This is a genomic window from Demequina sp. NBRC 110052, assembly GCF_002090075.1.
Lineage (GTDB): Bacteria > Actinomycetota > Actinomycetes > Actinomycetales > Demequinaceae > Demequina.
Genome location: NZ_BBRI01000003.1, coordinates 680,786 through 736,102, shown reverse-complemented (window position 1 = coordinate 736,102; position 55,317 = coordinate 680,786). Strand labels below are relative to the sequence as shown.

Here is a 55,317-nt window from a genome sequence, read left to right as displayed (position 1 = left end):
CGAGAAGTCAGGATCTCATCGTCGAGACCTGGGAGGCTCTGATCCAACTGCGTGAGCAGGGGCTCGCGAGAGAAATCGGCGTCTCCAACTTCACGCACGTTGATCTGAACCGGCTGGTAGACGCCACGGGCGTCGCGCCGGCCCTGAATCAGATCGAATTGCATCGCTACTTCCAGCAGGCTGACATGCGACGTGCGAACGCCGAGCTCGGTGTGAGGACACAAGCATGGAGCCCCCTGGCGCAGAACAAGTGTCTGGCCGACCCCGTGATCACAGACATCGCCGACAGGTACGGCAAGTCGCCCGCCCAGGTCGTGACTCGCTGGCACATCGAGCTGGGCAACATCGTCATTCCCAAGTCCGTCACTGCGTCTCGAATCCGCGCGAACTTCGAGGTGTTCGACTTCGCCCTGGATGACGGAGACCTTGCCGCCATCGGCGAGCTCGATGCAGGAACCAGGCTTGGGCCAGATCCGGCCACCTTCGGGTAGCCGCAGTGGGATGCCCATCCCACACCACGGATCTAGGACTTCTTACCTAGAGAGCTACGTGGAGTGAACGGGACTGGGCGGTGCTCGCAGCCCATCAAGACAGGCTTTCAGGGCTAAAACCCCTGGTTGCCGACCAGTGACTGGACCTACGAGATGACCGGACAAGTCTTCTGGCGCTCTCCAGGCAGCCATGAATGAAATTGCAACTCCGCTTGACTCTCGTACCCGACGCGGCTACATTTAGAAAACCTATCCAGAACTGCATAGATATGCTGTTCGCTTTCAAAGAGGAGAGAGAACGAGATGCGATCTACGTCACGAGCGACCGGGCTGGCTGCGGCCTTCGCGGTCGCCGCAATTGCCCTTGTCGGTTGCACGAGTGGTTCCGAGACCACTGGTGGAACGGACAACGCTTCCGCTACCGAGTTCGTGGCGAAGTCGCCGCTCAAGCTCGGCTACTCCGTGTACGACCTTTCGAACCCCGCGTTCCAGGAGTGGGAGGCCGGTGTCCGGGCCGGAGCCGAGGAGGGCGGCGCAGAACTGATCGTCGCCGACCAGAAGAGCTCGGAGGCCACCCAGGTCTCTGGTAGCGCCGACCTGATCAACCAGGGGATCTCCGGCCTCATCGTCACTCCCGTGCAGCCTGCGGCACTGCCGCAGACCATTGACCTTGCCCACCAGAACCAGATCCCCGTCGTCATCGGCGACATCGGAGTGGCTGGAAGCTACGACGCATACGTCGTGTCGGACAGCGTCGAGGCGGGCAGGCAGGCTGCCAACTACATCATCGAGCAGTTGACGTCTTCCTCCGAGCCTCCCTACGAGGTGGCGATCATCGAGCTTCACGCAGGCTCGGTTGTCGGCGAGGATCGTGACGCGGGATTCGAGGAGGTCATGGCCGCGAACGGCGACTTCACGATCGTCGCTTCCGTGGATGGCAACGACACCGTCGAAGGCGGCTACACCGCGGCCAAGGACATCCTTGCGGCGAACCCGGACGTGAAGGCCATCTTTGGCACCAACGGCGGAACGGCCCTCGGCGCATCGCGCGCGGTCCTCGAGTCCGGCCGGTCGATTGGCCAGGACGGCGTCGTCATCATCGGAATCGATGGCACCCAGCAGGAGCTCGACGCCATCGCTGATGGAACGCTGTCCGCCACCATTGGCCAGGACTTCTACGGGCTTGGCCGACTCGCGGCGCTGACGGCGCTGCAGCTGCTTGAAGGTGACTCGCCTGCATGGGACGACATCGATGCGAAGACCATCCTGTTCCCGACCCAGGTCGTCACTGCAGACAACCTTGAGGCCTACCTGGAGGCCAAGAACAACCGATGAGCCCATGGGCCCGGGTGGCTGAATTCGCAGTCGCCCGGGCCCGTGACTCTCGACAACAACGTCGCGGAGTGGAGAAATGGCAAACGACAACGTGGTCGATGTCAGAGGGATCGTGCAGACGTACCCTGGCGTCAAGGCGCTCAAGGGCGTCGATCTCAAGGTGGACCGTGGCCAGGTCTTGGGGCTGGTGGGGGAGAACGGAGCGGGCAAGAGCACGCTGATCCGCATCCTTGCCGGCATCGAGTCCCCGGTTGACGGTGAAGTGTGGGTCCGGGGAGAGCGAGTCAACTTCCACACTCCGACGGATGCGCAGCGTGCCGGAATCAGCGTCGTCAGCCAGGAGTTCCGCCTCGTGCCGGAGTTGTCCGTCGCGGACAACATCTTCCTGTGTCACGAAATCAGCGCAGGTGGCGTCGTTCGTGCGAGGGAGACCCGTGATCGCACCCAGGAGCTGCTCGACCTACTCGAGCTCGATGTGGATCCGGGCCGGCTCGTAGGAACCCTGTCTGTCGCGGACCAGCAGATGGTGGAGATCGCGCGTGCGCTGTCCCGTGAGTTCGACGTGCTGGTGATGGATGAGCCAACCGCGGCTCTGAGCGCGCCGGAGGCGCAGCGTCTCCTGGGCATCGTGCGGAAGCTCGCGTCCTCTGGCAAAGCCATCATCTACGTCTCGCACCACCTGGACGAAATTTTCGCGGTCTGCGACGTGATCACGGTCTTCCGGGACGGCAACTCGGTGTGGAACGGGTCAACCAGCAAGCTCGACGAATCCGCACTCGTGGAGCTCATGCTGGGTCGCGAGCCACAGGCATTCGTTCACACGCTGTGTGGCCAGGACTACCACGATGACGATCGTCCGCCACGGCTACGCGTCCGCGAGTTGAGCGCTCCGGGTCTGCGGCGAGCCGTGGACATCAAGGTTCACCCGGGCGAGGTGCTGGCGCTGGCCGGGCTCGCTGGCTCGGGTCGCATGGAACTGATGGGCGCTCTTGCCGGTGATGTTCGTGCCAAGTCCGGCGCAATCGAGGTCGACGGCGTCCCTGTTTCCGTCAGATCGCCCTTCGCCGCAAGGTCTGCAGGCATCTTCATGCTGAGCGAAGACCGCAAGCAGGAGGGAATCGTCCCCCACCTCGATGTGACTGAGAACACGATGATCTCGAAGCCATGGGCAGCGCGCAAGGGCCTGGCGAAATGGTTCACCCTGTCTGGGCTCGAGAACTCGACATTCATGACACTGCGCAAGCGCATGCGCATTCGGGTGCCACACGGCCAGGTCCTGATCGGGAGCCTCAGTGGTGGCAACCAGCAGAAGGTGCTTCTCGCGAGAGCAGTGGAATCGCAGGCACGCGTCATGCTCCTGAATGAACCGACGCGCGGCGTCGACGTCGGAGCGAAGGTCGAGATCTATGAGCTCATCGAGTCTCTTGCCGAGCAGGGCGCGGGGGTAGTCGTGTCGAGTTCCGACATTCCCGAGGTCGTGGCGGTGGCGAACCGTTGTGTGGTGTTCCACGCCGGCCGACCGGTCGGCGAACTCGCCGGGGACAACATCACGGAGGACAACATCACTGCTCTCGCACTCGGGCAGTTCAAGGAGGTGTCGCATGCCTGAGCAAAGCGTTCTCGAGGCAACGACTGTGCCAACCGCTCCCTCAGGAGCCACCAAGCCGCGCAGCAGGCGCGTGCTCGGAAGCGGCGTGATCGACTCGCTGGTCGTCGCCGGACCGCTCGTCGCAATCGTCATCGTGGCGTGGGCAATCGCGCCCAACTTCATGACCGGGGCGAACATCTCGAACATCCTGAGCAACGCAGCGTTGCTCGCAATCGTCGGCTTCGGCATGACGCTTGCCATCACGGTCAGGGGGATCGACCTCTCGGTGGGATCTGCCCAGGCATTCGCCGCCTGTGTCACGGGCATCTCCGTGAACTCACTCGGAGTCGTGCCCGGAATCCTGATCGGATTGCTCGCAGGAGTGGTCGTCGGCGCACTCAACGGCATGTTGGTGACGCTCTTCGCAATCCCCGCCTTCGTCGCAACGTTGGCCACGATGACAGCGATGCGCGGAGTCGCGCTCCTGACGACCGACGGAACGTCGGTGTACATCTCAGATCCGCACTTCACTCAGCTCGCGACACTCTCCTTCGGCGGCGTCGAACTCTCAGTTGTCGTTGCGATACTCCTTGGCATCGGCACTTGGTTCCTCGTGCGGCACACCACACTCGGCAAGCACATTCTCGCCGTCGGCGGGCGGCCGCAAGCCGCCGCCGAGTCCGGCATCCGCGTCTCTCGCGTGCTCTTGGTGGTCTACGTTCTCGCAGGCCTCATGGTCGGAATCGCTGCCGTCCTGCTCTCAAGCCGGCTTGCGGTCGTCAACGGCACGTACGGCGTGGGCCTCGAACTTCAAGTCATCGCAATCGCCGTCCTTGGCGGCACGAGTCTCGCCGGCGGCCGCGCGAATGTCGTAGGAACGGCAATCGCCGCGCTGCTACTGGCCACAGTCAATTCGACCTTGAACCTTCTCAACGTCCCGTCGTACTGGCAGTACGTCGCGGTGGGACTCATTCTCTTGGCCGCACTCAGCGTCGATGGCATTCGACGAATGTCGAAGTCACGCACGGGTCGTGCCTCACAGGCAGGAGGTGCGGCATGAACACCGCAACGGGAACCGCACCGGCAATGCCGGTGCAGATGGAGGAAGAGCCGGCGGCTTCGGTATCGCTGGCTCGGCGGATCGGCACGTTCCTGGCGCGCCAGTATCTCGCCGGAGTGCTGCTGGTGCTCGTCGCTCTGCTCAGCGTCTTTCAGCCCGCCATCATCGGTGCTGGCAACATCAACAGCGTTCTGCTCCAAGCCGCCATCACCGGCGTCTCGGCGTGCGGTATGGCGCTGCTGATCGGGACCGGACTGCTCGACCTGTCTGTGCCCGGTGTGATCGCAATCTCAGCGCTGACTGCCGCGGCCCTGCTGCCCAACACCACCATCGGCGTAGCAATCGCAGGCGCGCTCGCGGTTGGAGCGCTCGCCGGGTTGATCAACGGCGTGCTGGTCGCATATCTGAAGATCGCGTCCTTCATCGCAACGCTCGGAACCCAGTACCTCTTCCTTGGCATCGCCTTCATCGTGACGGAGGGCGGCATCGTCCCCATCGAGTCGTACTACTACCGTTCGATGGCTACGCAGTCTCTGGGCCCGATCCCGGTCTCGTTCCTCGTCTTGCTTGTCGTGGCCGGCCTCGCCTACGGACTTCTCTACTGGACTCACTTTGGGCGTGGGCTGCGTGCCATCGGTAGCAACGAGCGGGCGGCGCGGCTCGCCGGCGTTCCCGTCAGTGCCTTCAAGGCTGCGGCGTTCGTGATCGCAGGCGTCTCGTTCGCAGGAGCGGGCGTCTTCCTGTCGGGGCTGCTGTCGTCGGCGAGCGGAACCATGGCGTTGTCCTTCGAACTCAACGCGATCGCCGCGGTCGTCGTGGGTGGAACCGCGCTACGCGGTGGACGGGCAACCCTCGCCGGCACCGTGGTCGGTGCAGTCCTCTTCTCATACCTTTCGAACGCGCTCAATCTCCTTGGTGTCGCCTCGTACTGGCAGTACGTGCTGACCGGCACCGTCCTTGCCGTCGCTGTCGCCGCTGGATCGCTCCGCCGCGGACCCGAGGCGCGAGGAGCTGACTAGGAAGTCACACACAGCGGAGCACACCACAGCAAGTATCTAGAGAAGGAGCAGTGCCATGTCCACAGAGACAACCAAGGAGACGCTTCGCGCGGTCATCGAGCGGGAAGTCGAGTCCTCCGACGGGTTCCTCAGGCTTGATCCCGCGTACGTGGCGCGGGACTGGATTCCAGCTGGCCGCCGGATCGTGGTGCCCAACGACGAGTACGACGCCGGGGAGAGAGGAACGATCGGCGAGCGCTGGCTCGCATCGACGACCCGAGCGGACAACCGCGTGGGACCCAGTGATGAGGGCCTGAGCTACATCCGACTCTCCGATGGTTCGACTGTGCTCTTGAGGGACGTCGTCGACGCGGCGTTCGACGTGCTGGCGGGGGAGGACTATGCATCGACCCACACCGGCCTGCAGCGTCTGGCCAAGATCTTCGACTACGACGCGCGCGTGCCCTTCCACATTCACCCGCCCATCGAGGAGGCGGTGAAGGTGGGCTGCAACTCGAAGGACGAGGCGTACTACATTCCGCCACAGGACTACATGGGTCCGCACCCCGAGACCTTCCTCGGTCTGCATCGCTCCTTCGAAGGCGGCCACGGTTCCGACGAGCTCGTTGACCATCTCAAGGCTTGGAACTCGGACTCGATTCTCTCGCTCTCGCAGGCATTCCTGCAGCTGGAGGAGCACGGCTTCTTCGTGCCGTCCGGTGTGCTGCATGCGCCTGGCACCGCGATGACGGTCGAGCTCCAGGAGGACTCCGACACCCTGGCGATGCTTCAAGCAGTGAACTCCGGGCAAGAGATCTCGAAGGAGCTGCTGTTCAAGGACATCGGCGCAAGCGACCGCGAGCAGCTTGGCGAAGCCGCGATCCTCTCGTGGATCGACTGGTCCGCGAACGCTGATCCCGACATCTTCGGGTCCCTGCACTTCACGCCTGTCGAGATTGTCAACGCAGATGGCGTCCTTGAGTCGTGGATCTTCTGTGGCACGTCCAAGTTCTCGGGCAAGCGACTGCTGCTCGAGCCTGGTGCCCGCTATGTCGGCACCGAGCAGGGTGTCTTCAACCTGCTTGTCTGGGAGGGGACCGGCACGGTAGGCGGTGTTCCAGTGGTTGGCGGTGAGCCCGGTAGCGACGAGCTCCTCGTCACCCGTGACCGCGCCGCGCAGGGCATCGAGTACGTGAACACCGGCGACACGCCGCTGCGCATCCTCAAGTTCTTCGGACCGGACGTGAACCCGAACTCGCCTGGCGGCGCGCGAGGTTGACGATGAGCGCGTTCTGTCCGACGACGGTATCCGTATCGACGGCCACCCAACTGCGAGCGCAGTCATGTCCGTGATCCTGGCCGTCGACGAGGGCACCACCAACGTCAAGGCGGTGGCGCTTGATCCTGCCGGAACGGTATTGGCGAGCGCGAGCCAGCCACTCGCGATCACCAACACCGCCGTCGGCTGGACCGAGCAGGACGCGCGGGAGATCTGGCAGTCGACCCTTGAAGTCCTTGGGAGGGTCGCCGCCCAGGTCCGCGGATCGGAGATCGCAGGAGTAGCGATCTCCAATCAGCGGGAGTCTGTCGTGGCGTGGGATCGACGTACAGGTGCCCCGACAGGGCCGGTGCTCAGCTGGCAGGACACGCGGACGGCGCGCCGATGCGAGGCGCTTGTGCCAGAACACGGAAGGCGGGTTGCGGAGATCACCGGGCTTCCGCTCAACCCTATGTTCTCTGCGCCGAAGATGGCGTGGCTGCTCGAGCATTCGCCCAATCAGACAATCGTGGGAACCGTCGACTCGTGGCTCGTGTGGAACCTCACCGGGGGCGAGCGTCATGTGATCGAAGCCGGCAACGCGTCACGCACGCTTCTGCTCGATCTCGAGTCGGTCGAGTGGCGGCCGGAGCTGATGTCCATCTTCGGGATCAGTGGCGACGTTCTGCCGTCCGTCGTTGCCACGACGGGCGACTTCGGCCTCACCCGGTGTGCGGGGCTCCCCGAGGGGTTGCCGATCCTCGCGGTGATGGCGGATTCGCATGCTGCCCTGCGCGGACATGGCGGTGGAGATCCTGGCGTCGTGAAGGCGACTTACGGAACGGGAACGTCGGTCGTTCAGGGCACGGGCGCTGAGTTGCGACGTGCCGAGGGTCTTGCGAGCACGCTCGCCTGGTATGACGACGGCCCGGTCTATGCCGTAGAGGGCAACGTACGGTACTCAGGCTCCGCATTGGATTGGACCGCGCGGCTACTTGGGTGTGCGGACGCCAAGGCGCTTGGCGTTCTCGCGGGTGAGGTCATGAGCGCGGACGGAGCTGTTCTCGTGCCAGCCTTCGGTGGACTGGGCGCACCCTACTGGGATGCCTCCGCAGTCGGAATCATCGCTGGGCTCGGTGCCGGCAGCACCGGCGCGCATGTGGCACGAGCAGCCTTCGACGCGGTCGCCCACCAGGTCGCCGACGTTATCGAGCTGATGAGCGTAGGCAGCGAACTGCCTGATGAGATTCGCGCAGACGGCGGTGCGACTGCGTCGACGCTGCTGATGCAGACGCAGGCGGACACCGTGGGCTCGGACGTCGTGGTCGTAGGCGACGCGGATGTCGCACTGCGCGGCGTCGCCGCGCTCGCCTTTGGGCGTATCGGCGTTGCCATGTCGGATGTGGAGCCCTCGCGCCGATTCACCCCCGAGGCGTCGGAGTCTGAACGAGCGGAGGCCCGCCGTTCCTGGGCCGACGCGATCACGAGGTCTAGAGGCTGACTCGCCAAGTAGCGGTCGTGGGCGTAGAGTGAGTGAAAGAAGAATCGGGACTGAATAGAAATGACTACGACCGGAGGATGCGGTGCCGTCGGCGACCGCGCCGTGCCGACTGGCCGGCGATTCGACCGAGAGCCGCGGGTCGTGGGCACGGGTCGTGAGAGCAACGAGAAGAGGAGAGACGGACATGACGGTTGAAGAAGACCTGGTGCCCCAGGTTCATGTGGAGGACGTGCCGAACGATGCATTCGGCGTCATCGGGCGCGTCCCCGAAGGGGCCACGGACGAGGAGGCTGTCGCCCACCTGCGGCGCGCGGCGCGACAGGTACGTGCGCGCGACATTCAGATGGTGAGCGCTGCGGGCCTCGGGCACATCGGAGGGGAGTACTCGGTGATCGACATCCTCGTCACCTTGTACCTCAACTCTCTCAACATGGGACCCGAACTGCTCGGTGACCCGGATCGTGATCGGTTCATCCTGTCGAAGGGCCACGCCGCCGCTGCGCTGTACACGACGCTCGCGGCCGCTGGCTTCATCAACCCGGACGATCTGGGAACGTTCATGCAGCCGAAGTCGATGCTGAACGGGCATCCCGCGCGCACCAAGATCAGCGCGGTCGAGGCAAGCACCGGTCCGCTGGGACACGGCCTGCCGATCGCCGTTGGCACGGCTCTGGCAGGCAAGCTCGACGACTCATCACGAAGGACCTTCGTGGTGACCGGCGATGGAGAGCTCCAGGAGGGCTCCAACTGGGAGGCCCTGATGACCGCGGGCAACCATCGGCTCGCCAACCTCTGCGTCGTCATCGATCGCAACAGGCTTCAGCAGGGAGCCCGCGTCGAGGACACGAACGACCTCGAGCCTCTCGCCGACAAGCTGCGCGCGTTCGGCATGGAGGTGGTCGAGGTCGACGGGCACGACCACGGCGCGCTTCGCAAGGTGTTCGCGAATGTCCCCGCCGCTTCGGGGAAGCCCACTGCGGTGATCGCGCGGACGCAGAAGGGTCACCCGATCTCATTCATGTCCGACAACGTCGCGTGGCACCACAAGGTGCCGAGCGAAGAGCAGGTCAAAGCTGCTCTCAATGAACTGGAGAACTCATGACAACCGCACCTGAGGTCGCACTGAGCGACTGCCGTGATGCTTGGGTCGATGCACTCATCGAGCTTGGCCGCGAGGATGAGCGCATCGTCGCCGTCGTCAACGACTCCGTGGGGTCGAGCAAGCTCAACAAGTTCCAGGACGCCTTTCCGGATCGCGTTGTCAATGTAGGCATCGCAGAGCAGGACATGGTCGGGGTCGGCGCGGGTCTCGCAAACGGCGGGAAGGTGCCGTTCGTGTCCGCCGCGGCATGCTTCCTGACCGCGCGCGCCATGGAGCAGATCAAGGTGGACGCCGCGTATTCGCAACACCACATGGTGCTGGTCGGCCAGAGCCCGGGCATGGCCTATGGCGAACTCGGCCCTACGCACCACTCCATCGAGGACCTCGCATGGCTGCGTGCCATTCCCGGGCTCACCGTGATCGTGCCCGCAGATCCGACGGAGACAGCCCAAGCTGTGCGCTGGGCTGCCCAGCACGATGGACCCGTCTTCATCCGAGTCTCACGCATGGGGGTGCCCGATGTGAGTCCGGATGGATACGAGTTCCAGCCCGGCAAGGCGGTCACGCTACGCGACGGATCTGATGTGACGTTGATTGCTACCGGCACGGTGGTGAGCCGCGCCCTGGATGCGGCCGACGCGCTCGCAGAGATTGGCATCGACGCTCGAGTTCTCAACATGCCGACCATTGCACCGATCGACTCCGAAGCAATCGAGTCCGCGGCGCGCGAGACCGGCGGAATCGTCACCGTGGAAGAGGCCCTCACCGCAGGCCTTGGGGGCGCTGTCTCCGAGGTCGTCGTCCAGCGCCACCCCGTGCCAATGCGCCTCGTCGGTGTCACCGACTTCGCCCCCACAGGCACGGTTCAGTGGCTGCTCGACCACTTCGGCGTCTCGCGTGATGGCATCGCAGCCGCCGCGCGCGAGATCGTCGCATCGCGCAGAACGGCGGCGGAGTGGTAGCACCGTTGCCAGTGGGGGTGCTGGAATGTGCCCGCATCCGGTTGGAGTGAGCGTGCGCGGCCGGACCCTTGTCGCATATGCTTGCAAGCCGGAATGCAGATTTAGGAGTCGCGTGTGTCGAACTATCCCAGCGTGGTCGTCGGGGACGAGCACACGCGCCTGATGGTGCGCATCGCTCGCATGTACCACGAGCAGGGCATTCGGCAGACCGATATTGCCGCCGAGCTCCATGTGTCGCAGCCGCGGGTGTCGCGATTGCTGAAGCGCGCCGGCGAGGTCGGGATCGTACGCACCACCGTCTCGGAGCCAGAGGGTGTCTTCACGGATCTCGAGCGGCGCATCGAGATCTTGTACGGAATCGACGAAGCTGTGGTCGTCGACCCGGGATCTGAGGCAGGAGAGCTCCAGGCGGTTGGTTCGGCCGCGGCCGAGTACCTCGAGACCACCATGGTGGGCGGCGAGCGTATCGGCATCGCTTCGTGGAGCGCGTCGTTGTTGGCCGCTGTGGGCGCATTGAGGCCCTTTCCGAATCGCGTCGCCGAGACCGTGGTGCAGCTCGTGGGAGGCGTCGGCGAGTCACGCGTTCAAGTCGAGGCGACGCGCCTGTTGACCAGATTTGCGGCGGCGACCAAGGCAGAGCCCGTCTTCCTCTCTGCGCCCGGGCTCCTTGCGACCGTCGCAGCAAGAGAGTCGCTCACGACTGACCCTTCGTTCCTCGCGGTCTCGTCGCAGTGGCCCAATCTGACGACGGCGCTGGTGGGTATTGGCACGACCGAGCCGTCGCCGTTGCTTCGCAGTTCGGGCAACGCGCTGGCGGAATCCGATCAGGAGCAACTGCGCGGAGTGGGTGCCGTAGGCGATGTGTGCCTGCGCTACTTCGACGAGGAAGGCGTGCCCGTAGACACCGAACTCGACGAGCGTGTTGTCGGTATCGACTCGACGACCATGCGGTCAGTTCCTCGTCGTATCGGCGTCGCGGCCGGGGCGAGGAAGGCGTCCGCCGTGCGCGCGGCGCTGCGCGGCGGCTGGGTCAATGTCATCATCACTGATGTGGCAATCGCGCGCACTCTGGTGGGCGACGCGTGATCGCCGTGTCGTCATCAACTGTCGAAGCGGCGATCGCCGCGGTCGCCTCGGGCGAGCCGGTCGTGGTCACCGACCACCCCGATCGGGAAGACGAAGGGGATCTCGTTGTCGCCGCGGAGTTCGCCACTCGTGACGTCATCGCGTTCATGATGGACCAGTGCCGTGGCCTCATCTGCGCGCCGGTGACGGAGGAGCGCGCGATACGGCTCGGCCTCGATCCCATGGTTCGCGAGAACACCGAGATGCTCAGGACAGCGTTCACCGTGCCGGTCGATGCCGCTGACGGCGTGACCACTGGGATTTCTGCTGACGACCGTGCCGCGACTATCGCGGTGCTTGCCGATCCCCTCGCTCGCTCGAGCAACCTGGTGCGCCCGGGGCACATGTTTCCTCTGATCGCCTCCCCTGGCGGAGTCAGGGCACGCCGCGGACACACAGAGGCGGCGATCGACCTCGCTGTTCTCGCTGGTCTTTCGCCTGTGGCGGTGATCTGTGAGATCGCAAGCGCGGATGGCACGATGCTCCGAGGTCAGGCGTTGCGCGAATTCAGTGCGAAGCACCATCTGGTTCAGATCAGCATCGACGAACTCGTCGAGCACATGGCAGCGATCGCGTAGCCAGGCGAATCGAGGCCATCGGCGAGCGCGTGGCAGCGCCTTCTCCACCGGTACACCAAGCGTGATCGACGTGCCGTGCTACTGAGGGCGGGACCACCCACGCGAGCGTTGTCTCACCCGTTCGAAATACTCGGCGAGTGATAGTGATCTCTGCGGGCTTGCTCAGAGCTCAGCTTCAAGGCCGCCAATGGGTGGTCCGCGACGGTGGCGGAGAGACCGTCGCGTGGATCGCTCCCGCTGGGCGCACCTGGGTCGTCTCGTTGCTCGACAGAGCCGCGCCGAGCCAGACCTACGACTCAGCGAGCGAAGCTCTTAGGGCCTTGGCCGGCGGAACAGACTGGTTGGCCCATCCGGAGGGTCGTACATCTCGGCAATTGCCAGACTAGTTCGACCACTTTGCCGAGCTAGCGTCCATTGCCAAGATACGGCGGCAACTTACAGCGGCTAGATCTCGCCCCGCTTCTGCAGGTAGCGCATCGCGAGCCACCCGAGCGGGATGCGCAGCCAGTAGGTGATGAGTCGGTAGATGACCACGACGGACGCGGCGACGGCTGCTGGCACGCCCGCACCGGTGAGGCCACCGGTGAGGGCGATCTCGACGGCGCCGAGTCCGCCCGGCGTCGGCACGATGGCGCCGACGGCGTTCCCGAGGAAGAACAGGATCGCCACGTCCACGACCGGGAGGCTCTGACCGAAGGCCTCGAGGGCGGACCAGAAGGCGCCCACGAAGCCGACCGTGAGGATGAGGTTGCCGCTGAGTCCCAGCGCGAGGCGGAGCGGCTGGCCGAGCACCTGGGAGAACCGCGGCCAGGTCTGGCGCAGCATCGGCATGACGCGCGCGGCGGCGAAGGCACGCACCTTCGGCACTGTCAGCGCGGTCGCGATCACCGCGGCGGTGACGCCGACGCCGATGAGGATCGAGGTGCTCGGAAGCTGAGCGAGTGTGCCTTCGGACCCGGTCACGAGCGACAGCACCACGAGGCCGACCACGGTGACGACCACCCCAGAGACCTGGACGAGCGCGACGGTCGCCACCGCGAGCGGCGAAGGGACGCGCCGCTTGGTGAGAAGCCTCAGGTTCAACGCCGCAGGCCCGACGCCCGCGGGCACGGCGATCGCGAGGTAGGCGGCCGCGACCTGCGCGAGCAGTACGCGGCCCCAGGGCAGCGGCACCGGGCTGAAGGCGAGCATCGCGAGCGCGGCACCCACGAAGGAGAGCAGCGACCAGCCGAAGGCGGCGGCGAGCCACCAGAAGTTCGCCTGCTCGAGCGCCGCGAGCACCTCCTGCGTGTTGAACGACGCCAGCACGATGGCGGCGGCGACCACGCCGAGGAAGAGCGTGAGGATGGTGCGCCACCCGAATCGGGTGATGTTCTCCTGCTCGATCTCCGCGTCGGGCAGGCGCTCCACGATCTCCGCCCGCACGTGCTGAAGCGCATGGCTTTCCGAGGCGCGCAGCGCGTGCCGCGTGGCGCGCGGCATCGCGATCATCTGCATGAGAGGCGCGACCTGCTCGAGGTCCTCCTCCGTCATGGCCCGCAGCGCCGCGTCGACGGCGCGCTCCTTGCCGACGATGGGCGACATGAGTGCGATCACCTGCGCCAGGTCGATGCGCTTGGCGAGTGTCGCGGTGGCTACCTCGCCCATCTCCCAGCTCGTGAGCCACACCACGGGCTCGTCGAGATCCTCATCGGTTCCCACCAGGATCGTGTCGGCGGAGAGTGACCTGTGGGAGATTCCGGCCGCATGGGCGTGGGCCACCTGCGTCCAGATGGCGTCCAGCAGGGGATCAGTGACCTCGTCGTCCTGCAGTGAAGCGAGCGGCCGCACCCCTGCGGGACGCTGATAGATGAGGATCATGGTGTCCCGCACGTGGCTCATGCCGAGTACGCGTGCCGTGCGCACTCCGGCGTTGCGGGCGGCATGCGAGACGAGGGCCGTCGCCTCCGCGCTGTGACGCAGCGACACGTCGGCGCGCGCGTTGATGCCGCGCAGGCGCATCGTGTTCCACCACTTCACCAGGAAGCCGGCGGCGTGCTGGTCGCCGTCCAGCGCCACTGCGAGCAGGTGGTGGTTCTCGCGCGTCGTCAGCGAGTACACGCGCCCCTGGCGCGTGCGCCCCATCGCGGCGGAGACCTCGTCGAGCTCCACGGCCGCGAACTCGTCGTGGACGTCGGCGCGCACCAGCTGCTTGGGCTCGAAGCCCGCACGCCGGATGCCGTCGACGAGCGCCTCGCCGTAGGCGCGGTCGGCGGTGGAGCCGATGGACCAGCGCAGCAGAAGGCCCGTCGCACGGCCGATCAGCACGGTGACGAGCGCGGCGGGCAGCGTCACGATGCCCGAGATCACGGCCACCGCGATCGCCGCCCACACCAGGTTCCACGAGACGGAGAGCACGCGATGCGACGAGCGGAGCCCCGCGGCTGTCAGCATCGCGGCCACGGCCGAGATGTAGGCGGGAAGGGACACGGCCGGCTCGCCGTCGGACCCGATCACCGACAGTGACGAGAGCAGCTCCTCCGCGGCGAACGCCAGGGTGGTGGCCGCGGCGATCACGGTGGCGACGAACGCGAGGAATGCCGCAGCCATCGTCTCCAGGATGCGGCGCGGCTCGCGGCGGATCGCCATGTCGATGATCACCACGAGCGGGATCACGATCGTGACGATGCCGGAGAACAGGTTGACCGGAGCCACGAGCAGCCGCTGCAGCACTCGCGCGAATCCGCTGACGTCGCTCTCGATGCCCTCGGTGGTGCCCTGCGCGTACGCGCCGATGAGGAGCACGAGCACGATGCCGAGCAAGGTCCCGATCAGGGCCAGCAGGTCCGTGAACCGGTGGACGCGCGTCTCCGGTGCGTCGACGATCCTCACCTGAGGGGACTGCCTGGCCTCGCCAGACTGGTCCACGAGTGCGTCGGCGGCCATACCGGGCAGTCTAGAGGCCGAGCGCGTCCAGCCAGGAAGCTGGCGCGATCTCCGGCCCGACGAACGCGATGCCGTCCAGCAGCAGGTGTGCCGCGATCAGCGGGCCGAGCCGTCCGCGCCTCACGTACACCCACGCGAACACGACGCCCATGGCGACGTTGCCGAGCGCCATCGGCCAGCCCTGGTACAGGTGGTACGCGCCCCGGAGCAGAGCAGAGGCGATGATCGCCGCCGGCACGCCCCAGCGCAGTTCGCGCAGTCGGTTGACGAGGTAGCCGACCGCGATCGTCTCCTCGAGGATGCCGATGCTCGCCGCGCTCAGCAGCAGGATCGTGGCCGCCCACCACTCGTCGGGCAGACCTGAGGTGTCCACCGTCACAGTCATGCCCAGGCCGCGGCTGACCAGATACAGCACCAGTCCTGGGATGCCGATGCTCGCCGCGAGGATCAGCGCCCAGCCCGCATCGCCGCGCCACTTCGACGCAGGCCCCGTGAGCCCCAGCGCGCGCCACGCCGAACGCCCCCGCTCGGACAGCAGATACAGCACCAGCATCACCGGCATCAGGCGGAAGCCGATCACCAGCACCTGCTCGACGAAGTCGATCCACGCGATGGACGAGCGCGAGCGGTTGAGCGTGGACGTCGTGGAGCTGAGGTCCACAGTCTTCACGTAGTACTCGATGAACTGCGTGATCGCGAACACCGCCGACTGGCCCAGCGACAGCCCCAGCACGATGAGGATCTCGAATCTGAGGCGACGCGGCGTCGGGCCTGCCTGCATGCCCGACGCGGGGGCGGGGCCGGGCGTCGAGGGGAGCCCAGCGTCGGGCGTAGTCTGCGCATCCATCACGGCAACTGTAACGACCGCGACGAGCCCGCTGTGCCTCAGAGTTCGCGCAGAACCGCGCGCTCTGCGCCTAGGGTGGCGGCATGCGCGTCGCGTCCATTCGTCGATACCCCGTGAAGTCCATGGCGGGCGAATCCCTGGGATCCGTCGAGCTCGACGCGCGCGGTCTCGTGGGGGATCGGGCGTGGGCGGTGCGCGACGAAGACTCGCGCCTCGCGTCAGGGAAGAGCACCAGACGCATGGTGCGGCGGGACGCGGTCTTCGGCTTCTCCGCGCGGACCATGCCCGACGGTGTGGTCGTCTCCGACGGCGCCCGCACCTGGGAGGCCGGGTCACCCCAGCTGGATGCGTCGCTCACAGACGCGATGGAGGCTCCTGTGGCGCTCGCGCGCGAGAGCGACGTGAAGCACTTCGACGACGGCTCCGTCTCACTGATCGGCACCGGCACCTTGGAGTGGTGCGCACGCGAGCTGGGAGTGGATGCGGATCCGCGTCGCCTGCGCGTGAACCTCGTGGTGGAGACGGACGAGCCGTTCGTCGAGGAGACGTGGTTCGGCCGTGCGCTCGCGATCGGTGGCGTGGTGCTGGCGCCGGTGCAGCGGATCGAGCGGTGCCGCACGATCGACCTCGCGCAGGACGGGGTTGCCGCGAGCACACGATGGCTCACGGCGCTGGGCGCGTCGAGGGACCTGCGCGTCGCGGTCTACTGCGACGTGGCGACGCCGGGGACGCTCGCCGTGGGCGACGAGGTGCTGCTCGGCTGAGGAGGCTCAGTCGAGGAAGCGGTCCACGAGCGTCTCCGCGAGTCCCACATAGGAACCCGGAGTGAGCGCGGACAGGCGGTTCTTGGTCTCGGCGGGCAGTTCGAGGCCGCCCACGAACTCCTGGATCGCCCCAGCGTCGATCGCCTGACCGCGCGTGAGGTCTTTGAGGCGCTCGTACGGGTTCTCCATGCCGGGCACGCCCGCGATCGCAGCCGCGCGCATGGCGGACTGGATCGGCTCCGCGAGCACCTCCCACGAGGCGTCGAGATCGGCGGCAAGGGCTGCCTCGTTCACGGTGAGCGTCCCCAGACCGCGGCGCACGTTGTCGATCGCGAGCAGCGAGTGGCCGAACGCGGGCCCGATGTTGCGCTGGCTCGACGAGTCCGTGAGGTCGCGCTGCAGGCGGCTCGTCACGAGCGTCGCGCCCAGGGTGTCGAGCAGGGCGGCCGAGATCTCAAGGTTGGCCTCGGCGTTCTCGAAGCGGATCGGGTTGATCTTGTGCGGCATGGCCGACGAGCCGATCGAGCCCTTGGTGGTGGCCTGCGCGAAGTAGCCGAGCGACACGTACGTCCACACGTCCGTCGCGAGGTTGTGGAGGATCCGACCGAACCGCGCGACGTCCGCGTACAGCTCGGCCTGCCAGTCGTGGCTCTCGATCTGCGTCGTCAACGGATTCCAGGTCAGGCCCAGGTGCTCGACGAACGTGCGCGAGATCTCGACCCAGTCCGTGCCGGGCACCGCCGCAGTGTGCGCGCCGAACGTGCCGGTCGCACCGTTGATCTTGCCCAGGTACTCCTGACCCTCGATGCGGCGAAGCTGGCGGCCCAGGCGGTGCGCGAGCACCGCGAACTCCTTGCCCAGCGTGGTCGGCGTGGCGGTCTGACCGTGCGTGCGCGAGAGCATCGGAGTGGCCTTGGCGCCGACCGCGAGCGCAGCGACATCGGCGACCACGCCCTGGGCGGCGGGGAGCCAGACCTGCTCCACCGCGCCCTTGACCATGAGCGCGTAGGAGAGGTTGTTGATGTCCTCCGACGTGCAGGCGAAGTGCACCAGCTCGCTCAGCGGCTCGAGCGACGTGCCCTTGATGCGTGCCTTGATGACGTACTCGACGGCCTTGACGTCGTGCACGGTGACCTTCTCGAAGTCCGCGTGCTCCTGGATCGTCTGAGCGTCGAAGCCGGCCGGTATCCCGCGCAGCAGCGTGACCTCGTCGTCCGTGAGGGGGCGTACTCCTGGGACGGCGTCGCGTGCGCACAGGTGGATGAACCACTCGACCTCCACGTGCAGGCGCATGCGGTTGAGCGCCGGCTCCGAGAGGTGGTCCACGAGGCCGGCCACCGCGCCGCGGTAGCGGCCGTCGAGCGGTCCAAGGGCGATGGGGGGAGCGATGTCGGCGAGGCGGGTCCAGTCGTTCACGCCGTCATTGTTCCATGGTGCGCGCGTGCGCACGCGGGTGCGTCAGCGACGCTTGTCCGCTCCCGGGATGATCGCGCTCAGCACTGCGGTGGCGAGCGAGATCACGAGCGCCGCGAACAGCGTCATCCAGAAGCCGCCGATCTCGAGCGTCGCGAAGTCGACGAACTCGGTGATCCACGCGGCGAGCCACAGGATGAACCAGCTGATCACGAGGCCGAAGAGCCCGAGCGTCAGGATCTTGAACGGCAGCCCGAGCACGTCGAGGATCGGCTTGAGCAGCTCGTTCAGCGCGGTGATGACGAGCCCGATGAACAGGAACACGAGCGCGCGGTGCCACCACTCGTCGCCCTCGCCGCCGTGCACGGCGACATCGAGGGGGAGCAGGGTGACGACCCAGACGGCGATGGCGGAGATGGCGACCTGGAGCAGGAACCTCATGGCCGTCATCCTTTCACGCCCCGAGGGGCCGTCAGGGCGGCGTGCCATGCTAGGCACATGTCTTCTCCTGCGCCCCGTCCCGTGATCGCCTCGATGCCTCGCTACGTGCCGGGAGCGCGGGGTGAAGTCGGGGGACCGGAGCCGATCAAGCTCTCGAGCAATGAGATGCCCTTCGGGCCGCTGGAGTCGGTGCGCGAGGTCATCGCCGGTGCGAGCGCGGGGGTGAACCGCTACCCCGACATGTTCTCCGTGGACCTCACCGAGCGGATCGCGGTGCGTCTGGGCCTGGAGCCCGCGCAGGTGGTCGTGGGCGGCGGCTCGGTCGCGGTGCTGGGGCACATCCTGCAGGCGTACTGCGGCATCGGCGACGAGGTGATGTTCGCGTGGCGCAGCTTCGAGGCGTACCCGATCCTCACCCAGCTCACGGGCGCGAGCCCCATCATGATCCCGCTCACGGGCGAGGCGGAGCACGATCTGCTGTCGATGGCTGCGGCGATCTCGGACCGCACCAAGGTGGTCATGGTCTGCTCGCCGAACAACCCCACGGGCCCGGTGATCTCGGCGGAGGCCTTCGAGGAGTTCATGCAGCAGGTGCCGTCCACGGTGCTGGTGGTCCTCGACGAGGCGTACGGCGAGTTCGTGCGCGCCCCGTACGTCGTGAACGGGCTCGATGCTCTCACGCGCTATCCCAACCTCGTGCTGCTGCGCACCTTCTCCAAGGCCTACGGGCTCGCGGGGCTGCGCGTGGGCTACGCCGCCGGACCCGAGGACGTCATCGCGCACGTGCGCACGTGCGTCACGCCGTTCTCCGTGAACAGCCTCGCGCAGACGGCGGCCATCGCGTCGCTCGACGCCGAGCAGGAACTGCTCGAACGCGTGGAGCAGGTCGTCGCCGAGCGCATCCGCGTCCACGAGGCGCTCACGGCCCAGGGCTGGACCGTCCCGGCGTCGGAGGGCAACTTCGTGTGGATCGCCGCGCGCGAGAACACCGATGCGGTGGTCGAGGCAGCGACCGCTGCCGAACGCCCGCTGCTCGTCCGCCCGTTCGCGGGCGAGGGCGTACGCATCACGATCGGCACCCCCGAGGAGAACGACGCGATGCTCGCCGCCCTCGACGGCCTTCACTTCCGCGCCTAGCCCCTCTCTACCAGGGGCGACGTCCCTACGGGGAAGGCATGCACTCCGTACCGCGTTGACCTCCCCAGGTGCACCGGCGGACCGGCCGCCGGGCGGACTGGGAGGGAACCATGCTCGCCACGACGGTGGACGTCACCAGCATCGACACTGATGAGGCCACGCGGACGCTGTCCGAATGGCTGGACCAGGCCGGAACGGTCGCGATCATCGCGGCCGTGGCCGTCTTCGTGCTCACCGTGGTGATCGGCGTCGCGATCGCCAAGAAGGCCGGCTACTCCGGCTGGTGGGGCGCTTTCGCCACGCTGGTGCCGGTGATCGGATGGCTGCTCCTGCTGCTCTTCGCTCTCCTCAAGTGGCCCGCACTGAAGGAGCGTGACGAGGCCCTCACCGTGCTGCGCGAGCGCGGGATCCCCCTGCCCTCGCACGAGCGTGCCGCGCTCAAGGAGGAGGAGCGCATGCGTGAGCGCGAGGCGCAGGCCCGCCGCGACATGGAGCGTGCACAGGCGCAGCGAGCCAAGGCCGAAGCGGAACGTGAGAGTCTGCGCGCGCGCGCCGACGAGGAGGCGACGGCGTCTCGCGAGAGCGCCGCAGCGAGCGCGCCAGAGCCCGAGTCCGACCCCGGATCGACCACCGGCGCGGGAGCGGCAGGCGACCCGGCCCCGGCGTCGGGCGAGCACACGACCGAGGGTCCCCGCGCGTCGGGCCCGGCCGACGAGACCACCTCGGGGGATGCCCCGCGCGACCGCGCATAGCTCGCTCGTCCTGACCGCGGCACCCGGCCGCCCCGTATCCTGGTCTCCGCGCCCGCCGGGCGCGGGGGCCGGAAGGGGTGCGCATGACCGACGCGAAGCCGCGCGTCGCTGCCGTCGTCGTCGCATACAACCGGGCCGAACTCTTGCGCGAGGCGCTTGAGGCGATCCGCACTCAGAGCCTTCCCGTCGCGGCGATGGTGGTCGTCGACAACGCCTCGACGGATGCCACCGGCGAGGTCGCCGCGGAGTTCGCACCATGGGCGCATGTGGACACCCTGGCCCGCAACACCGGCGGCGCCGGGGGCTTCGCAGTCGGCATCGCGCGTGCGATGGAGCTGCTCGACGGTGACTCCGACGTTGCCGGACCCGCGTTCGTGTGGATCATGGACGACGACTCGATCCCTACGCCCACCGCGCTCGAGGAGCTCGTCGCCGGCGTGCAGGCAGCCGGCGCGTCGGTCGGGGCCTCGAAGGTCGTGTGGCACGACGGACGCGAGCACCCCATGAACACCCCGCGCGAGCGCCCTGGCGCCTCCCGCGCGCAGCGGGCCAGGGCCGCCGAGGCTCGTGCCATCACCGTGCGCTCGGCATCTTTCGTCTCGATGCTCGCGTCCGCGGACGCGGTACATGCGGAGGGTCTGCCGGTCGTCGACTACTTCATCTGGAACGACGACTTCGAGTACTCCACGCGACTGCTGCGCCACCGCGACGGCGTGCACGTCCCCGCGTCAGTCGTGGTGCACAAGACCGCGAAGTTCGGTTCGACCGACGCGGACCCCGGCCCGCGCTTCTACTACGAGGTGCGCAACAAGCTGTGGATGCTGCGGCGCTCGCGGTCGCTCTCGCCGTTCGAGAAGTGCGTGTACGGCGCCTCGTCGGTGCTGCGATGGCTCCGCACCGCGGCGGGATCGTCCGACCGTGCAGTGCTGCGCGACGCCTTCGGGCGCGGGTGGCGCGACGGCTGGCGCACCGCGCCCCGGCCCAACGTGGAGGCCCTCGCGGACCTCGGCACCGAGGTCGCCACTCTGGTCGAGAGGTACGACGCACGTCCCGCGGGCACGGACCGCGCATGAGCGCCACTCCGTTCTCGCTGCTGCTGCCCGTGTACGCGGGCGACGACGCGACGCAGCTGCGCGCCGCGTTTCGCAGCTCCGTCGACGACCAGACGCTTCCTCCCAGCGAGGTGGTGATCGTCCGCGACGGTCCCGTGCCCGACGCCGTGGCGGACGCCATCGCCGACCTCGCCGCAGCGTCGGACGTGCCCGTGCGGGTCGTCGAGCTCGAGGCGAATGTAGGCCTCGCCGCTGCGCTGGAGGCCGGACTGGCGGTGTGCGCGCACGACGTGGTCGCACGGATGGATGCCGACGACCTGTCGCTGCCCGAGCGGTTCGCGCGGCAGCTGGCGCTCCTCGACACGGGGCTTGACCTCGTCGGGTCTGGCCTCGTCGAGTTCTCGGGGTCGCTCGAGCACCGCGGCGCCGTGCGCACGCCGCCCGTGGGAGCGAACATCGCGGCGTATGCGCGCTTCCATCAGCCGTTCAACCACCCGACCGTCGTCTACCGCCGCTCGGTGGTCGCGTCGGTCGGCGGCTACGCGGAGATGGGCCGCATGGAGGACTACTGGCTGTTCGCGCGCATGATCCACGCCGGTGCGCGCGTGGACAACGTGCCCGACGCGTTGCTCGGCTACCGCGTCGACGCCGGCGCGTATGCGCGGCGTGGGGGGCTCGCGCTGCTGCGCTCCGAGCTCGCCCTCCAGCGCGCGCTTCGCGCGATCGGCTTCACCACACGCGCGCAGTACGCGCGCAACCTGGTGGTGCGTGGTGGCTACCGGCTCGTGCCCGAGCGGCTGAGGCGACTCGCCTACAGGGCGCGGTTCACGGGCTGACGGCGCCCTGACCGGGGCTCGGCGCGGCGGGCGGATCCGCATGCCGGCGAGAAGTTCCTGGATGTGACGTGTGCGACACCTGGCTCTCCATCCGGCCGAGCCGCCGTCGAAACGGGCGCGCGCATGGTTACCATGTGGGCGTCCGTCCCAGGTCCGCTCGGCTGTGCCCCCGGCCGTGCCCGGGCCCCAGGGCGACGCGCGCCACCGTGCGCCGCCCGCCCGCACCCACTGGAGGTCCCACGATGCGCCGCACCGCCCGAGCCGCCGCGCTCGCCGCCGCATCCGCCGCCGTGCTCGCCCTCAGCGGCTGCCTCGGCGACGTGGACGTGCCCACGCCCAGCGTCACCGCCACCGCTCCCTCGCCCTCGGCCACCGCGTCGGGCACTGCCTCGCCGACCCCCTCGGCCACGCCAAGCGACGACCGCAACGACCCCGGAGACGGCGTCGCGACCGACGACCCGATCGCCACCCCCACGCCCACGGGCGACCAGGAGCGGGCGACGGTGAACGTCTCGCTCACCCGCTACGGCACCGAGGGCGGCTCGTTCGTCGCCGCGGCGGTCATCGCAGGCGTCGTCGAGTCGACCGGCACGTGCACCATGACGCTCACCTCGGGCGCCACCACGCTCACCGCGTCGGGAGCAGGGGCGCCATCCGCGACGACCACCGACTGCGCCGCGGGGCTCGCGATCCCCCTGTCCTCGCTCTCGTCAGGTACCTGGACGCTCGTCATCTCGTACGATTCCGCAGGCTTCGCGGGCTCAAGCAGCCCCGAACAGGTGACGATCTCATGAGCATGACGATTCGCCGCGTGCTGGCGGCGGTGCTCACGGCCGCCGTGACGCTGACCGGTGCCCTCGCGATGCAGTTCGCGCAGGCAGCGCAAGCGCAGGCGGTGACGACCGCGGGCTTCGATCCGGGCATGATCATGAGCGACTCGGTCTTCTACGACTCGAACGCGATGACCGCGTCGGAGATCCAGACCTTCCTCAACAAGAAGGTCCCGACATGTCACCCCGAGTGGGACAACAACCCGAGCGACATCGTCTGCATCAAGGACTACGTGACGTCGACCGTCGCGAAGAACACGGTCATGACCTCCGGGGGCACCGTGCTGTGCACCGCCGTCGACGCGCGCAGCGGAGTCACGGCCGCGCAGGTGATCGACATCGTCGCGCGCGCCTGCGGAGTCAGCCAGAAGGTGCTGATCGTGCTCCTCCAGAAGGAGCAGGGCCTAATCACGCACCAGTGGCCGAGCTCGTACCGCTACGACAAGGCCACCGGGTACGCGTGCCCCGACACTGCGCCGTGCGACGCGCAGTACTTCGGCCTGTTCAACCAGCTCTACAACGCCGCACTGCAGTTCAAGCGCTACAAGGCGTACCCCACGAGCTACGGCTATCGCGCGGGACAGACGAACTTCATCGCCTACCACCCATACACCTACTCGACCGGCGCCTGCAGCAGGGCGAGCGTGTACATCCAGAACCAGGCCACCGCCGGTCTGTACAACTACACGCCGTACGTGCCGAACCAGGCCGCGCTCAACGCTGGCTACGGAACGGGCGACACCTGCAGCTCGTACGGCAACCGCAACTTCTATCTGTACTTCACCGACTGGTTCGGGTCCACGCGCGGCATCGACGTGGGCGTCCACGTGCTCGAGTACTACAACGCGATCGGCGGAGCGACCAAGACTGGCGTGCAGACCGCCGCCGAGGTGGCACTCGCAGGCGGCTGGTATCAGGAGTTCACGAACGGCACGATCTACGTGTCCGTCAATGGTGAGACTGCGTACATGCGCAAGGGCTACGCCTTCTCGAACGCGTACGCCGCCGCGGGTGGACCCGGAGGCTCGTGGGGATGGCCGCTCGGCAGCGAGTTCTCGATCACCGGCGGCTCGCAGCAGGAGTTCCAGCACGTCATCGCGACCTGGACCTCGGCGACCGGCGTCACCACCAAGCCCAGCGACACCGGCGAGGGCGTCGGAGCCCACGTGCTCGAGACCTACTTCGCCATCGGTGGGAAGTACCGGACCGGGGCACCGTCTGGTGACGAGGTCGCATTGGATGGCGGCTGGTACCAGGTGTTTGCCAACGGCACGATCTACGTGACGGCCAATGGCGAGACCGCGTACATGCGCAAGGGCTACGCCTTCTCGAACGCGTACGCCGCCGCGGGCGGACCGGCAGGCTCGTGGGGATGGCCGCTCGGCAGCGAGTTCTCGATCACCGGCGGCTCGCAGCAGGAGTTCCAGAAGGTCACCGCCAACTGGACCTCGGCGACCGGCGTCACCACCAAGCCCAGCGACACCGCCGAGGGCGTCGGCGAGCACGTTGTCGACACCTACTACCTCATCGGCGGCAAGAACCGCGTCGGTGCCCCCGCGGGCGACGAGGTCGCGCTCGATGGCGGCTGGTATCAGGTATTCGCCAACGGCACGATCTACGTGACCGCGGAGGGCGAGACCGCGTACATGCGCAAGGGCTATGCCTTCGCGATCGCCTATGCCGCCGCTGGCGGACCCGCAGGCGCGTGGGGCTGGCCGCTCGGCAGTGAGTTCTCCATCACGGGAGGCTCACGCCAGGAGTTCCAGAAGGTCACCGCCACCTGGACCTCCGCGAAGGGCGTCACCGTGACGGTGCGCGACACCGCTGAGGGCGTCGGCTCTCACATCGTCGACGCGTACACCGCGGCCGGGGGAAGCGCCACCACCGGAGCGCCCACCGCCACCGAGGTCGCGATCGGAGGTGGCTGGTACCAGGTGTTCGCCAACGGCACGATCTACGTGACCGTCGAGGGCGAGAAGACCTACATGCGCAAGGGCTATGCCTTCGCGATCGCCTACGCAGCTGCCGGAGGCCCTGCAGGGTCGTGGGGCTGGCCCCTTGGCAACGAGTACGGCATCACCGGCGGCAGCCAGCAGAAGTTCCAGAACGTCACCGCGACGTGGACTTCTGCGAACGGTGTGACGACCCAGAGCACCGCGCCCGACCCGGTGTACACCGTCAAGTACGGAATCCTCAGCGCCTACAACGCTCGTGGCGGGGAGGCGGTCATCGGCAAGCCGATCGGTCCCGAGACCGCCATCAGCGGCGGCTGGTACCAGCAGTTCGAAAAGGGCACCATCTACTGGACCACCAGCGGTGTCGGCAGCTACCTGCGCAAGGGCTACGCCTTCGCCGGTGCCTACGCCGCGGCAGGCGGCCCGACGGGCTCGTGGGGCTTCCCGCTCGGCGACGAGTTCCGCGTCGATTCCTCCACGACGCGACAGAACTTCCAGAAGGTCGTCGCCACCTGGACGAACGCCACCGGCGTCACCGTCAAGGCTCGCTGAACCGCGCGACACCGGCACGGTGGGAGGATGTCGGGGTGAGTGACAACCTGCGCGCCGGTACCCGCGGCGCGAGCACGATCATCGTGTTCCAGGCCGCGAGGATCCTGGTTCAGCTCGCCTCGATTCCGCTGCTGGCGCGCCTGCTCGAGCCTGAGGCATTCGGGCTCATCGCCATGGTGGCTGTCGCGATCTCTCTGGGCGACTTGCTGCGCGACATGGGCATCTCGACCGCGTCGCTCAAGGCGCGAGAGCTCACGCACCAGCAGGCGAGCAATCTCTTCTGGATCAACGGCACACTCGGCGCCCTGGGCGCAGTGCTCCTCGCCGCGGCCACCCCGCTTCTCGTGCGACTCTACGACGAGCCGCTCCTGGGTGCGGTGGTGCCCGTCCTGGCGCTCGTCCTGCTGTTCAACGGCTTCCAGGTGCAGCTCAAGGTCCAGCTCGCGCGCGCCAATCGCTACGTCGCGATCGGCGCGATCGAGACCGGCGCGCAGGGCGCCGCGCTGGTGGTGGCCGTGGTCGCGGCTCTCGCCGGTGCGTCGTACTGGGCGTTGGTGGGTCAGCTCATGACGAACTCGCTCGTCCTGCTCGTCGCCTGCCTGATCGCGACACGCTGGCGACCCGTCGCACCCCGACGCGGCGTGCAGACGCGCCCCTTGGTGACTGACGGTCTGCGCATCGGCGTCTCTAACTTCCTCACCTACATCGCCAATTACGCCCCCACCGCGATCATCGGCGTCCGGTACTCGTCAGCACAGGTGGGCTTCTACGAGCGCGCCTATCAGCTTGTGGTCGTGCCTCTGCAGTCAATCCTCACGCCGCTCAACCACGTAGTCGTCCCCACCCTGTCGCGAGAACGCGACGATCGCGGCCGACTCTTCGACATCCTCGTGCAGGTCCAGCTGCTGATCGGTTTCGCCGGAGTGCTTCTCTACGGCGTCGCTGCCGGGACCGCGCCCGCGCTCGTCCCGTTCGTTCTCGGCGACTCGTGGAGCGAGTCGGTCCCCGTGCTCGCCATCCTCGCGACCGGCGGAGCGTTCACGGTGCTCGCCTTCGTGAACTTCTGGGCATTCCTCGCATACGACCGGGAGCGCACCCTCATGCGTTTCGCCCTGGTCACCAAGCCGCTCTCGGTGCTGCTCGTGCTCGTGGGCTCTGCGCAGGGCATCGAGGGAGCGGCAGTCGGGTATGCGGTCGGCGAGTTCCTCAGCTGGCCCATCGGGCTGCTGTGGCTCCGCTACGACCTGCGTCTGCCGGTGTCCAAGCTGGTGCGCGGCGGTGCGCTGATCGTCGCACTGTTCGCCGTCGCAGCCGGGTCCGCACGGTTCGTGGTGACGGGCACCGCGCACTGGCCGCACGTGCTGTCGCTTATCGTCGCCACGCTCACGGCTGCCGCGCTCAACGGCGCGATCGTTGCTGCGCTGCCCCACACGCGCCGACGCCTGATCGCCACCGTCGCTCTCCTGCGCCGCTGATATCGCCTGGCGCCCGGCACCCCGTGACGCGGTGGGCCAGCCCCAGTCGGCCTCGAGGCCGCCGGTAGACTTGCGGAGGCGCGCACGGAGCCGTTCTCCGTCGATGAACCCCTTCCCGCGAGGTGCCCCCATGGCCTACCACGTGCTCACGCACACCTTCTTCCCGATCGTCGGCGGCGCCGAGGTAGGGATCCACGAGATCTTCAAGCGCTTCCCTGTGGAGCCGAAGGTATCGATAGTCACGCCGATCCCCGCGGCCGGGGCTGGTGACTTCACGGCCGACGACCTGACGCGCGACGCGAGCTACGAGGTCGTGCGTCTACGCGACACACCGCGTGGTGACTCGGTATTCGCGAAGGTGGGCGACGTGCTCGCGTGGCGACAGATCCGCTACTTGTGGCGGCACCGTTCCACCGCGAAGCAGGACACTGTGAACCTGCACTATGCCTTCCCCCATGGGTTCGCGGCGATCGCCGCGCGGCTGCTCGGCTATCGCGTGGTGATCGCGCTCGTCGGGCGCACAGACGTGCTCTCGGAGATCCCGTGGTGGATGCGCGCGCACGCCGAGCTCGCGCTCCGCGCGGCGCACCAGGTGATCACGATCTCCGAGTTCGACACGCAGCGCACGCGCTGGTCCTCGCGCGCCACGGTGATCCCCTATGGTGCCGACGCTGCCTACTTCCAGGCGCCAGATGCGCGGGCCGTCGGTGAGCTTCGCGCCTCGTGGGATGCCGAGGGCCGCACGGTGTTGCTGGCAGTGCAGCGGCTCGCGCCCGTCAAGGCAGTGGACAAGGTCATCGAGGCGGTGCGTGTGCTCGCCGCCGACGAGCCGGATCGCTACCGCCTCGTCATCGTCGGTCGAGGCTCGGAGATGGAACGGCTGCGGCGTCTCGCGGAAGGACTCGAGGAGACGGTGCGGTTCGTCGGCTATGTCTCCGAGGAGGACCTGCCTGCGCACTACGCCGCGGCTGACGTGTTCGTCTCGCACTCGATGTACGAGACCTTCGGGGTCATGTTCGCGCAAGCGATGGCGAGCGGCAAGCCGATCGTCGCGGCGCGCACGTCATGCATCTCGGAGGTGGTGCCGCATGGCGAGGTGGGACTGCTCGTCGAGCCCGGGGACACGGCGGGGTTCGCTGCGGCGGTCTCGCGCATCACGGACGATGCTGCGCTGCGCGACCGGTTGGGCGCGGCCGGTCGCGCCCGTGCGGAGGCCAGGTACCGCTGGGAGGACGTTGCGTCCGCCTACGAGACCGCGCTCCGACGCTGAGCAGGCGTCAGGACCTCTCGTCGCGGTAGTACTCGGCGTACCACCGCGCGAAGCGCGACAGACCCTCGTCCATCCCGACCGTTGGCGCGAAGCCAAGATCGCGGCTGGACTCCTCGATATCGGCGAATGTCTGATAGACGTCGCCCACCTGCATCGGCAAGTCCTTGCGCTGCAGAGGTGTCGTGAGGAGATCGTTGTCGCGCAGGCAGCGCTCAAGCGTGAGGATGAAGTCGCCGAGCTTCTCCGGATGCGAGTTGCCCAGGTTGTAGACCTTGTGCGGAACCCCGGCGGGAACAACCTCTGCGCCGCGGTCGATCACTGACAGGACTCCCGCGACGATGTCGTCGATGTAGGTGAAGTCGCGCAGCATGTCGCCGCCGTTGTACACCTCGATCGCGTCACCCTTGACGAGCCTGTTGGTGAACTTGAAGTACGCCATGTCGGGTCGCCCCATGGGCCCATAAACGGTGAAGAAGCGCAGCCCGACGGACGGGAGGCCGAACGCTGAGGAGTAGGCGTGGGCCATCAGCTCGTTCGACTTCTTGGTCGCCGCGTACAGCGAGACGGGCTCGTCGGACTTCTGCGCCACCGAGTAGGGAGCGTCCGCACTGTCGCCGTACACCGACGACGACGACGCGTACACGAGATGGGTCAGTGCGGCGCCCGACTCGACCTGCGCGCGGCACGCCTCGAGGATCGAGAGGAAGCCCACCAGGTTCGACTGGACGTACACGTCGGGACGCTCAAGCGAGTAGCGCACGCCGGCCTGCGCTGCGAGGTTCACGACGACGTAAGGGTCTACGTCGGATACCAGCTGCTTGACCGCGTCGGCGTCGGCGATATCGAGACGGTGCATGGTGAAGGACTCGTGCGCCTCAAGACGTGCGGCACGGGCATCCTTCAGGGCGACGTCGTAGTAGTCGTTGAAGTTGTCCACACCCACCACGGTCGCGCCGCGAGCAAGCAGGGCCTCGCACGTGGCCCAGCCGATGAAGCCTGCCGCACCCGTCACGATCACACGCTGATCGACCACGTCCCACTCATTCCACTCTGTCTGAGAGGGGCGGCAAGGCGCCCCGCAACGGACGTTCACACTACCACCGAGGCGTGCTCGAACCGGGCGCCGAACGGCCCGGAGCGGTCACTGAGACGACTAGGACGCGCGGCGCGCGAGAACCTCGTCGAAGACCCCCAGAAGGCGATCCATGAAGACCTCAGGAGTATTGTCGCGGGTCACACGGTCGTATCCATGCGCGACCGCCCCCTCGTACTCCTCGTCCGTCAAGTCCCACGTGCGCTCGAGGCACGCGAGGAGCTCTCCATCGACGGTGATGTCGAACATCCACTCGGGCCGCTCGATGAGCTCGGGGATGCCCCCGCGGTTGGCGCCGATCACGAGAGTCCGGTTCGCCTGGGCTTCGAGCACCGTGTTCGGGTAGTTCTCCTGCCACAGGGACGGGACCACCACGCAGTGGATCGTCGGTAGCAGCGCCATGATCGCGGGATTGTCGAGCCGGCCGAGGTGCTCGACCTGGGGCACTCGCGCGAGCCATGTGTCGATCTCGCTCGCGAAGTCCTCGTGCACCCCGCCCGCGAGCAGCAGACGCGCATCGGGCCGACTGGCGGCGAACGCCTCCCAGGCGAGCAGCAGCTCCACGATGCCCTTGCGCTTGGAGATGTTCCCGTAGAACAGGTAGTCCCGCGTGTCCCCCGGTGTATTCCGCTCCTCCTCGGGAACCAGCACGTCGAAGTCGAACGGATTGGGAAGCCCTCGGGTCGCCAGCCCGTTCCCCGTCGCAGTCTCGGCGAGCGCGCTGCTGGGGCACAGGAACTGGTCGACGACCCGCGCCCGCTGCGGATTGAAGGACCTGAGCCCAAGCAGCTGGATCCGCTGGAACGTCGAGATGCCGCAGCGCGCGACGCAGTCGTTGGTGGCGTATCCCTCGCAGGCGCGCATCTCTCGATCCACCGCCGTGCCCTTGGGGCATACCGTCGCGTAATCACGGATGGTCTGCACCACGGGCACCTCGCCGACCGACCGCAGCATGCTCACGCCCGTCTTCCACATGTTGTTCACGTGGATCAGGTCGGGCTGGAACTCGCGCACGACCCGACGGATCCTCATGACGAGCGTGGGGTCTGGAAGGAACTGTTGCGCACCCATGCGCGGAATGGAGCGGCGGATCGGGAAGTTCGTGTGCTCGTCGGTGTCGACGCTGGCCACGCCATGATCGAAGGTGAGGACCTTGGCGACGTGACCCCGCTGTCGCAGCAGCTTCGCCTCGCGGAAGGTCTGAAGCTCGGCGCCACCTTCGCGAGCGAGGTCATTGACGATGAGGACGCGCATCACTTGACCCCCCGGAGAGCCTCGACAGTTGCGCGCAGGTAGGCGTCCAAGCGCTCGACGGTCCGTGTCACTGTCTTGGTCACCACCGCATCGTCGTACCAGTCCCTGGTGGAGCGGCGCAGATCCGTTCCGCCCGAGGCAGCCCGCACGATAGCTGCTGCCAGGTCCTCCGCGGCGATCGAGGGCGCGACGAAGCCGTTCACGCCCTCCTCCACGAGCTCCATCGCCGCATTGTCCGGGTCGGCGACGAGCACACTCGGGGTCCCGCGACCAGCAGCCTCGACGACGACAAGTCCGTAGCCCTCCCGCTTCGAAGGGTTGACGAGCGCACTCGCACCGCCCATCAGCTCCGCGAGCTCGCTCTCTGAGACGAAGCCGGGCATCGTCGCCCATCCTTCGGCGCCTGCGGCAGCGATCGCCGCCTCGACCCGTGGCGTCGTCGGGCCCTTGCCGAGGATCACGAGACGAAGCTCGGGGAGAGCCTGACGAGCGATGGCGACCGCCGCGGGAAGTGCCTCGACGCGCTTGTCGGCGATGTGACGACCCGCGTACACGATGTAAGGAGGCGCATCGGCCTCGGCCCTCGCCTCGACCTGCGCAGGATTGTCGATGAGGCCTGGGCTGCGGAGCATGGTGCCCCGGAAGCGCTCTACGCGGAGCCGGTCCTCAGTGAGGAGAGAGTGACAGGACGCCGCGGGGGACGCGAGCACCGCGAACCGCTGCAGCACCCACGCGACGGTGCCGACGACCCCTCCGGAGTACTCGAGCCACTGCTTGCGGCCCCACACCTCGAGGTAGTCGGCGACGATGGCTGTGCGCGAGCCGGCCAGCGCAATCCTGGCGGCGAAGAGATTGAGCACGGGCAGCGCCGAGACCACGACCGCATCGAGGCTGCGCCGACGCTTGCGGAGCGCCTTGAAGAGCGCCCACGCGAACACCAGGGCACTCTGAGGCCGCCGCACGCCGTCGGCGTCGTACAAGTGCAGGCCGGGCGAGATCTGCGTTGCCCGGAAGCCTGCGGGAGCCTCAGCCGTGGTCGGATCGACGGCAGTGAGGTACTCGACATCGTGGCCAAGCGCGCCCAGGTCGCGGGCCATCGCTCCGTAGAGACGCTCTCCACCGCCGGTGGTGACGGGGAAGTAGCAGTCGAAGACGATCGCGATCTTCACTTCGAAGGTCCTTTCGGGCCGCGCGGACATGGCGGCGCCTGATGCCGCAGGCAGGCTCAGCGTGGAGTGCCTCAGCGCGGCGGGGAGTGCAGCAGGTAGATGAGACGACCGTGCTCGCGACGCGAGCGCAGCACTCCGTCGAGCACGAGGCCGATCGCGAACGCGAGGGCGCCGAGGATCAGCGCGGTGATCGTGAGCGAGACCGTGGGGATGCGCAGCACCTCGCCCGTGTCGAGATAGTCGAGCACGACGGGAATGCCGAGGATGATGCCGATCACCGTCATGGCGACGGCGATCCATCCGAAGAACAGCAGCGGGCGCTCGTGCCGGATGAGCTGGCCGATGAGGCGCAAGATGCGGAAGCCGTCGTGGTAGGTGCGGAGCTTGCTCTCGCTGCCCTCGGGCCGGTCCTTGAAGCCCACCTCGACCTCCGTCTGCGGCACTCGCAGGCTCATGGCGTGCACCGTGAGCTCGGTCTCGATCTCGAACTCGCGCGACAGTGCGGGGAAGCTCTTGACGAAGCGCCGAGACATGACGCGGTAGCCGGAGAGCATGTCGGAGACCTGGTTGCCGAAGATGCTTCCGGTGAGGTAGTTGAAGCCGCGGTTGCCCAGCGCGTGTCCGGGGCGGTACGCGGTGTCCGAGACCTCGCGACGCACCCCGAGCACGTGGTCGTAGGGGCCATCGAGAAGGGTGTCGATCATTCCCGGGAGCGCGTCCACCGAGTAGGTGTCGTCGCCATCGATCATCACGTAGATGTCGGCCTCGACATCGGCGAACGCGCGGCGCACGACGCTGCCCTTGCCCTGCGCAGTCTCGAGCCGGACGATCGCTCCGGCCTCCTCGGCCACCCGGCGGGTCTGGTCCGTGCTGTTGTTGTCGTACACGTAGACGACGATGCCTGGAACCGCGGCGAGCAGGTCTCGCACGACCGTGCCTACGGCGAGTTCTTCGTTGTAGCAGGGGACGATTGCGGCGATGACTCGCTCCGACGACATGGTCACCCAAACTCCCTAGAAACGGTTGCAGACGGCGCGCGGCTCGGCTGTGCTCCGCGCGCGCGAGAGCAACCGAAACACTAACACGCAGCGGTGCGCCTAGTCCCCGCAGCCGACGATCGCGAACAGGCGCGCATCCTCGCCCTCCGAGTCGAGGAGCACGAGATGGTCTCCCGGCTCGAGATCGACAATGCCGTCCCAGTAGCTCGTCCGCGCGTTGTGCACGTCGCGCTCCCCGAAGTCGATGACGTAGCGGATGCCGGAGCGCTCGACGGCTGCGCACACCTCGGGATCCGAGTCGATGTCCGCGAGGTGGTGGTTGACGTAGTCCTCGTCCTCGGTGTGATGCGGGTAGATGTGATAGTCGACGACGACCACGTCGGCCCACAGGTCGATGAGGTTGGCGCCTGTACGGGGGCTTCCTGCGACCAGCGCGCCATCGTCGATCAGCGGGTCCGCGCGCTCGAGGAGCGCGCGCTCGTCCGTCGAGAGAAGTGCGGAGTCATCGCTGGTCGTGTAGGTCTGCTGGGTGCGCGCGACCGCGTCGTCGACGGAGCGGTCAGCGGCGATCGCCGCGAGCATCAGCACCGCTGCCACGACCCCGGCGAGCACCGGGCGCGCCGTGATGCGGGAGCCCTGAGCGTGCAGCCGTGCAAGCCACGCCTCGATCTCCGACCCGACCATCGCGATCGCCGGGATCGCGGCGGGACCCAGGAGCATCGCGAGCCGGAAGGGGTCCGAGTACCAGGGGTTGGTCAGCACATTGCGGACGATGCTCGAGGTGTCGACTCCCGCCGCGAGCAGGAAGAGCACCGTCGCGCCCGCGAAGGGGGCGAGGTACTCGAAGCGCGCCGGACGTCGGATCGCGAGCACGATCGACGACGCGAGCGCGAGACTGCCGAGCGATAGCAACGGCAGGTCTGATGGCGCGATCGTGAGGGCTTCGCCGAGCACGCGGGGAAGGCTCGCCCACGGCGGCCATCCCGAGGACTCGCGTGACGTGCGTGCGAGGAGCCACACGACCATGGACGCGAGGATCACACCCGAGGCGGTCGCGGCGGCGGCGATGATCGTCCTCCGCGAGCGGTCCGCGGCGATCCGTCGGCCGAGCTCCCAGAACAGGACCGGGGCGGCGAGCACCACCGCCGCGAGCAGCGAGTTGGGGTGCGCGACTCCCTGACCGCCGAGCATGAATGCGAGGAGGAGCGTCTCACGTGACCAGAGTCGGCCCCCTGGGCGGAGCGCCACGAAGAGCAGAGCGGCGGTGCCGCCTAGCATCGAGTAGCCGATGAGGTTCGGGTACAGCACGCCGAAGAAGAGCGGGATGTAGGGGAAGATACCCATGGTGACGCTGCCCACACCGGCCGCAATCGCGGCGCCCAGGCTCCTGGGAAAGAAGGCCACCGCCATCGCGAGCGCCGATGCGGGCCATATGAGGGCGCCGATCACGACGTTCGAGGCGTTGATGGCCTGCGGAACGCCGAGGCCTGAGAGCTGCGCGACGAGGGAGGTGAACGCGTGCCAGCCGTTCGGATAGAACGGCGCACCTGCCCGTGTGTTGATCGCGAACGCTGAGGCGTTGCCGGTCTCCCGGATGCCCTCGATCGCATTCAGGTGCACGACCGCGTCGAATGTCTGAGAGATGCTCTCGGGCGAGACGAACGCATCCATGAGTCGCCAGGCGAGGATGATGCCGGCCACGCCGACGGCCGCCAACGGCGCCCAGCCAGTCGCCTGCGAGAATGCCGGGCCGTCCGCCACCTGGGGGACGAAGCGTCGCAGGATGAGGCCGATGATCGCGAGCGCGACGGTGACGGCGAGCACAGGAAGCACCGACCACGGCACGCCCACGGCGCCCGCGATCACGGCGGAGATGGCGAGGATCGCGACGGACAGCGCAGGTGCGGCGAGCAGGTGAAGGGGAGCGACGCGGAACGATGCGAGCATCACCGCCAGGCCGGGCACGACCACGAGCACGACACCGATCGCCATCGCCGGCACGAGCGACCACCATTCAGCCATGCGTCCGCCTTCCTGAGTGCCCACAACCACGGTGCCCGCGCGGGAGGCGGCTCAAGCGTAACCGATGGGCTGCCTGCGGACATGCGCTCGCCCTGCGTGGCGACCACGGCCCTGGCACGTTCGAGACCCCGGGCTCGTTGTGCTGAGCGTGTAACCTTCTAGCAGTTCATTTCTCACCATTCGGGAGTTTCCTCTTGACCGACCTCATCGTTGTCGGCTCCGGATTCTTCGGCCTCACCGTCGCAGAGCGGATGGCCGAGGAGCACGGGCTGAACGTGCTGCTGATCGATCGCCGACCGCACCTGGGCGGCAACGCGTACAGCGAGCCCGAGCCCGAGACGGGCATCGAGGTGCACACCTACGGCACCCACCTGTTCCACACGTCGAATGAGCGCGTGTGGGAGTACGTCAATCGCTTCACGTCGTTCACGCCATACGTGCACAAGGTCTATACGACCCACAAGGGCGAGGTCTTCCCGATGCCCATCAACCTGGGCACCATCAACCAGTTCTTCCGCTCCGCGCATGGACCGGAGCAGGCACGCGCGCTCATCAGGGAGCAGGCAGCGGAGCTGGGAGGCAAGGATCCAGAGAACCTCGATGAGCAGGGCGTGAACCTCATCGGGCGCCCGCTGTATGAGGCCTTCATCAAGGGTTACACCGCGAAGCAGTGGCAGACCGATCCCAAGGAGCTCCCGGCCTCGATCATCTCGCGGCTGCCCGTGCGCTACACGTACGACAACCGCTACTTCAACGACAAGTACGAGGGCCTGCCCGTGGACGGCTACACCGCATGGCTCGAGCGCATGGCCGATCATCCCCGCATCGAGGTGCGGCTCGACACCGACTTCTTCGACGAGTCGCAGCCCATCAACAAGAAAGCCGTCGTCGGCAGGATTCCTGTGGTGTACACCGGCCCAGTGGATCGGTACTTCGACTACAGCGAGGGTGACCTGTCGTGGCGCACCATCGACTTCGAGCAGGAGGTCCTCCCCGTGGGCGACTTCCAGGGCACTCCCGTCATGAACTACGCGGACGAGGAGGTGCCCTACACGCGCATCCTCGAGTTCCGTCACCTGCACCCCGAACGCGACTACCCGACGGACAAGACCGTGGTCGTCAAGGAGTATTCGCGCTTCGCTGAGAAGGGCGACGAGCCCTACTACCCCGTGAACACGCCCGAGGACCGCGAGAAGCTCGCGGCGTACCGTGAGCTCATGGACGGCGAGCAGGACGTGTTCTTCGGAGGCCGCCTTGGCACCTATCAGTACCTCGACATGCACATGGCGATCGGCTCGGCGCTGTCGATGGTGGACAACAAGCTCGCGCCCCAGCTGAGCAAGAACGCGGGGTAGCGCCGTGCCGAAGACCAAGGCAAGCGCCGCCGCGCCCGCCGTCTCGCTCGACGGGTGGCGCGAAGTCCAGCGCATGGTGCTGCCGCGCGACTCTGATCGCGCGGCTCTCCCGCTGTACGTGGATGCGGCTCACGCGGGCGTGGTGGAGAACCCGTTCTTCACGCCCGGCTCGATCGTGGAGCCTCCCTACCAGCGACCGGCTGTGCACGCCTCTCACTCGGTGGTCGCAGGCCGCTACGCCCTCGCACTCCGCGCGGACGAGTCCGTCAGCCTCGGCACGTACTTCAATGCGTTCGCCGCCAGCTACTGGAAGGAATGGACGCGCGTCGGGTCCGTGCGCCTAATCGTCGAGACCGAGGGTCCTGGAGTCATCTCGGTGTTCCGCACGAACGCGCGCGGCGCCGCGCAGCGCCAGGACGGTGCCGCTGTGGAGGGCTCCGCGACGAGCGTCTTCGACCTCTCGCTGAGCAAGTTCGCCGACGGAGGCTGGTACTGGTTCGACGTTGCCGCCGGGCACGGCGAGTTCCGCGTCACGAGCGCCCGCTGGATGGTGGCGGACGATCTCGGACGCCGCGAGACGCGTCTGTCGCTCGCCATGACGACCATGAACAAGGTCGAGGACGTCATCGCGAACCTGGAGGTTCTCGCGTCAGAGGAGCGCGTGCGCGCGCGGCTCGACGAGCTCATCGTGGTCGACCAAGGTGGCGACAAGGTCGCGGACCACCCCGACTTCCCGAAGTGGAAGAAGGCGCTCGGCGATCAGCTCCGCATCGTCGAGCAGGGCAACATCGGCGGTTCGGGCGGCTTCTCGCGCGGCATGTACGAGACGGTCAAGGCCGGCCGCAGCGACTACGTGATGCTGATGGACGACGACATCGACATCGAGCCTGAGTCCATCCTCAGGATCCTGAGCTTCGCGGACCACACCGACACCCCGACGATGGTCGGCGGGCACATGTTCGACCGTCAGCAGCGCACCGTCCTTCACACGTACGGCGAGCGCGTCGAGCCGTGGCGGGTGCAGCCCGTGCCGGCGAACTCGCGCTACGTCAACGGGCACGACTTCGAGCTGTTCAACCTGCGCTCGACCCAGTGGATGCACCGCCGCGCCGACGTGGACTACAACGGCTGGTGGATGACCCTGATCCCGGTCGAGATCATCAAGGAGCTCGGTCTCTCGCTGCCTGTGTTCATCAAGTGGGACGACGCCGAGTACGGCCTCCGTGCCCGTGCGGCGGGCTATCCCACGGTGTCGCTGCCGGGCGCTGGCGTGTGGCACACGTCGTGGATCGACAAGGACGACCTCGTCGGCTGGCAGGCGTTCTATCACACGCGCAACCGACTGATCGTGGCGCTGCTGTACTCCGACTTCAAGCACGGCGGCGGCGCGCTGCGGGACGTGTTCGCGAACGACCTCAAGCACCTCTTCTCGATGCAGTACTACACGGTCGCGGGCCGCCACGCGGCGATCGAGAGTCTGCTCGAGGGCCCCGCCTCGCTCGCGCCGGAGATTGGCACGAGGCTTCCCGCGATTCGTGCGATGGCCAAGGGCTACAGCGACGCCGACTACCGCAAGGCGCCCTCGGACTACCCCGAGGTCGGTCGACACACCCCGCGCAACGCGGGCGACGGCGTCCCCCGTCCTGCCACGCGACTGCTCCCGCTCGTCGGCCTGCGGCTCGCCTGGAAGCACGCCTTCACCAAGGTCTCGGACTTCGACCGTTCTGCGCCCCGGTCCGCGGTCACGTTCCACGATGCGAAGTGGTGGGTGCTCACGAGCCTCGACAGCACGCTCGTGACGAATGCCGAGGGCAGTGGCTACGCGTGGCTGCTGCGAGACCGCGCACGGTTCCGCAAGCAGATGCGTGCGTCGGTGCGCCTTCAGCGCAGGGTCCGTCGCTCGTGGACGTCGCTGCGAGCCGCGTACCGAGGCTCGCTCAAGGACATCACGTCGTTCGAGTCGTGGGAGAAGATCTTCGCCGAGAACCCAGGGCGTGATGGCTGACGGTACCGCGGCCGTGCTGCCGTCAGGGATGACGGCGCCCGGGGGATCCGCGAGCCTGTTCGACATCGGTCGGCACCGGTATCTGCTCCGGCTGGTGGTGCGCAAGGAGATGCGCGTCCGCTATCAGGGCTCTCTGTTGGGTCTCGCATGGACGTATGTGAAGCCTGCGGTGCAGTTCGCGGTCTTCTACTTCGTGATGGGCACGTTTCTTGGGATGAGCGCGCGCATCTCGCCTTTCGCGGTGTTCCTGTTCTCGGGCATGGTGATCGTCAACCTCTTCACCGAGATCCTCACGAACTCGACGCGCTCCGTGACCGGCAACGCACCGCTGGTTCGCAAGATCTATCTCCCGCGGCAGCTGTTCCCGGTGTCCTCTGTGTTCGTCGCGCTCGCGCACTTCGCGCCGCAGGTCGTCATCCTCGTGCTGGGAGCGCTCGTGTCCGGCTGGACGCCGGATGTCGTGGGCCTCCTGGCCGGCCTCGCAGGAACCGCGATCGTCGTATGCCTCGCGCTCGGCGTCGGGCTCATCACGGCTGCCATCAACGTCGCGTTCCGCGACATCGAGAACATCACCGACCTGATCGCGATGGTCGCGGTGTGGTTCTCCCCGGTGCTGTACCCGTGGTCCTTCGTGCGCGATGCGTTCGTGGACTATCCGGCGCTGCTCAATCTGTACTTCGCGAATCCCCTGACGGTTGCGGTCGAGCTTTTCCACCGTGCCTTCTGGGCTGGGGCTGCTCAGCCTTTGGATCGCCCCGACGGCGTCCTGACGGATCTGTGGACGCATGCGGCCATCGCCGGCGCGGTGTCGGTGGTCGTCCTGCTCATCGGCGATTTCACGTTCCGTCGCATGTCCTACAAGTTCGCGCAGGAGCTGTGATGGAACCGAGCGTCATCGTCGACGGCGTCGTCAAGCGCTTCCGCATCCGCCACGTACGTTCCCTCAAAGAGATCGCCTCGCGCGCGATCCGCGGCAAGTCGGAGGAGCGCAACGAGTTCACCGCGCTGCACGACATCTCGTTCGAGATTCCGCCGGGCCAGATCGTCGGCCTGATCGGGTTCAACGGATCGGGCAAGTCCACCCTGTTGAAGTGCATCTCGGGCGTGCTCACGCCCGACGAGGGCATGGTCGGCCTGCGCGGGCGCGTGGCGGGGCTGATCGAGGTCGGTGCGGGTTTCCACCCGGACCTCACCGGGCGCGAGAACGTGTATCTCAATGGGGCAATCCTCGGCATGTCCAAGGAGGAGATCGACGCGGCTTTCGACTCCATCGTGGAGTTCTCGGAGATCCCCGAGTTCATCGACACCGAGGTCAAGTTCTACTCGTCGGGCATGTTCCTCCGCCTCGCGTTCTCTGTGGCGGTGCATACCGATCCCGACATCTTCCTCGTCGACGAGATCCTCGCGGTGGGCGACGAGCCCTTCCAGCGCAAGTGCCTGGCGCGCATCCGCGAGTTGCACGACTCCGGCAAGACCCTCCTCATCGTCAGCCACGACCTCGACATGATCGCCAAGCTATGCGAGCGTGCGATTCTGCTCGAGCACGGTCGGATCGTCGTCGACGGCGACGCTTCGGAGGTCGTGGCCCGCCTCAGGGCGCAGTAGGCAGTGGCAGCGGCGGAGACCGCAGGAACGACGCGCACGCGCTTCCGCGGTGACATTCAGGGTCTGCGCACGGTCGCGGTCCTGCTCGTCGTGGCGTACCACCTCACTGGAATGCCCTCCGGCGGCTTCATCGGGGTGGACGTGTTCTTCGTGATCTCTGGCTTCCTCATTGGCGGCGCGCTGTTCCGCCAGTTCGATTCCGAGGGGCGAATAGGGCTCAAGGCGTTCTACTGGCGCCGGCTATGGCGTCTGGGTCCCGCATCGCTGGCAGCCATCGTTGCAACGGTCGGAATGTCCTTCTGGCTGATGTCCACTGCCCGCGCGCACGAGACCTTGGTCGATGCGGGTTGGACGTTGCTGCTTGTCGCCAACCTGCGCTTCGCGCTTCAGGGCGTGGACTACTCGAACGTGGGGGCGGCTGATAGCCCGCTGCTGCATTTCTGGTCGCTCGCAGTCGAAGAGCAGTTCTACATCATCGCTCCGCTCGCCATCATGGGGGCGGCGCTGCTGGCGCCTCGTGTCATGAAGGATGTGGCGCGCCGGCGCGTCGGAGTGGTGCTGGTCGTGCTGGTGCTCCTCGGCGCGTCCGCGTGGATGACGCTCGCGAACCCTGGCCACGCATACTTCTCACTCGCGGCGCGAGCATGGGAGCTCGCTGTGGGTGTCTTCGCTGCTCTGCTCGTGAGCGTCTCGACCGAGCGAATCGACCGCCTTCGAGTCGATATCGCCTATGTTGGCCTGGCCCTGATTGCATTCAGCGGCCTGTGGGTGTCGGAGTCGGTCGGATTCCCGTTCCCGTGGGCGATCCCTGCGGTGCTCGGCTCTGCGTTGGTGGTCTGGTCCGGGGCGCGAGGCGCCGGACCGGCAGTGCTCGACAATGCGCCGATGCGATATCTCGGGGATCGTTCGTTCGCCATTTACCTGTGGCACTTCCCCGCGATCGCGATGGTGCAGCAGTTCAGGCTCGACAACCGTGTGATCAACTGGGTCGCGGCGCTCGTCCTGACGTTCGCGGCGACCGAGCTCTCGTACCGCCTGGTGGAGAAGCCGCTTCGAGCGATCGGGCACGGCGAGCGTCCGCGGTGGAATTGGTCGCGACGTGAGGCATGGACGAACGTCATGAGCGCGAGCGCCGTCGTCGGCGCTGTCGGTGCGCTCGTGTTTGCGGTGGTGGTGCGTCCCCTTCCGCAACCACCTGCCGACGAGGTCTCGGCGATTTCGGAGACGAACGCTCCGACGGCGCCAGCGGAGCCAGCTGCTGCGGTAAGCCCGTTCGCCGACCTGTGGGCGGAGCCGATGGGACCGGCGGAGCGCGAGCGCGTCGCTCAGATCGAGCAGGCACTTGCCTCCACGTCTTGGGACGACCGCGAAGGAGTCATCGAGTCGGCGGCATACGTGGATAACTACCCTGAGTGCCTCGGTGAGTGGGGCGTGGCCGGCGCGGCCGCACAGATCGCCGATGAGCGGTGCTGGTTCGGCGACCCCGAGGGCGATCGCACGATCTACGTGGCTGGCGACTCGAACGCGCTATCGTTCGTGCCCGCCGTCGTGGCAGCGTATCCAGACGCCCAGGTGCGCGCGCTCACCATTGGCCAGTGCCCGCTCATCGCCATCGGCACCGCGACGTTCGCGCACGATCGCGACCCTGCGCTGTGCGCCGAAGCTTCACAGGCGTTCATGGACGAGTTGGAGCGGGTGCATCCTGACGCGGTCGTACTGGTGACGGCGTCAAGCACCATGTGGCGCCTTGCCTCGGGTGCGACCGGTGGAGCTGCGGAGGCCGAATGGACCGAGGCTTTCCGCACCACGCTGAGCGAACTCGCGACCTTCACTGAGGACGTGATCGTCCTGGATTCGCTTCGTTCATCCGTACCGATCGATGAGTGTGCGTGGACGTTCTCCCGCCCGTCTGACTGCTTCGCTACGCTCGGCGGCGTGCAGGTCGAGGTGCCGCGAGTCCAGCGCGCCGTTGTGGACGAGCTCGCTCTCGACAATGTCCACTACCCCCAGACGCTCCAGTGGTATTGCGACGCGGAAGGCCGTTGCCCAGCGGCGATCGATGGTGTCGCGGTGGTCGTCGACACTGAGCATCTCACCGAAGGTGGAGCTCGCGCGCTAGGCCCACTGCTGGCGGAGCGCGTGCCGCTCGACCGGTCAGCCGCCGCGGCGTCCTGAGCGGGAGTCAGCCGCCGGGCGCCGCTCGCCTCGACTAGGCTACGACCAGTATCCGACACGAATCCCGAGGAGTCACAGCTTTGTCCGAGTCGCCCAAGTCAGCCCTTGTCACCGGCATCACCGGCCAGGATGGCTGCCACATCGCGGAGCTGCTGCATGAGAAGGGCTATGAGGTCCACGGCCTGATCCGCGGGCAGAACAACCCCCGCAAGGCCGCGGTCGAGGCGGAGTTCCCGTTCGTGAACCTGATCGAGGGCGACCTGACGGACCCCGCGGCGCTGATGCGTGCGATGGACATCGCGAACCCCGACGAGGTCTACAACCTGGGTGCGATCTCCCACGTGGGCTACTCGTTCAAGAACCCGACCTTGACCGCGGACGTGACCGGCAAGGGCGTGCTGAACGTGCTCGAGGCTGTCCGCGCCACGGGTCGCGCGGAGTCGACGAAGGTGTATCAGGCGTCGACGTCGGAGATGTTCGGCGGACTGGACTACAACCGTCCGGGCGCCGGGTACAACGAGGACTCGCTGTTCCACCCGCGCAGCCCCTATGGCGTGGCGAAGCTGTACGGCCACTGGATCGCCAAGAACTATCGCGAGTCCTACGGCATGTTCGTCTCGTGCGGCATCCTGTTCAACCACGAGGGCGAGCGGCGCGGCAAGGAGTTCGTGACGCGCAAGATCACGGACGCGGTCGCGCGCATCCACCTGGGGCTGCAGGACCACATCGAGCTGGGCGATCTGTGGCCCAAGCGCGATTGGGGCTATGCGGGCGACTATGTGCGTGGCATGTGGCAGATGCTGCAGCACGACACCGCAGATGACTTCGTGCTCGCGACGGGTGAGACGCACTCGATCGAGGAGTTCCTGCAGCTCGCGTTCGCTGAGATCGGCATCGACGACTGGCGTCCGTATGTGAAGCAGAACCCGGCGTTCATGCGCCCGGCCGAGGTGGACATCCTGCTGGGTGACCCCACAAAGGCGGAGAAGGTGCTGGGCTGGGAGCGCAAGGTTGACTTCCCTGGGCTGGTGAAGCTGATGGTCGCGCACGACCTCGAGCAGCAGCGCGCGGGTCTGCCGTCGGCATGAGCCAGCGTCCGCTCCGGTCCGTGATCGTGACGGGCGTGGACGGCTTCGTCGGCCGTCACGTCGCGGCGCTCGCGAAGGCGAGCGGTGTCGACGTGCACGGTGTGGGTCGCGCGGAGCGGCTCGACCCCGATGTCGAGTCCAGCGTCGCGAGTTATGTGAGCGTCGACCTGACGCAGGCGTGGCCCGAGTTTGCTGAGGCTGACGGGATCATCCATCTGGCAGGCCTCGCGGCGGTGGGCCCGTCGTTCGGGCAGCCGCAGCGCTACATCGAGGCGAACTCGTCGATGGTGACGTTGATGTGCGAGTCGCTCCTGAGTTCTGGCTACGAGGGAAGCCTCGTGACGATCTCCTCTGGGGCCGTCTACGCTCCGTCGTCGAGTCCGCTCTCCGAGGACTCGCCGGTGGCTGCGGCGTCGCCTTATGCGGTGAGCAAGCTGCTGGTCGAGAACCAGATGGAGTACTACGGTCGACGCGGGCTCCGCACGGTCGTCGCGCGCCCGTTCAATCACATCGGGCCGGGGCAGCGCGCGGGTTTCCTCGTCCCTGACCTCTACGGTCGGCTGTCCACTCTCCCCGCGGGCGAGGCGCTCTCCGTGGGCAACCTCTCGACGCGTCGCGACTACCTGGACGTGCGCGACGTGGCTCGCGCCTATCTGACGCTCGCCGCCGCGCCGCGCTGGGATCACGCGGTGTACAACGTCGCCTCGGGCGCCTCGCTCGCGGGCACCGAGATCCTCGCCGCTCTCGCGGATGCGATGGGACGTGGGGTGCCGGAGCTGGTGACGGATGCGGCGAGCGTCCGCCCCACCGACGCCTCGACGGTGACGGGCTCCGCGGACCGTTTGCGCGCCGAGTTCGGGTGGCTTCCTGAGCACACGGTGCGGGAGTCGATTGCGGACTTCGTCGTCGCCCACGAGGCCGACGCCTGAGCCGTTCCGAAGTGACGGCCAGTGCCGCCACGTCCGCTTCGTTCGCCCCGAAACACGTGAACTGACCGTCACTTCGGCAAGGCTGCTGAGTGAAGCAGTTGCTCAGGCGTTGACTACGCACCGGGCACTCTCTGCACCCCTGCATGTCGGGCCCCCGACATGCCCGACGCTGCGGCATGTCTTGCAACCTACGGAACCGTAGCCTACGCTTGCGTAAGTTAGCGCGCGGGGATCCCGTGCGCCCGGACCGACAGGAGGCAGCGTGGACAGGCACGGACCGCTGAGCGACGACGGACTGGTGACCTTGCTCGACAGGCACGGCGAGAGGCTCGCCGATCCCGACTGGGAGCCGTACGTCGAGCACCTCACCGCAGAGGACCTCCGCGGCTTCTGGCGCGACATGACGATGACGCGCGCCTTCGACATGGAGGCGACGAGCCTTCAGCGCCAGGGTGAGCTCGGCCTGTGGGTGCCCGCGCTGGGCCAGGAGGCCGCGCAGATCGGCTCGGGCCGCGCGATCCGCGAGCCCGACTACGTCTTCCCCAGTTACCGCGAGCACGGCGTCGCGTTCACGCGCGGAGTCGACCTGCCGCAGATCCTCACGTTGTTCCGTGGGCTCGAGCACGGCTCATGGGATCCGGCGGCGCACTCGTTCCACCTGTACACGCTCGTGATCGGCGCGCACTCGCTGCACGCCACGGGCTACGCGATGGCGATGGACAGGGACGGCTTGGTCGCCTCCGGCAACCCCGACGCGGACGGCGCTGTCGTCTGCTACTACGGCGACGGCGCGACCAGCCAAGGCGACGTCAACGAAGCGCACATCTTCGCGGCCGTCAACGACGCCCCGATCGTGTTCTTCGTGCAGAACAACCAGTTCGCGATCTCCGAGCCGACCACGCGCCAGGCCAAGGTGCCGCTCGCGCGCCGCGCCGACGGCGTCGGCATCCCGTCGGTGCGCGTGGACGGCAACGACGTCCTCGCCTCGTACGCCGTCACGCAGTGGGCCTTGAAGCACGCGCGCTCGGGCGCAGGGCCGGTGCTCATCGAGGCGTTCACGTATCGCATGGGCGCCCACACCACGTCGGACGACCCCACGCGCTACCGCACGCGCGCCGACGAGGAGCACTGGGCGCAGCGCGACCCGATCGCACGCCTCGAGGCGTACCTCCTCAAGCACGGCGAACTGTCCGACGAGTTCCGCGCCGAAGTCGAGGCGGAGGCGAAGGCGCTGGGCAAGCGCACCCGCGAGGCCGTCAAGAGCTGGGAGCGTCCGCCGCTGCTCACCATGTTCGACCACGTGTACGCCGAGCCCCACCAGCAGGTGGAAGCCGAGCGCGCATGGTTCGATCGATACCAGAGGTCCTTCACCGACGAGGGGGCGCACGCATGACCGAGACCCAGCACCGCGCGTCGGGCACGACCGCGCCCGCGCCCGAGTCCACCATCAAGACCATGACCATGGCCGGCGCCATCAACGCCGGGCTCCGCGCCGCGATGGAGCGCGACCCCAAGGTGCTGCTCATGGGCGAGGACATCGGTGCCCTGGGCGGCGTGTTCCGCGTCACCGACGGCCTCCACAAGGACTTCGGCGACGCGCGCGTCATGGACACCCCGCTCGCCGAGTCCGGCATCGTCGGCACCGCGATCGGCATGTCCATGCGCGGCTACCGCCCTGTGGTCGAGATCCAGTTCGACGGCTTCATCTTCCCCGCGTTCAACCAGATCACCACGCAGCTGGCGAAGATGCACTACCGCTCGCATGGGCGCATCGAGGTGCCGGTCGTGATCCGCGTGCCGTTCGCTGGCGGCATCGGCGCGGTCGAGCACCACTCCGAGAGCATCGAGGCGCTGTTCGCGCACACCGCCGGCCTGCGCCTGGTGAGCCCTGCGAATCCGCAGGACGCCTACGACATGATCCAGCAGTCGATCTTCTCGCCCGACCCGGTGCTGTTCCTCGAGCCCAAGGCCCGCTACTGGGACAAGGGCGACGTGGACACCGCGGCAGTCCGCACGCGGCTGGACGGCGCGACGGCGACGGCGGACCTGGGCCGTGCCCGCATTGCCCGGACGGGCAGCGACGTCACGCTCGTGGCTTATGGCCCCACGATGCGCACCGCGATGCAGGCCGCCGAGGTGGCGGCGAGCGAGGGCACGAGCGTCGAGGTCGTCGACCTGCGCTCGATCTCGCCCCTGGACTTCACCACCGTGATCCGTTCCGCCAAGCGCACGGGCCGCGTCGTCGTCGTGCACGAGGCGCCCACGCTGCACGGCGTAGGGGCCGAGATCGCGGCGCGCGTCTCTGAGGAGGCCTTCTACCACCTCCACGCGCCCGTCCTGAGGGTGGGCGGATTCCACACGCCCTACCCTGGGGCCAAGTTCGAACACGACTACCTGCCGACTCTCGATCGCGTCCTCGACGCCGTCGACCGCGTCGCCAAGCACTAGGGGAGCGCCATGCCCACCTTCGAGACGTTCCGCATGCCCGATGCAGGCGAGGGCCTGACCGAGGCCGACATCGTCACCTGGCACGTCGCCGTCGGCGACACCGTCGAGGTCAACCAGCCGCTGCTCGAGGTTGAGACGGCCAAGTCCCTCGTCGAGCTTCCCTGCCCGTTCGACGGTGTCGTCACCGAGTTGCTCGCGCAGGTGGGCGACACGGTCGAGGTCGGTGCGGACATCGCGCGCTTCGACGTGGACCCCGCTGGCGAGGCAGCTCCCGGCGCCGACCCCACCGCAACGGACGCAGCCCCCGCCGCGCCCGCTCCGGACAGTGCGAACCATTCTGGAGCCGACGCGCGGGCGTCCAGTGTTGCTGAGCCCGCGACGGCCGGGGTGTCGTCCGCGGATCCGGTTCGTGCTGTCGAGGAGCCGGCTGGGGCGCAGGCGCCCGCACCGGCACAGGCACCCGCGGACGAAGGCTCCGGTTCGGTGCTCGTGGGTTACGGAGTCAAGGCCGGGGCAGCGCACCGCCGCCCTCGCAAGTCCGATGCGCTCGAGCCGATCGGCGGCGAGGGCGACAGCGACTACCCGGTGCTCGCGAAGCCGCCGGTGCGCAAGCTCGCCAAGGAACTCGGCGTCGACCTCACGACGGTGACGCCTTCAGGGCCCGGGGGTCTCGTCACGCGCGAGGACGTCGAGTCGGCCTCCAAGGCACACAGCCCGCGAGAGCTCGCGCTGTATCCGGGCGATGACCAGCCGTGGCTTGCGCAGGGCACGATGACCCGCGACGGTCGCGCCACGCGTGTGCCGGTGAAGTCGGTGCGCAAGCGCACTGCCGAGGCGATGGTGTCCTCGGCTTTCACCGCGCCGCACGTCACGGTGTTCCTCACCGTGGACGTCACGGAGACGATGAATCTCGTCGCGCGCCTCAAGGCCGATCGCGAGTTCGCTGACGTGCGCGTCACGCCGCTGCTCATCGTCGCCAAGGCGCTGCTGCTCGCGGTGCGCCGTCATCCCGAGGTCAACGCCTCGTGGGACGAGGAGCGCCAGGAGATCGTCTACAAGCACTACGTGAACCTCGGCATCGCGGCCTCGACCCCGCGGGGTCTCATGGTGCCGAACATCAAGGACGCGCACCGCATGCCGCTGCACGACCTCGCGGAGCGGCTGCAGGACCTCACGGTCGCGGCGCGCGAGGGGCGCACCACGCCTGCGGCGCTGCAGGACGGCACGATCACGATCACGAATGTCGGACCGCTCGGTATCGACACTGGCACACCGATCCTCAATCCGGGCGAGTCCGCAATCCTCGCGTTCGGCGCCATCCGCCAGCAGCCGTGGGTGCACGAGGGCGAGATCCAGGTGCGCTGGGTCACGCAGCTCGCGCTGAGCATGGATCACCGTCTCGTCGACGGGGAGCTGGGCGCGCGCGTGCTCGCAGACGTGGGTCGCGTCATGAACGACCCCGCGCAGGGCCTCGTCTGGGCGTAAGGCCTGTCGGGCAATTTCTGTGCCCAAGCAATGACGACGTGGAGTGCGACGACGGTGAGGTCCGCGTCGTATCAGACGGACTGTCCGTCCCCTGAGGCGTGTCACTTGCGACGGCTGCACCGTGCTCGACTCGACTGCAGGCCGCACCGGGGCCGTTCACGTGGGCTTGCTGGCTCTCGCACTCGGTTCCGCCACGACTGAGCATCTGGGCGCAAAGTCCTGGAATGACCGACATGTCGGACTTAAAGTGAGCAACACCGTGCGGGGTATCGGGACCTCAGAGCAGAGTGGGGCTCGGCCTGCAACAAGGGGGTTGTATCCATGAAGCGGTTGACTCGAGCGTTCGCAACGGCAGTGCTGGCGGTGTCGCTGGCCATGAGCACTGGCATTGTGGCGGCCGCCAATGTCGCTCAGGATCCTGAGAGTAGCGATATTGACGCACCGCCTGAAGATGCAAGCGATTCAGTACCATTCGCCGACTTGGCTGACGGCGAGTTCGTGATTCTCGACTCCGACCAAGTCGACTCCTCGCTGCTGAACGCAGATCCTGTCTCTCTCGCGCGCACAAGTCTGACCGCTGGAGGCACGTGGGTGATCTGCGCCGCCGGACCAGACAGCCCCCACTACTCCACGGGCGCGAAGGGGGCGATCTACAAAGTGCGGATCGGCTGTTCCGGAAGCGGCTACTCGTACGTCACCGTCAAGGTGAACTGTACTTTCATGTATCGCTCGTACTTTGCGACAAGCTGGCAGCGAACCCGAACCTCGTCTGGCTCAACCTCAGTGAAGGTGAACGGAGACCGTGGCACGGTGTACTGCCCGACGCAGGGGAACCTCGGCACAGGCACTGGCTACTGGCAAGGGTCAGGCACATACCGGATCACCTGGCCGGGAACAGGCGCTTTGGGAACCTATGCGACGCTTTGGGGAGGGACAATCTCCGCACGCTAGCGATCCGCAACACACCTTCACGACCGGAGCCTGACATGCTGCAAGACCACGGAACGGTTGACGAGCGAGACATCCGCGCCGAGAGTGACCACGCCACCTACTACGTCGAGTTCTGGACCGGCGACGCCTGGGTGGACGTCCACAAAGTCGTTTCCGACAGCGCGCTCGAACTCGTCGAGTGGGCACGCAGCCAAGCAGTGGCACGTGCCTCCACGCACCTCAAGGTGAACTTTGTCGCAGCGCAAGGCGACGAGGCCGCATTGCATTCGTATCTGTGCCACGACGAACGCTGGCAGCCCGCCGGTGATGGCCTCGTCGCTGTTGCCGCCACGCCTCTCACCCCGTCCGAGTTGGCTTAGGAGAATCGGCCTAGGTCTCAGTCGACTCTGTTCCCTAGCTGGACCGACGCTATCTGGGCAGCCGCGAGGTCAGCCCTCGGTGATACCGCCCTCGAGCACGGCGCCATCGGGCACGCGGTTGGGCTCGCCGTTGTCGTCCTCGAGCACGACGGTGCCACGCACCACGACGTTCGCACCGAAGGTCCAGTCGCCGTTCACCGTGAGCGACGAGGCCTCCTTGAGCGAGGGCGCGCCGTGCGGGAACCGGCGATCGAAGTCCTGCACCGTCTTGTAGAAGTCGGGGTCGAGCTGGATGGTTGGGGCCTTCCTCACCGCGAGACGCAGTGCGCCGTCCTCGTCGAGCGTGTAGGCGTCCGAGCGCAGCAGCAGCAGCTCGTTGGTCGTCTTGACGGGCAGGAAGCGGTCGCGTCCCACGACGATGGCGGTGGCGCCCTCGAAGACCTCGATCGCGGCGCCCATGGCGGTCTCGATCTGGAAGACCTCGGGCGACTCCTTGTCGGTGGGGTCGACGTGCTTGACGTTGCGGATCAGCGGCAGCCCCAGCACCGCGCCGCGCTCCGTCAGCGCCACCTTGAGCTTCTCGAGGTCCCACCACAGGTTGTTGGTGTGGAAGAACGGGTGGTGGAACTCGTCGGTGAAGAAGTGCATCTCGTCCTCGGCGGTCTGCGCGGTGTCGCGCAGGATCAGCTGGCCGTCGGACTTGCGGACTGCGAGGTGACCGCCCTTGCGGTCCATCGCGGTGCGGGGGCACAGCTCGGCGGCGTATGGCGCTCCCGACGCGGCGAACCAGCCTGCGAGGGTCGCGCTGGGCACGGCGCCGAGGTTGTCGGCGTTGGACACGCACGCGTACCGGAAGCCGGCGTCCAGCAGGGCGTCGAGGACACCCGAGGCGAGGATGGCGGTGTAGATGTCGCCGTGGCCTGGCGGGCACCATTCGAGCTCGGGATCCTGCGGCCACTCGACGGGCTCGAGGCCGTCCACGAGCAGCTTGGGCTCCTTGTTCTGGAGGAAGTCCAGGGGCAGCCCGTCCACCGCGAGGTCGGCGTGTGCGGACAGCGCCTCGAGCGAGTCGTCGCGCGTGCGGAAGCTGTTCATGAGCACGAGCGGCAGCGGGGCGCCGGTCGCCTCGCGGGTCCTGAGGATCTGCCCGGCGATGAGGTCGAGGAAGCTGGCGCCGTCGCGGACCGGCAGTAGGGACTTCGCCCTGTCCATGCCCATGGACGTGCCGAGGCCGCCGTTGAGCTTGATGATCGCGGTCTTCGCGAGCGCCTCGCGCGCGACCTCGTCGGGCACCTGGGCGTCCGCGAGGGTGGCGGGATCGGTGAGCGGCGTGATGGTGTCCTCGAGGATGAGCCCGGTCGCGCCGGCCTCGAGCTCGCCGTAGTAGTGGGAGAACACGTCGATGGCGGCCTGGCTCACGCCGGCCTCCCGCATCTTGGCCTGGGCCGCAGCAAGTCCTGGTGCATCGCTCATGGGTCTCAGCCTAGACAGAACGGGCGCCGGCGGGGCGCGCATGCCCGACGCTGCGGCCGGGTCCTGCGCTAGCGTCGCGTGCGTGAGCGACGCGTACGGTGTGGCGGCAGGTCGCGGGGATCTCGAGGGCCTCGCGCGCGGGGTGCGCCGGTGGGCCGAGACGGCCGCGGACTCCCCGCTCTACGCGTTCCTCGCGCGCCGCGTCGCCGCCGACCCGGAGCTGCTCGCGCTCGTGGCTCAGATCCCGCGCACCCCGCCCATGAACCTGCTGCTGGGAGGCGTCAAGCTGCGCCTGGGTGAGGACGACGCGCTCGCGGCCTGGTATCCGCATCTCGTGGGCGGCGACGCGCGCAGGCCGGACGACGCGGCGTTCGTCGCGTTCCGTGATTACGTGCTCGCGCACGCGGACGCGCTGCTCGAGGTGGGCCGCACGCGCCGGACCCAGACGAACGAGGCGAGCCGTGCCGCGGCCGTGCTGCCGTGGCTCGCGGCCGCTGCGGAGGCGTGGGGCGAGCCGGTGCATCTGATCGACATTGGTGCGTCCGCAGGGCTGAACCTGTGCCTCGATCGCTTCGACTACTGCTATGCGACGGCCGAGGGGACGACGGAACTCGCCGCGTCCGATCGCGGCGCCTCGCAGCTGACTCTCGCGTGCGAGCTGCGCGACGGGATCAGGCCTCCGCGCGCGGTCCCCTCGATCGCGTCACGCACCGGCCTCGACCTCGATCCCGTGGACCCGACTGATCCTGCGAGCGCGGCATGGCTCGAGGCGCTCGTGTGGCCCGAGCATGAGGATCGCCTCGCGACCTTGCGCGCGGCGCTGGAGATACGCCGCGAGACTCCTGTCACGATGGTCGCGGGCGACGCCACGCACCACCTTCCCCACGTGCTTGACGGGCTGCCTCCTGGGCCCGTCGCGATCGTTCACACGGTCATGGCGTATCAGTTGAGCGAGGCGCAGCGGGCGGAGCTCGACGCGGTCTGCGTCGCCGCCGAGCGCGAGAGGCCGCTCGTGAGGATCGGCATGGAGCCGTGGTCGGGCTCGCCGTATCCGCGTCTCACGCTGGGAGCGTCGCAGCGCGAGGGCACGGTCGTGGCGAGCGCGCACGCGCATGGGCGCTGGCTCGCGCGCCCCGAGCGTCGTCCCTAGTCGTCCGCCTCGGCAGCCTGGGTCCCGTCGGCGTCCGGTCCCGCCCCGAGATCGTCCGCCGCTTCCTCTCCCGAGGTGACCTCCGCGTCGGGCGTGTCCGTGCGCGGGGGCGCCGAGCCTTGCGGCACCCTGAGCGTCAGGGCCGCGGGCTGCACGAACGCGTGCACGCGCGAGGCGCGGCCCAGCGACTCGCCGTCGACCTGGACCTTCTGCGGCTGGTCCATGCGGATGTCGAACTCCTTGCCGCGCACGTGGTCGATGCGGGAGGTCTTGAGGATGCGCAGCAGTCGCGTGTCCTTGATGCCGGCGCCCTGCGCGACGACCTGGCCGAACAGCTCGGTCCAGCCGACCACACCGCCGCGTGCGTCGAGCGTCGCGATGTCGAGGCTGCCGTCGTCCATAGTCGCCTCGGGGATGAGCTTGATGCCGCCCGGCAGGGTGCCGATGTTGGCCATGAGGACGGTTCGCATGTGCCCCTCGACCTCCTCGCCGCCGTCGACGGACACGCGCGCGTGCATGCGCTTCTCCCCCAGGTGCGCGATCGCCGCGAAGAAGTACGCGAACCAGCCGAGCCGCTTCTTGAGGCTCTCGTCGGCGCCCGCGACCATCTCCGCGTCAAAGCCTGCGCCCGCGATGACGAGGAACAGGTGACGGCCGTCCTCGCCGTGCCCGGGGAAGGCGCGTTCGAGGTCGAGCCAGCCCACGTCGACAGTGCGCTCCTCGCCCTCGAGCACGGTGCGCAGCAGCGTCTGGGTGTCGCCCAGCGAGAGGTCGAGGTTGCGTGCGAAGAGGTTGCCCGTCCCCATGGGGATGATGCCCATGGGAGTGCCGGAGCCCGCGAGGGACTGGGCGACAGCCCGCACGGTGCCGTCGCCGCCCACGGCGACCACGACGTCGGCGCCCTGCTCGAGCGCGGCCTGCGCCTGTCCGATGCCGGGGTCGTCGGCCGTCGTGTAGAACCACATGGGCTGCGGCAGGTAGCGGATCGCGCACGCGCGCATCGCCTGCTCGCGCAGCTCCTCGATGCCCGCCTTGGTCGGGTTGGCGATGAAGGCGACGCGCTCGTGGCCCGCGCGCGCGGCACCGAAGCCGGTCTGCGGGGGCGTGGGCTGGATGCGCAGGACGCGGCGCCAGATCCGCGGCACCGCGACCGGATCACGCGAGCCGATGCGGCGCGTGATGGAGATGGTGAGCGACAGTGCGGCGGCGGCCAGCAGCACGGCGACGATCGAGAGGGTGAGCGGCCACATAGCCTGAGCCTACGGCGGCGCAGATAGACTCACCAGCATGATCGACCTCAAGCTGCTGCGTGCCGAGCCCGACCTGGTCCGACAGTCGCAGGTCTCCCGTGGCGACGACCCGGCGATCGTGGACCAGGTGCTCGAGGCGGACGCCGCCGGGCGTGCGGCCCAGCAGGAGTTCGAGTCCGCCCGCGCGGAGCAGAAGTCGCTCGGCAAGCTGGTGGCGCAGGCGCAGGGCGAGGAGAAGCAGGAGCTGCTCGCGCGCACCAAGGAGCTCGCGGCGAGGGTCAAGGAGCTCCAGGCTCAGTCCGACGCGGCGGCGGCTCGGTCCGTCGAGCTTGCGCGGTTGCTCGGCAACATCCCCGAGCCGGGCGTGCCTGCAGGCGGCGACGAGGACTTCGCCGTTCTGCGCCACGTGGGCAGCCCGCGCGACTTCGCGGCCGAGGGCGTCGAGGTCCAGGACCACCTGGCGATCGGCGAGGGGCTCAAGGCGATTGACATGGAGCGCGGCGCGAAGGTCTCCGGCGCGCGCTTCTACTTCCTCACGGGCATCGGCGCGCGCCTCGAGCTCGCGATCCTCAATGCCGCCATGGCGACGGCGATCGACCACGGCTTCTCGCCCATGATCACGCCCACGCTCGTGCGGCCTGAGGTGATGAGCGGCACCGGCTTCCTCGGCAAGCACGCCGACGAGATCTACTACCTCGAGCGCGACGACCTGTACCTCACGGGCACGTCCGAGGTGGCGCTCGCGGGCTATCACACGGACGAGATTCTCGACCTCGAGCAGGGCGGGCTTCGCTACGCCGGCTGGAGCGCGTGCTACCGGCGTGAGGCCGGTTCGGCGGGCCGTGACACGCGCGGCATCATCCGCGTGCACCAGTTCCACAAGGTGGAGATGTTCGCATACGTGCGCCCCGAGGACGCGGCCGAGGAGCACGCCCGTTTCCTCGCCGCCGAGGAGGCCATGCTGCAGGCGCTCGAGCTTCCCTACCGCGTGATCGACACCGCGGCGGGCGACCTGGGCATGAGCGCCGCCCGCAAGTTCGACTGCGAGGCGTGGCTGCCCAGCCAGGAGCGGTGGATGGAGGTCACGTCCACGTCGAACTGCACCACGTATCAGGCGCGCCGCCTCAAGATCCGCGAGAAGCGTGAGGGCGGTGCGAGCGAGCCCGTCGCGACCGTCAACGGCACGATCGGCACCACGCGCTGGCTCGTCGCGCTCCTCGAGAACCACCAGCAGGCCGACGGCTCCGTCTACGTGCCCGAGGTCCTGCGTCCCTACCTGGGCGGCGTGGATCGGCTCGAGCCCCTCGCCTGACCGGGATGCAGCGGTGGCGAGGGCGCTGCGGCAGGCGCCCGACGCGTCGGGCGGGCCTGATGCGTGGGTTCACCTCCGCGTCACGCTCGTCGCGTAAGGTGCCGCCATGAGCCTCGACCCCTCCCAGATGCGCCCGCCGCTCACCTCGGACGACTGGCGCCTGGTCGGACTCGACATCGACGGCACGCTCATGCACTGGGGCGGATCCATCTCCGACGCGGTGGTCGAGGCGGTCGAGAAGGTGCGCATGTGCCGCACGCACGTGGTGCTCGCCACGGGACGCACGATCATCGGCACCATGCCCGTGGCGGAGCGCCTGGGGATCCGGCGTGGCTGGGCGGTGTGCGCGAATGGCGCCGTGACCGTGCGTCTCAACCCCGCGAGCCCGGGCGGCTACGACATCATCGAGAAGGTCACGTTCGACCCCACTGCGGCGCTTGAGCTGATCCGCGAGGAGATGCCCGATGCGTTCTTCGCGGTCGAGGACCTGGGGGTCGGCTTCCGCGTCAACCGCGAGTTCCCCATGGGCGAGCTTGACGGCCGGCAGATTGTGGTGGATTCCTTCGATGACCTGTCGACGCACGAGGTCACGCGCGTGGTCATCCGCAAGCCGGACGCGGACGTGAGCCACTTCGACGCACTCGTGAGGCAGATCGGTCTCAGCGATGTGACGTACGCCGTCGGCTACTCCGCCTGGCTCGACCTCACGCCTGCGGGCGTGTCCAAGGCCTCCGCGCTCGAGAGCCTGCGGCGCCAGCTCGGCGTCTATCCCGACCACACGGTCGCCGTGGGCGACGGCTACAACGACGTGGACATGCTGCGGTGGGCGGGCACGTCGGCCGCGATGGGCAACGCCCCCGACGCGGTGCGCGAGGTGGCCCAGCAGGTGCTCGGGTCGGTGGACGAGGACGGCGTGCTGCCTCTGCTCGAGTCCCTCATCGATCCTGAT

Annotated in this window: 46 protein-coding genes (1 of these 46 running past the window's edge); 35 read left to right on the top strand and 11 right to left on the bottom strand. The window is 67.8% G+C overall.

Annotation, left to right across the window (positions count from 1 at the left end; translation table 11 throughout):
* From B7K21_RS10920 to ribB, 11 genes are all read left to right on the top strand, one after another.
* A partial coding sequence (locus tag B7K21_RS10920; protein WP_200806291.1) for an aldo/keto reductase occupies window positions 1-491 on the top strand: 491 nt, incomplete at its 5' end.
* Between the two features lie 429 nt (window positions 492-920).
* Window positions 921-1,826, top strand: a complete 906-nt coding sequence (locus B7K21_RS10915; RefSeq protein ID WP_159448501.1) for a substrate-binding domain-containing protein — start codon at window positions 921-923, stop codon at window positions 1,824-1,826.
* A gap of 76 nt (window positions 1,827-1,902) precedes the next feature.
* On the top strand, window positions 1,903-3,435 hold the full coding sequence (locus B7K21_RS10910; protein ID WP_084075441.1) for a sugar ABC transporter ATP-binding protein: 1,533 nt from the start codon (window positions 1,903-1,905) through the stop codon (window positions 3,433-3,435).
* On the top strand, window positions 3,428-4,474 hold the full coding sequence (locus B7K21_RS10905) for an ABC transporter permease (RefSeq protein WP_084075440.1): 1,047 nt from the start codon (window positions 3,428-3,430) through the stop codon (window positions 4,472-4,474). The genes B7K21_RS10910 and B7K21_RS10905 overlap by 8 nt, the downstream gene beginning before the upstream one ends.
* Entirely contained in the window at window positions 4,471-5,493 is a 1,023-nt protein-coding gene (locus B7K21_RS10900; RefSeq protein ID WP_084075439.1) for an ABC transporter permease, read from the top strand. The genes B7K21_RS10905 and B7K21_RS10900 overlap by 4 nt, the downstream gene beginning before the upstream one ends.
* 55 nt (window positions 5,494-5,548) lie before the next feature.
* Window positions 5,549-6,751: a hypothetical protein gene (locus B7K21_RS10895; RefSeq protein ID WP_084075438.1), complete on the top strand. Its 1,203-nt coding sequence runs from the start codon at window positions 5,549-5,551 to the stop codon at window positions 6,749-6,751.
* 64 nt (window positions 6,752-6,815) lie between these two features.
* Window positions 6,816-8,231, top strand: coding sequence for an FGGY family carbohydrate kinase (locus B7K21_RS10890; RefSeq protein WP_084075437.1), 1,416 nt, complete (start codon window positions 6,816-6,818; stop codon window positions 8,229-8,231).
* Between the two features lie 184 nt (window positions 8,232-8,415).
* Complete coding sequence (locus B7K21_RS10885; RefSeq protein WP_084075436.1) at window positions 8,416-9,333, top strand: transketolase; 918 nt, start codon at window positions 8,416-8,418, stop codon at window positions 9,331-9,333.
* Window positions 9,330-10,295, top strand: coding sequence for a transketolase family protein (locus B7K21_RS10880; protein WP_084075435.1), 966 nt, complete (start codon window positions 9,330-9,332; stop codon window positions 10,293-10,295). The genes B7K21_RS10885 and B7K21_RS10880 overlap by 4 nt, the downstream gene beginning before the upstream one ends.
* 114 nt (window positions 10,296-10,409) lie before the next feature.
* The gene (locus B7K21_RS10875; RefSeq protein ID WP_234989280.1) at window positions 10,410-11,381 is read left to right on the top strand and encodes a sugar-binding transcriptional regulator; all 972 of its coding nucleotides are present in this window, start codon (window positions 10,410-10,412) and stop codon (window positions 11,379-11,381) included.
* On the top strand, window positions 11,378-11,998 hold the full coding sequence (gene ribB / locus B7K21_RS10870) for a 3,4-dihydroxy-2-butanone-4-phosphate synthase (protein ID WP_084075434.1): 621 nt from the start codon (window positions 11,378-11,380) through the stop codon (window positions 11,996-11,998). The genes B7K21_RS10875 and ribB overlap by 4 nt, the downstream gene beginning before the upstream one ends.
* 444 nt (window positions 11,999-12,442) lie before the next feature.
* On the opposite strand, the gene B7K21_RS10865 is transcribed toward ribB, so the two are convergent.
* Window positions 12,443-14,923, bottom strand: coding sequence for a lysylphosphatidylglycerol synthase transmembrane domain-containing protein (locus tag B7K21_RS10865; protein ID WP_084075433.1), 2,481 nt, complete (start codon window positions 14,921-14,923; stop codon window positions 12,443-12,445).
* Between the two features lie 10 nt (window positions 14,924-14,933).
* Window positions 14,934-15,770: a CPBP family intramembrane glutamic endopeptidase gene (locus tag B7K21_RS10860; RefSeq protein ID WP_234989279.1), complete on the bottom strand. Its 837-nt coding sequence runs from the start codon at window positions 15,768-15,770 to the stop codon at window positions 14,934-14,936.
* Window positions 15,771-15,853: 83 nt separating this feature from the next.
* On the opposite strand from B7K21_RS10860, the gene B7K21_RS10855 reads away from it, so the two are divergent.
* Window positions 15,854-16,534 (top strand): MOSC domain-containing protein, encoded by a 681-nt coding sequence (locus tag B7K21_RS10855; protein ID WP_084075432.1) that lies wholly within the window; start codon window positions 15,854-15,856, stop codon window positions 16,532-16,534.
* A gap of 6 nt (window positions 16,535-16,540) precedes the next feature.
* Here the strand turns inward: B7K21_RS10855 and purB are convergent, their stop codons facing one another.
* Window positions 16,541-17,950: an adenylosuccinate lyase gene (gene purB / locus B7K21_RS10850; RefSeq protein WP_084075431.1), complete on the bottom strand. Its 1,410-nt coding sequence runs from the start codon at window positions 17,948-17,950 to the stop codon at window positions 16,541-16,543.
* A 42-nt stretch (window positions 17,951-17,992) separates the two neighbouring features.
* Window positions 17,993-18,388 (bottom strand): phage holin family protein, encoded by a 396-nt coding sequence (locus tag B7K21_RS10845; protein WP_159448500.1) that lies wholly within the window; start codon window positions 18,386-18,388, stop codon window positions 17,993-17,995.
* Window positions 18,389-18,445: 57 nt separating this feature from the next.
* Here B7K21_RS10845 and hisC point away from each other — a divergent pair, with 57 nt between their 5' ends.
* The 8 genes from hisC to B7K21_RS10805 all read left to right on the top strand — a co-directional run bounded on the left by hisC (window position 18,446) and on the right by B7K21_RS10805 (window position 28,247).
* Window positions 18,446-19,525, top strand: a complete 1,080-nt coding sequence (gene hisC / locus B7K21_RS10840) for a histidinol-phosphate transaminase (protein WP_084075429.1) — start codon at window positions 18,446-18,448, stop codon at window positions 19,523-19,525.
* Between the two features lie 110 nt (window positions 19,526-19,635).
* Window positions 19,636-20,277 (top strand): DUF805 domain-containing protein, encoded by a 642-nt coding sequence (locus B7K21_RS10835; RefSeq protein WP_084075428.1) that lies wholly within the window; start codon window positions 19,636-19,638, stop codon window positions 20,275-20,277.
* Between the two features lie 83 nt (window positions 20,278-20,360).
* A complete protein-coding gene (locus tag B7K21_RS10830; protein ID WP_084075427.1) occupies window positions 20,361-21,350 on the top strand; it encodes a glycosyltransferase family 2 protein in 990 nt (329 codons plus the stop codon).
* Window positions 21,347-22,165, top strand: coding sequence for a glycosyltransferase (locus B7K21_RS10825; protein WP_084075426.1), 819 nt, complete (start codon window positions 21,347-21,349; stop codon window positions 22,163-22,165). Before B7K21_RS10830 ends, B7K21_RS10825 begins: the two co-directional genes overlap by 4 nt.
* A 242-nt stretch (window positions 22,166-22,407) precedes the next feature.
* Window positions 22,408-22,959 carry a hypothetical protein gene (locus tag B7K21_RS10820; RefSeq protein WP_084075425.1) on the top strand — a complete coding sequence of 184 codons (552 nt, stop codon included), beginning with the start codon at window positions 22,408-22,410 and terminating at the stop codon, window positions 22,957-22,959.
* Window positions 22,956-25,502, top strand: a complete 2,547-nt coding sequence (locus B7K21_RS10815) for an LGFP repeat-containing protein (RefSeq protein ID WP_084075424.1) — start codon at window positions 22,956-22,958, stop codon at window positions 25,500-25,502. The genes B7K21_RS10820 and B7K21_RS10815 overlap by 4 nt, the downstream gene beginning before the upstream one ends.
* A 35-nt stretch (window positions 25,503-25,537) precedes the next feature.
* A complete protein-coding gene (locus tag B7K21_RS10810; protein ID WP_159448499.1) occupies window positions 25,538-26,977 on the top strand; it encodes a lipopolysaccharide biosynthesis protein in 1,440 nt (479 codons plus the stop codon).
* A gap of 130 nt (window positions 26,978-27,107) precedes the next feature.
* On the top strand, window positions 27,108-28,247 hold the full coding sequence (locus B7K21_RS10805) for a glycosyltransferase family 4 protein (RefSeq protein ID WP_159448498.1): 1,140 nt from the start codon (window positions 27,108-27,110) through the stop codon (window positions 28,245-28,247).
* A 7-nt stretch (window positions 28,248-28,254) separates the two neighbouring features.
* Here B7K21_RS10805 and B7K21_RS10800 read toward each other — a convergent pair whose 3' ends face one another.
* From B7K21_RS10800 to B7K21_RS10780, 5 genes are all read right to left on the bottom strand, one after another.
* Window positions 28,255-29,280: an SDR family NAD(P)-dependent oxidoreductase gene (locus B7K21_RS10800; RefSeq protein WP_144016187.1), complete on the bottom strand. Its 1,026-nt coding sequence runs from the start codon at window positions 29,278-29,280 to the stop codon at window positions 28,255-28,257.
* 120 nt (window positions 29,281-29,400) lie between these two features.
* The gene (locus B7K21_RS10795) at window positions 29,401-30,594 is read right to left on the bottom strand and encodes a glycosyltransferase (RefSeq protein WP_084075420.1); all 1,194 of its coding nucleotides are present in this window, start codon (window positions 30,592-30,594) and stop codon (window positions 29,401-29,403) included.
* The gene (locus B7K21_RS10790) at window positions 30,594-31,763 is read right to left on the bottom strand and encodes a glycosyltransferase family 4 protein (protein ID WP_159448497.1); all 1,170 of its coding nucleotides are present in this window, start codon (window positions 31,761-31,763) and stop codon (window positions 30,594-30,596) included. The genes B7K21_RS10795 and B7K21_RS10790 overlap by 1 nt, the downstream gene beginning before the upstream one ends.
* Window positions 31,764-31,834: 71 nt before the next feature.
* Complete coding sequence (locus tag B7K21_RS10785; RefSeq protein WP_084075500.1) at window positions 31,835-32,761, bottom strand: glycosyltransferase; 927 nt, start codon at window positions 32,759-32,761, stop codon at window positions 31,835-31,837.
* A 99-nt stretch (window positions 32,762-32,860) separates the two neighbouring features.
* Entirely contained in the window at window positions 32,861-34,783 is a 1,923-nt protein-coding gene (locus B7K21_RS10780; RefSeq protein ID WP_084075418.1) for a DUF6541 family protein, read from the bottom strand.
* Window positions 34,784-34,977: 194 nt separating this feature from the next.
* Here B7K21_RS10780 and glf point away from each other — a divergent pair, with 194 nt between their 5' ends.
* The 12 genes from glf (at window position 34,978) to B7K21_RS10725 (ending at window position 49,183) form a co-directional block, all read left to right on the top strand.
* Window positions 34,978-36,138, top strand: coding sequence for a UDP-galactopyranose mutase (gene glf, locus B7K21_RS10775; RefSeq protein ID WP_084075417.1), 1,161 nt, complete (start codon window positions 34,978-34,980; stop codon window positions 36,136-36,138).
* Window positions 36,139-36,142: 4 nt separating this feature from the next.
* The gene (locus tag B7K21_RS10770; protein ID WP_084075416.1) at window positions 36,143-38,143 is read left to right on the top strand and encodes a glycosyltransferase; all 2,001 of its coding nucleotides are present in this window, start codon (window positions 36,143-36,145) and stop codon (window positions 38,141-38,143) included.
* Entirely contained in the window at window positions 38,136-39,023 is an 888-nt protein-coding gene (locus B7K21_RS10765; protein ID WP_084075415.1) for an ABC transporter permease, read from the top strand. Before B7K21_RS10770 ends, B7K21_RS10765 begins: the two co-directional genes overlap by 8 nt.
* Window positions 39,023-39,748 (top strand): ABC transporter ATP-binding protein, encoded by a 726-nt coding sequence (locus tag B7K21_RS10760; protein ID WP_084075414.1) that lies wholly within the window; start codon window positions 39,023-39,025, stop codon window positions 39,746-39,748. Before B7K21_RS10765 ends, B7K21_RS10760 begins: the two co-directional genes overlap by 1 nt.
* Before the next feature lie 3 nt (window positions 39,749-39,751).
* Window positions 39,752-41,923: an acyltransferase family protein gene (locus B7K21_RS10755; RefSeq protein ID WP_084075413.1), complete on the top strand. Its 2,172-nt coding sequence runs from the start codon at window positions 39,752-39,754 to the stop codon at window positions 41,921-41,923.
* An 80-nt stretch (window positions 41,924-42,003) separates the two neighbouring features.
* Window positions 42,004-43,011, top strand: a complete 1,008-nt coding sequence (locus B7K21_RS10750) for a GDP-mannose 4,6-dehydratase (RefSeq protein ID WP_084075412.1) — start codon at window positions 42,004-42,006, stop codon at window positions 43,009-43,011.
* Window positions 43,008-43,940, top strand: coding sequence for an NAD(P)-dependent oxidoreductase (locus B7K21_RS10745; RefSeq protein WP_084075411.1), 933 nt, complete (start codon window positions 43,008-43,010; stop codon window positions 43,938-43,940). The genes B7K21_RS10750 and B7K21_RS10745 overlap by 4 nt, the downstream gene beginning before the upstream one ends.
* 262 nt (window positions 43,941-44,202) lie before the next feature.
* Window positions 44,203-45,333, top strand: coding sequence for a pyruvate dehydrogenase (acetyl-transferring) E1 component subunit alpha (gene pdhA, locus B7K21_RS10740; RefSeq protein WP_084075410.1), 1,131 nt, complete (start codon window positions 44,203-44,205; stop codon window positions 45,331-45,333).
* Window positions 45,330-46,388 (top strand): alpha-ketoacid dehydrogenase subunit beta, encoded by a 1,059-nt coding sequence (locus tag B7K21_RS10735; RefSeq protein WP_084075409.1) that lies wholly within the window; start codon window positions 45,330-45,332, stop codon window positions 46,386-46,388. The genes pdhA and B7K21_RS10735 overlap by 4 nt, the downstream gene beginning before the upstream one ends.
* A 9-nt stretch (window positions 46,389-46,397) precedes the next feature.
* Complete coding sequence (locus B7K21_RS10730; protein ID WP_084075408.1) at window positions 46,398-47,873, top strand: dihydrolipoamide acetyltransferase family protein; 1,476 nt, start codon at window positions 46,398-46,400, stop codon at window positions 47,871-47,873.
* Window positions 47,874-48,194: 321 nt separating this feature from the next.
* A complete protein-coding gene (locus B7K21_RS12490) occupies window positions 48,195-48,824 on the top strand; it encodes a hypothetical protein (protein ID WP_144016186.1) in 630 nt (209 codons plus the stop codon).
* A gap of 35 nt (window positions 48,825-48,859) precedes the next feature.
* A complete protein-coding gene (locus B7K21_RS10725) occupies window positions 48,860-49,183 on the top strand; it encodes a hypothetical protein (protein ID WP_084075407.1) in 324 nt (107 codons plus the stop codon).
* Window positions 49,184-49,252: 69 nt separating this feature from the next.
* On the opposite strand, the gene B7K21_RS10720 is transcribed toward B7K21_RS10725, so the two are convergent.
* The gene (locus B7K21_RS10720; protein ID WP_084075406.1) at window positions 49,253-50,656 is read right to left on the bottom strand and encodes a UTP--glucose-1-phosphate uridylyltransferase; all 1,404 of its coding nucleotides are present in this window, start codon (window positions 50,654-50,656) and stop codon (window positions 49,253-49,255) included.
* Window positions 50,657-50,738: 82 nt separating this feature from the next.
* Here B7K21_RS10720 and B7K21_RS10715 point away from each other — a divergent pair, with 82 nt between their 5' ends.
* Window positions 50,739-51,806, top strand: coding sequence for a DUF2332 domain-containing protein (locus B7K21_RS10715; protein WP_159448496.1), 1,068 nt, complete (start codon window positions 50,739-50,741; stop codon window positions 51,804-51,806).
* On the opposite strand, the gene B7K21_RS10710 is transcribed toward B7K21_RS10715, so the two are convergent.
* Entirely contained in the window at window positions 51,803-53,056 is a 1,254-nt protein-coding gene (locus tag B7K21_RS10710) for a diacylglycerol kinase family protein (RefSeq protein ID WP_084075404.1), read from the bottom strand. The genes B7K21_RS10715 and B7K21_RS10710 overlap by 4 nt on opposite strands.
* A gap of 37 nt (window positions 53,057-53,093) precedes the next feature.
* On the opposite strand from B7K21_RS10710, the gene serS reads away from it, so the two are divergent.
* Window positions 53,094-54,368, top strand: coding sequence for a serine--tRNA ligase (gene serS / locus B7K21_RS10705; RefSeq protein WP_084075403.1), 1,275 nt, complete (start codon window positions 53,094-53,096; stop codon window positions 54,366-54,368).
* Window positions 54,369-54,474: 106 nt separating this feature from the next.
* Window positions 54,475-55,317 carry the 5' portion of an HAD family hydrolase gene (locus tag B7K21_RS10700; protein WP_234989278.1) on the top strand. 18 nt of this gene lie beyond the right edge of the window, so the window shows 843 of its 861 coding nt (coding positions 1-843); the start codon lies at window positions 54,475-54,477; its stop codon lies off the right edge, out of view.

Bases quoted from the DNA above. Each gene is read 5' to 3' on its own strand.
- B7K21_RS10910 (WP_084075441.1), top strand. From the start codon at position 1,903: ATGGCAAACGACAACGTGGTCGATGTCAGAGGGATCGTGCAGACGTAC.
- B7K21_RS10905 (WP_084075440.1), top strand. From the start codon at position 3,428: ATGCCTGAGCAAAGCGTTCTCGAGGCAACGACTGTGCCAACCGCTCCC.
- B7K21_RS10900 (WP_084075439.1), top strand. From the start codon at position 4,471: ATGAACACCGCAACGGGAACCGCACCGGCAATGCCGGTGCAGATGGAG.
- B7K21_RS10895 (WP_084075438.1), top strand. From the start codon at position 5,549: ATGTCCACAGAGACAACCAAGGAGACGCTTCGCGCGGTCATCGAGCGG.
- B7K21_RS10890 (WP_084075437.1), top strand. From the start codon at position 6,816: ATGTCCGTGATCCTGGCCGTCGACGAGGGCACCACCAACGTCAAGGCG.
- B7K21_RS10885 (WP_084075436.1), top strand. From the start codon at position 8,416: ATGACGGTTGAAGAAGACCTGGTGCCCCAGGTTCATGTGGAGGACGTG.
- B7K21_RS10880 (WP_084075435.1), top strand. From the start codon at position 9,330: ATGACAACCGCACCTGAGGTCGCACTGAGCGACTGCCGTGATGCTTGG.
- B7K21_RS10865 (WP_084075433.1), bottom strand. From the start codon at position 14,923: ATGGCCGCCGACGCACTCGTGGACCAGTCTGGCGAGGCCAGGCAGTCC.
- B7K21_RS10860 (WP_234989279.1), bottom strand. From the start codon at position 15,770: ATGGATGCGCAGACTACGCCCGACGCTGGGCTCCCCTCGACGCCCGGC.
- B7K21_RS10855 (WP_084075432.1), top strand. From the start codon at position 15,854: ATGCGCGTCGCGTCCATTCGTCGATACCCCGTGAAGTCCATGGCGGGC.
- B7K21_RS10845 (WP_159448500.1), bottom strand. From the start codon at position 18,388: ATGAGGTTCCTGCTCCAGGTCGCCATCTCCGCCATCGCCGTCTGGGTC.
- hisC (WP_084075429.1), top strand. From the start codon at position 18,446: ATGTCTTCTCCTGCGCCCCGTCCCGTGATCGCCTCGATGCCTCGCTAC.
- B7K21_RS10835 (WP_084075428.1), top strand. From the start codon at position 19,636: ATGCTCGCCACGACGGTGGACGTCACCAGCATCGACACTGATGAGGCC.
- B7K21_RS10830 (WP_084075427.1), top strand. From the start codon at position 20,361: ATGACCGACGCGAAGCCGCGCGTCGCTGCCGTCGTCGTCGCATACAAC.
- B7K21_RS10825 (WP_084075426.1), top strand. From the start codon at position 21,347: ATGAGCGCCACTCCGTTCTCGCTGCTGCTGCCCGTGTACGCGGGCGAC.
- B7K21_RS10820 (WP_084075425.1), top strand. From the start codon at position 22,408: ATGCGCCGCACCGCCCGAGCCGCCGCGCTCGCCGCCGCATCCGCCGCC.
- B7K21_RS10815 (WP_084075424.1), top strand. From the start codon at position 22,956: ATGAGCATGACGATTCGCCGCGTGCTGGCGGCGGTGCTCACGGCCGCC.
- B7K21_RS10805 (WP_159448498.1), top strand. From the start codon at position 27,108: ATGGCCTACCACGTGCTCACGCACACCTTCTTCCCGATCGTCGGCGGC.
- B7K21_RS10795 (WP_084075420.1), bottom strand. From the start codon at position 30,594: ATGCGCGTCCTCATCGTCAATGACCTCGCTCGCGAAGGTGGCGCCGAG.
- B7K21_RS10785 (WP_084075500.1), bottom strand. From the start codon at position 32,761: ATGTCGTCGGAGCGAGTCATCGCCGCAATCGTCCCCTGCTACAACGAA.
- B7K21_RS10780 (WP_084075418.1), bottom strand. From the start codon at position 34,783: ATGGCTGAATGGTGGTCGCTCGTGCCGGCGATGGCGATCGGTGTCGTG.
- B7K21_RS10765 (WP_084075415.1), top strand. From the start codon at position 38,136: ATGGCTGACGGTACCGCGGCCGTGCTGCCGTCAGGGATGACGGCGCCC.
- B7K21_RS10760 (WP_084075414.1), top strand. From the start codon at position 39,023: ATGGAACCGAGCGTCATCGTCGACGGCGTCGTCAAGCGCTTCCGCATC.
- B7K21_RS10745 (WP_084075411.1), top strand. From the start codon at position 43,008: ATGAGCCAGCGTCCGCTCCGGTCCGTGATCGTGACGGGCGTGGACGGC.
- B7K21_RS10735 (WP_084075409.1), top strand. From the start codon at position 45,330: ATGACCGAGACCCAGCACCGCGCGTCGGGCACGACCGCGCCCGCGCCC.
- B7K21_RS10730 (WP_084075408.1), top strand. From the start codon at position 46,398: ATGCCCACCTTCGAGACGTTCCGCATGCCCGATGCAGGCGAGGGCCTG.
- B7K21_RS12490 (WP_144016186.1), top strand. From the start codon at position 48,195: ATGAAGCGGTTGACTCGAGCGTTCGCAACGGCAGTGCTGGCGGTGTCG.
- B7K21_RS10725 (WP_084075407.1), top strand. From the start codon at position 48,860: ATGCTGCAAGACCACGGAACGGTTGACGAGCGAGACATCCGCGCCGAG.
- B7K21_RS10720 (WP_084075406.1), bottom strand. From the start codon at position 50,656: ATGAGCGATGCACCAGGACTTGCTGCGGCCCAGGCCAAGATGCGGGAG.
- B7K21_RS10710 (WP_084075404.1), bottom strand. From the start codon at position 53,056: ATGTGGCCGCTCACCCTCTCGATCGTCGCCGTGCTGCTGGCCGCCGCC.
- serS (WP_084075403.1), top strand. From the start codon at position 53,094: ATGATCGACCTCAAGCTGCTGCGTGCCGAGCCCGACCTGGTCCGACAG.